Source organism: Dyella flagellata (assembly GCF_030160275.1).
In the GTDB taxonomy this organism is placed as follows: Bacteria; Pseudomonadota; Gammaproteobacteria; order Xanthomonadales; family Rhodanobacteraceae; genus Dyella_B; species Dyella_B flagellata.
Map to the genome: position 1 here is coordinate 57,672 of NZ_BSOA01000014.1, position 57,671 is coordinate 115,342.

At 59.2% G+C, this 57,671-nt stretch carries 44 protein-coding genes (1 of these 44 only partly in view); 28 read left to right on the plus strand and 16 right to left on the minus strand.

Translation table 11 applies throughout. The features are described 5' to 3' along the window. Positions 1-379, plus strand: partial view of an efflux transporter outer membrane subunit gene (locus tag QQJ96_RS08160; RefSeq protein ID WP_284331488.1) — the 3' end only. It extends 1,019 nt beyond the left edge of the window; 379 of the gene's 1,398 nt are visible here — the last part of the coding sequence; its start codon lies off the left edge, out of view; its stop codon occupies positions 377-379. Positions 380-391: 12 nt separating this feature from the next. Here QQJ96_RS08160 and QQJ96_RS08165 read toward each other — a convergent pair whose 3' ends face one another. Continuing rightward, the gene (locus QQJ96_RS08165; protein ID WP_284331489.1) at positions 392-2,566 is read right to left on the minus strand and encodes a primosomal protein N'; all 2,175 of its coding nucleotides are present in this window, start codon (positions 2,564-2,566) and stop codon (positions 392-394) included. 375 nt (positions 2,567-2,941) lie between these two features. Beyond that, positions 2,942-4,093 (minus strand): DUF3667 domain-containing protein, encoded by a 1,152-nt coding sequence (locus tag QQJ96_RS08170; RefSeq protein ID WP_284331490.1) that lies wholly within the window; start codon positions 4,091-4,093, stop codon positions 2,942-2,944. Between the two features lie 590 nt (positions 4,094-4,683). Here QQJ96_RS08170 and QQJ96_RS08175 point away from each other — a divergent pair. From QQJ96_RS08175 to QQJ96_RS08200, 6 genes are all read left to right on the plus strand, one after another. Beyond that, positions 4,684-5,148 carry a hypothetical protein gene (locus tag QQJ96_RS08175; protein ID WP_284331491.1) on the plus strand — a complete coding sequence of 155 codons (465 nt, stop codon included), beginning with the start codon at positions 4,684-4,686 and terminating at the stop codon, positions 5,146-5,148. 116 nt (positions 5,149-5,264) lie between these two features. Then, positions 5,265-6,776, plus strand: a complete 1,512-nt coding sequence (locus QQJ96_RS08180; protein ID WP_284331492.1) for an outer membrane protein transport protein — start codon at positions 5,265-5,267, stop codon at positions 6,774-6,776. Between the two features lie 106 nt (positions 6,777-6,882). Beyond that, positions 6,883-7,350 carry a DUF2147 domain-containing protein gene (locus tag QQJ96_RS08185; RefSeq protein WP_284331493.1) on the plus strand — a complete coding sequence of 156 codons (468 nt, stop codon included), beginning with the start codon at positions 6,883-6,885 and terminating at the stop codon, positions 7,348-7,350. Positions 7,351-7,509: 159 nt separating this feature from the next. Continuing rightward, positions 7,510-8,916: an MATE family efflux transporter gene (locus QQJ96_RS08190; RefSeq protein WP_284331494.1), complete on the plus strand. Its 1,407-nt coding sequence runs from the start codon at positions 7,510-7,512 to the stop codon at positions 8,914-8,916. Between the two features lie 57 nt (positions 8,917-8,973). Next, positions 8,974-10,857 (plus strand): signal peptide peptidase SppA, encoded by a 1,884-nt coding sequence (gene sppA / locus QQJ96_RS08195; RefSeq protein WP_284331495.1) that lies wholly within the window; start codon positions 8,974-8,976, stop codon positions 10,855-10,857. A 326-nt stretch (positions 10,858-11,183) separates the two neighbouring features. Beyond that, positions 11,184-12,017 (plus strand): hypothetical protein, encoded by an 834-nt coding sequence (locus QQJ96_RS08200; protein ID WP_284331496.1) that lies wholly within the window; start codon positions 11,184-11,186, stop codon positions 12,015-12,017. A gap of 244 nt (positions 12,018-12,261) precedes the next feature. On the opposite strand, the gene QQJ96_RS08205 is transcribed toward QQJ96_RS08200, so the two are convergent. From QQJ96_RS08205 to ahpC, 5 genes are all read right to left on the minus strand, one after another. Continuing rightward, positions 12,262-12,633: a VOC family protein gene (locus QQJ96_RS08205; RefSeq protein ID WP_404649427.1), complete on the minus strand. Its 372-nt coding sequence runs from the start codon at positions 12,631-12,633 to the stop codon at positions 12,262-12,264. A gap of 204 nt (positions 12,634-12,837) precedes the next feature. Then, a complete protein-coding gene (locus QQJ96_RS08210; protein WP_284331497.1) occupies positions 12,838-13,749 on the minus strand; it encodes a helix-turn-helix transcriptional regulator in 912 nt (303 codons plus the stop codon). An 81-nt stretch (positions 13,750-13,830) separates the two neighbouring features. Continuing rightward, complete coding sequence (locus QQJ96_RS08215; RefSeq protein WP_284331498.1) at positions 13,831-14,334, minus strand: gluconokinase; 504 nt, start codon at positions 14,332-14,334, stop codon at positions 13,831-13,833. A gap of 67 nt (positions 14,335-14,401) precedes the next feature. Beyond that, entirely contained in the window at positions 14,402-15,985 is a 1,584-nt protein-coding gene (gene ahpF, locus QQJ96_RS08220) for an alkyl hydroperoxide reductase subunit F (RefSeq protein WP_284331499.1), read from the minus strand. 163 nt (positions 15,986-16,148) lie between these two features. Continuing rightward, positions 16,149-16,712, minus strand: a complete 564-nt coding sequence (gene ahpC, locus QQJ96_RS08225) for an alkyl hydroperoxide reductase subunit C (RefSeq protein WP_284331500.1) — start codon at positions 16,710-16,712, stop codon at positions 16,149-16,151. 493 nt (positions 16,713-17,205) lie between these two features. On the opposite strand from ahpC, the gene QQJ96_RS08230 reads away from it, so the two are divergent. Further along, positions 17,206-19,137, plus strand: a complete 1,932-nt coding sequence (locus tag QQJ96_RS08230; protein WP_284331501.1) for a glycoside hydrolase family 15 protein — start codon at positions 17,206-17,208, stop codon at positions 19,135-19,137. A gap of 108 nt (positions 19,138-19,245) precedes the next feature. Here the strand turns inward: QQJ96_RS08230 and QQJ96_RS08235 are convergent, their stop codons facing one another. After that, entirely contained in the window at positions 19,246-19,707 is a 462-nt protein-coding gene (locus QQJ96_RS08235) for a PPC domain-containing DNA-binding protein (RefSeq protein WP_284331502.1), read from the minus strand. Positions 19,708-19,894: 187 nt separating this feature from the next. After that, positions 19,895-21,226, minus strand: coding sequence for an MFS transporter (locus tag QQJ96_RS08240; protein WP_284331503.1), 1,332 nt, complete (start codon positions 21,224-21,226; stop codon positions 19,895-19,897). Between the two features lie 349 nt (positions 21,227-21,575). Between QQJ96_RS08240 and cyoA the strand changes: the two genes are divergently transcribed. The 5 genes from cyoA to QQJ96_RS08265 all read left to right on the plus strand — a co-directional run bounded on the left by cyoA (position 21,576) and on the right by QQJ96_RS08265 (position 26,432). After that, complete coding sequence (gene cyoA, locus QQJ96_RS08245; protein WP_284331504.1) at positions 21,576-22,538, plus strand: ubiquinol oxidase subunit II; 963 nt, start codon at positions 21,576-21,578, stop codon at positions 22,536-22,538. Between the two features lie 21 nt (positions 22,539-22,559). Beyond that, positions 22,560-24,551 (plus strand): cytochrome o ubiquinol oxidase subunit I, encoded by a 1,992-nt coding sequence (gene cyoB, locus QQJ96_RS08250; protein WP_284331505.1) that lies wholly within the window; start codon positions 22,560-22,562, stop codon positions 24,549-24,551. 4 nt (positions 24,552-24,555) lie between these two features. Then, entirely contained in the window at positions 24,556-25,194 is a 639-nt protein-coding gene (cyoC, locus tag QQJ96_RS08255) for a cytochrome o ubiquinol oxidase subunit III (protein ID WP_284331506.1), read from the plus strand. After that, a complete protein-coding gene (cyoD, locus tag QQJ96_RS08260) occupies positions 25,191-25,589 on the plus strand; it encodes a cytochrome o ubiquinol oxidase subunit IV (RefSeq protein ID WP_284331507.1) in 399 nt (132 codons plus the stop codon). Before cyoC ends, cyoD begins: the two co-directional genes overlap by 4 nt. Before the next feature lie 72 nt (positions 25,590-25,661). Beyond that, positions 25,662-26,432 carry an SURF1 family protein gene (locus QQJ96_RS08265; protein ID WP_284331508.1) on the plus strand — a complete coding sequence of 257 codons (771 nt, stop codon included), beginning with the start codon at positions 25,662-25,664 and terminating at the stop codon, positions 26,430-26,432. Between the two features lie 47 nt (positions 26,433-26,479). On the opposite strand, the gene QQJ96_RS08270 is transcribed toward QQJ96_RS08265, so the two are convergent. Beyond that, positions 26,480-27,112 (minus strand): TetR/AcrR family transcriptional regulator, encoded by a 633-nt coding sequence (locus QQJ96_RS08270; protein WP_284331509.1) that lies wholly within the window; start codon positions 27,110-27,112, stop codon positions 26,480-26,482. Positions 27,113-27,291: 179 nt separating this feature from the next. Here QQJ96_RS08270 and QQJ96_RS08275 point away from each other — a divergent pair, with 179 nt between their 5' ends. The 7 genes from QQJ96_RS08275 to QQJ96_RS08305 all read left to right on the plus strand — a co-directional run bounded on the left by QQJ96_RS08275 (position 27,292) and on the right by QQJ96_RS08305 (position 38,385). Next, positions 27,292-28,368 (plus strand): efflux RND transporter periplasmic adaptor subunit, encoded by a 1,077-nt coding sequence (locus QQJ96_RS08275; protein WP_284331624.1) that lies wholly within the window; start codon positions 27,292-27,294, stop codon positions 28,366-28,368. Then, positions 28,365-31,541: an efflux RND transporter permease subunit gene (locus QQJ96_RS08280; RefSeq protein ID WP_284331510.1), complete on the plus strand. Its 3,177-nt coding sequence runs from the start codon at positions 28,365-28,367 to the stop codon at positions 31,539-31,541. The genes QQJ96_RS08275 and QQJ96_RS08280 overlap by 4 nt, the downstream gene beginning before the upstream one ends. Beyond that, positions 31,538-33,013, plus strand: coding sequence for an efflux transporter outer membrane subunit (locus QQJ96_RS08285; protein ID WP_284331511.1), 1,476 nt, complete (start codon positions 31,538-31,540; stop codon positions 33,011-33,013). Before QQJ96_RS08280 ends, QQJ96_RS08285 begins: the two co-directional genes overlap by 4 nt. Before the next feature lie 159 nt (positions 33,014-33,172). Further along, on the plus strand, positions 33,173-34,282 hold the full coding sequence (locus QQJ96_RS08290; protein WP_284331512.1) for a VirK/YbjX family protein: 1,110 nt from the start codon (positions 33,173-33,175) through the stop codon (positions 34,280-34,282). A gap of 14 nt (positions 34,283-34,296) precedes the next feature. After that, complete coding sequence (locus QQJ96_RS08295) at positions 34,297-34,821, plus strand: RNA polymerase sigma factor (protein ID WP_284331513.1); 525 nt, start codon at positions 34,297-34,299, stop codon at positions 34,819-34,821. Then, a complete protein-coding gene (locus QQJ96_RS08300) occupies positions 34,821-35,819 on the plus strand; it encodes a FecR family protein (protein WP_284331514.1) in 999 nt (332 codons plus the stop codon). The genes QQJ96_RS08295 and QQJ96_RS08300 overlap by 1 nt, the downstream gene beginning before the upstream one ends. A 136-nt stretch (positions 35,820-35,955) precedes the next feature. Next, the gene (locus QQJ96_RS08305) at positions 35,956-38,385 is read left to right on the plus strand and encodes a TonB-dependent siderophore receptor (protein ID WP_284331515.1); all 2,430 of its coding nucleotides are present in this window, start codon (positions 35,956-35,958) and stop codon (positions 38,383-38,385) included. 74 nt (positions 38,386-38,459) lie between these two features. On the opposite strand, the gene QQJ96_RS08310 is transcribed toward QQJ96_RS08305, so the two are convergent. The 6 genes from QQJ96_RS08310 to rfbB form a co-directional block, all read right to left on the minus strand. After that, positions 38,460-39,614: an alkaline phosphatase family protein gene (locus tag QQJ96_RS08310; RefSeq protein ID WP_284331516.1), complete on the minus strand. Its 1,155-nt coding sequence runs from the start codon at positions 39,612-39,614 to the stop codon at positions 38,460-38,462. A 175-nt stretch (positions 39,615-39,789) separates the two neighbouring features. After that, complete coding sequence (locus QQJ96_RS08315; RefSeq protein ID WP_284331517.1) at positions 39,790-41,202, minus strand: mannose-1-phosphate guanylyltransferase/mannose-6-phosphate isomerase; 1,413 nt, start codon at positions 41,200-41,202, stop codon at positions 39,790-39,792. Next, positions 41,203-42,141, minus strand: a complete 939-nt coding sequence (gene rfbD / locus QQJ96_RS08320; RefSeq protein ID WP_284331518.1) for a dTDP-4-dehydrorhamnose reductase — start codon at positions 42,139-42,141, stop codon at positions 41,203-41,205. It lies immediately after the preceding gene. After that, complete coding sequence (rfbC, locus tag QQJ96_RS08325; protein WP_284331519.1) at positions 42,138-42,695, minus strand: dTDP-4-dehydrorhamnose 3,5-epimerase; 558 nt, start codon at positions 42,693-42,695, stop codon at positions 42,138-42,140. Before rfbC ends, rfbD begins: the two co-directional genes overlap by 4 nt. Beyond that, positions 42,692-43,579 carry a glucose-1-phosphate thymidylyltransferase RfbA gene (rfbA, locus tag QQJ96_RS08330; protein ID WP_284331520.1) on the minus strand — a complete coding sequence of 296 codons (888 nt, stop codon included), beginning with the start codon at positions 43,577-43,579 and terminating at the stop codon, positions 42,692-42,694. The genes rfbC and rfbA overlap by 4 nt, the downstream gene beginning before the upstream one ends. After that, entirely contained in the window at positions 43,576-44,625 is a 1,050-nt protein-coding gene (rfbB, locus tag QQJ96_RS08335) for a dTDP-glucose 4,6-dehydratase (protein ID WP_284331521.1), read from the minus strand. Before rfbB ends, rfbA begins: the two co-directional genes overlap by 4 nt. 167 nt (positions 44,626-44,792) lie before the next feature. On the opposite strand from rfbB, the gene QQJ96_RS08340 reads away from it, so the two are divergent. The 8 genes from QQJ96_RS08340 (at position 44,793) to QQJ96_RS08375 (ending at position 57,515) form a co-directional block, all read left to right on the plus strand. Further along, complete coding sequence (locus tag QQJ96_RS08340; RefSeq protein WP_284331522.1) at positions 44,793-45,959, plus strand: trans-sulfuration enzyme family protein; 1,167 nt, start codon at positions 44,793-44,795, stop codon at positions 45,957-45,959. Positions 45,960-46,050: 91 nt separating this feature from the next. After that, positions 46,051-46,839, plus strand: coding sequence for an ABC transporter permease (locus tag QQJ96_RS08345; protein WP_284331523.1), 789 nt, complete (start codon positions 46,051-46,053; stop codon positions 46,837-46,839). Next, positions 46,829-48,226, plus strand: a complete 1,398-nt coding sequence (locus QQJ96_RS08350) for an ABC transporter ATP-binding protein (protein WP_284331524.1) — start codon at positions 46,829-46,831, stop codon at positions 48,224-48,226. Before QQJ96_RS08345 ends, QQJ96_RS08350 begins: the two co-directional genes overlap by 11 nt. A 125-nt stretch (positions 48,227-48,351) precedes the next feature. Continuing rightward, positions 48,352-51,408, plus strand: a complete 3,057-nt coding sequence (locus tag QQJ96_RS08355; RefSeq protein WP_284331525.1) for a glycosyltransferase family 4 protein — start codon at positions 48,352-48,354, stop codon at positions 51,406-51,408. Positions 51,409-51,562: 154 nt separating this feature from the next. Beyond that, on the plus strand, positions 51,563-53,038 hold the full coding sequence (locus QQJ96_RS08360; RefSeq protein ID WP_284331526.1) for a hypothetical protein: 1,476 nt from the start codon (positions 51,563-51,565) through the stop codon (positions 53,036-53,038). 70 nt (positions 53,039-53,108) lie between these two features. Then, a complete protein-coding gene (asnB, locus tag QQJ96_RS08365; RefSeq protein ID WP_284331527.1) occupies positions 53,109-54,992 on the plus strand; it encodes an asparagine synthase (glutamine-hydrolyzing) in 1,884 nt (627 codons plus the stop codon). Further along, positions 54,989-56,071, plus strand: coding sequence for an acyltransferase family protein (locus QQJ96_RS08370; RefSeq protein ID WP_284331528.1), 1,083 nt, complete (start codon positions 54,989-54,991; stop codon positions 56,069-56,071). The genes asnB and QQJ96_RS08370 overlap by 4 nt, the downstream gene beginning before the upstream one ends. Positions 56,072-56,171: 100 nt before the next feature. Next, complete coding sequence (locus tag QQJ96_RS08375) at positions 56,172-57,515, plus strand: UDP-glucose dehydrogenase family protein (protein WP_284331529.1); 1,344 nt, start codon at positions 56,172-56,174, stop codon at positions 57,513-57,515. Positions 57,516-57,671 lie beyond the last annotated feature (156 nt).

Genomic DNA, 57,671 nt, shown 5'->3' on the forward strand with positions numbered 1-57,671 from the left:
CATTTTCGATGCCGGCCTGCGTAGCGCGCAGTTGCGCGAGGCGCATGCGCAATTTGCGCAAGCTTCGGCCGACTATCGTCAAACCGTGCTCACCGCCTTCCGCGAAGTGGAGGACGACCTGGCGTTGCTGCAGCAACTGGGCACCGAAGCGCAGCAGGAAGATCAGGCCTTCGCCGCCGCGCAGCAGACTTTGAACATCGCCACCAACCGCTATCGCGAAGGCATCGTCAATTACCTGGATGTGGTCACGGCACAAACCGCCGCGCTGTCGGCGCAACGCAGTGCGGAGACGATTCGCACACGGCGATTGCAGGCCAGTGTGGGCCTGATTCGTGCAGTAGGAGGCGGGTGGACGCGTGATGCGGCAAGTAGCAAGTAGGCTGGGCCCGATTCAATATAAATCGATCGGATCCACATCCAGCGACCAGCGCACCTTGCGTGCGTTAGGCAACTGCGCCAACAGCATCGACCACGGCCGGGCGGCGGCATGCAGGTCACGCCTGCTGGCCGATTCGATCAACAACTGGCCGCGCTGGCGCCCCGCACGTAGCGGCATGGGTGCTGGCATGGGACCGGCGATCTGCAAACCGTCGACCACCGGCAAGGCAGCACAGGCCTCGGCAAGGAAGGCATCGACCGTCGCACGCTGATGTGCTTCGCAACGCAGCAGCAACTGGTGGCCGTAAGGCGGAAGCCCGGTTTGCCGGCGTTCGGCAAGCAGTTCTTTTGCCGCGCTGGCATAGCCCTGCGCCAGCAACGTGCGCAGCAGCGGATGATCGGGATGGTGGGTTTGCAGCAGCACGCGCCCCGGCTTGCGTGCGCGCCCCGCGCGTCCTGCCACTTGTACCACCAATTGCGCGAGGCGTTCGCCGCTACGGAAGTCGACGCTGAGCAAGCCTTCGTCCACACCGACGATCGCCACCAGGGTGAGATTGGGCAGATCGTGACCTTTGGCCAACATCTGCGTGCCAACCAGGATGGCCGGCGCGTCTTGCTGCAGATTGCCCAGCAACTGTTCGAACGCATCGCGTCGGCGAGTGGTCTCGCGATCGATGCGCAGCACCGGCACTGCCCGGAAATGCGCGGCGAGCGCTTCTTCCAGCCGCTCAGTGCCTTGGCCTTGCGGTTTCAGGTCCTGGCTGCCGCACGCCGGACAGGCAGCGGGCACGGGTGCTTGCAGATCACAGTGATGGCATACCAGCTTGCGCCACGCTGCATGTAAGGTAAGGGCGTGTTCGCAGCGCGGGCATTCGGCATGCCAGCCGCAGCCGTGGCACAGCAACACCGGCGCGTAGCCGCGGCGATTGCGAAACACCAGCACTTGTTCGCCACGCGCAATGGTTTCGTCGACCGCGTGCAGCAGCGCCGGCGACAGGCCATGCTCAAGCCGCTGCGCCCGCATATCGATGATTTGCACCCGCGGCGGTTGCGTGGCGGCGGGACGCGAGCGCAAGTGCAGTGCACGGTAACGGCCAGCTTCGACGTTTGCCAGGCTTTCCAGCGATGGCGTGGCAGAGCCCAGCAGCACCGGCACTTGCAAGGCGCGCGCGCGCACCAAGGCCAAGTCCCGCGCGTGATAGCGGAAGCCTTCCTGCTGTTTGTAGGCACCGTCGTGTTCTTCGTCGACGATGATCAACCCGGCATACGGCAGCGGCGTGAACACCGCCGAGCGCGTACCCAACACAACTTTCGCCTCGCCCGAGCGCATGCGCAGCCATGCGCGGGCGCGCTCTCCTTCGGCGAGGTTGGAATGCAGTACCTCCACTGGTACGCCGAGCCGTTCGCGCAGGCGTCGTACAGTCTGTGGCGCAAGACCGATCTCAGGTACCAGCAGCAGCGCTTGCCTGCCTGCCGCCAAGCTGCGTTCGATCAGCGATAGGTAGACCTCGGTCTTGCCGCTGCCGGTGACGCCATCGAGCAGGAATGGCTGGAATCGGCCGAACGCTTCGGTCACCTCGGCAACCGCAGCCTCTTGTTCCGCATGCATGCTGAGCTTGGGTGCGCTGGCAGAAAAGCCTGGCGCCGGCATCACCTTGCCGCGCTCGATCAGGCCGGCTTCGGCCAAGCGCCGCGCTGCGGGGCGCCAGCCGGGCAAAGCGGTATCCAGCCCGGAGGCGGACATCGGTCCGGCCAGCAGGGTTTGCAATAGCGCCTGACTACCGCCTCTGCGGCTACCTGCATCCAACGCGCTGCGGCCGGCGATAGTCAACGCCCAGATCGGTTCCTGGGTTTCCGGCAACGGCTTGTCTTCACGCAACAGCAACGGCAGGGCGTTCGCATACGCCTCGCCCGGTGCGCCGAGCCAGTAGTCGGCTGCCCAAGCCAGCGATTGCATCAGTTCGGGGTCGAGCAGGGGGGCATCATCCAGCACGCGCAACACCCGCTTCAGTTTTGCGCTGCCGACCTGGGCCGGCACATCCGCCTGCACCACCACCCCGACGGCCTTGCTGCGGCCAAACGGCACCAGTACACGACTACCCACACCCGGTTCGCCCACGGTGGGCGGGAGGTAGTCGAACAAGGTGGGAAGAGGAACCGGTAAGGCGATACGAAAAACGGATGGCATGGCTGAGTGTATCGCGCGGTAGTCGGGCTCTTTAGAGGAGGCGGTGTCAGCACTGGATGACAAGCTTGCCAGCGATTGCTGCTCTGTCATCTAGGAAAAACGGCTAAGTGGCTCATCGGCACTGGGTTTTTCCGTTATCCACAAGACCTGTGGATAAGTCTGTGGATGTGCCGTTGAGAGGGGGCTGTTTCGCGCGTCAGAGCGGCCCTTGTGACAGGCTGTTCAACTTTTGACCACCTTGAAATCTTCAACTAAATCAATGGATTGAATGGATGCTTTGGATTCATGCCGGCCAGACTCACGGACTTGACACAGAAGTATGTCAATACCTTGACGCTGTGCAAAACCGGGGTTATAGGGCTCCGAAAATGACAATCAGTGGGCCAGCCCCAGGACCACGGCGACTACCAGAAACAGCACCAGTAGCCAGAAATAGCACCATCCGACGAGCCAGTATTTCAAGGCGGTCATCACCCAGCCCTGGCGATAGACCCGCTTCTGCATGATCAGCAGGTAGGCTGGCACCCACAGAATGAGGGCGATCTGCAGCGTACCGGCCGCGTACCCCGCCCACGCAGCCAATGGCCTCAGCCAGCTGTTGAGCAGTCCGGTGATCACGATCAGTAGCAGGCTGATGAACAGGAAGGCGTGGCTGTGCAGGGAGACGATCAGGTGCTCCATGTAGAGCCGACGCTTGAAGACATAGAACAGCTTCAGCAGCAAGGCGAACACGGGTACCAGCACCAGCATGGTGCCGGGAAGCGCGCCATAGGTGCCGGTCGCGAGCCGATCCCAGGCTTCGCGGCGTTCGGCCTGGCTGCCGTGGCTGAGCGCGTTGCCGTTTTTCTTGACGTTGCGGGCGAATTCGGCAAGACGGTCGTTGACGAAGTCGGGCGCCCAGCTGAGGTGCACCGGCATCTTTGAGCTTCCGGTGTCCTCTTCGTCGGGGTGTGCAGCGCTGGCGGTCGACGCGCCAGCGGGTGCGCCCAGTTCGACCAGTCTGGCATTGGCGCGCTCACGCAGCTTCCGCTCTGCCTGATCGACCTGGGTGACGATCGCGGGATTGCCGACGGCACGCGTGGCTTCCAGCGCATCCAACTGCTTGTCCAGCTGATGCTGCACTTCCTTGGCCGTCTGTGCCTGCGAAAAATCAGCGCCCTGGTCAGCCAGCAAGGTGTTCTGGTGGCGCTGCTGGATGCGCTGGGTAAGCACGTCCGTGGCCAGGTGCAAGGTGAAGAAGGACAGCAGGCACAACACGAACATCAGCCGGAACGGCGCGATGTAGCGCACCCGCCGCCCGCTGAAATATTCCAGCGTGAGGTAACCCGGCTTGAGGAACAGCGTCGGGATCGTGTGCAGGATGCGCCCGTCGACGTGCAGGAAGGTCTCGAAGAACTCTTCCCACAGCCCATGCACCGGCCGCAGAACGCTATGCACCGACTGGCCACAATGGTGGCAATACTCGCCCTGCAGCGGCGCCTGACAGTTGGCGCAAAGCGCGCCTTCGTGGGAGGTCAGTTCCTTCATCGCTAGCGTTCCCCTTGGTGCAGCTTCGAATCTTGGCGGCTGCGGTGGAAATAGGGAATAGGGAATTTGGACTGGATGGCCTCCTGGCGCGCTTGGGGACAGCTGGCCCAGGCGTATCGCCGCCAGGCGCTGAGCCGATTCAGACGAGGCGTTCTAGAGGGCGCCGGCTAACCAGAAATTGCCGTGCATGCTGACCGCATCAATTTGGCTCGACCAGGGCAAGAGCACGGCTGTGCTTTGCTAGGTTTTCGATGAGCAAGTTAGCTCAGAGATACAGTTCGATGTCGCGTATGGCCTGCGCGCAAGCGTGCGGTAAACATTCCTGTGAAAGTTCATAGAGCATGGGATGAATACATATTTTGCAACAATTTTTATAGGAATCCCTTGACGCGAAGCTAGTATATCTAGCGTCACGCTTGCGTAATTTGCTTCGTGGCCAGTGACGCAGGCCGCCTCTTCAAGAGGCTTGGCCCCTAAGTAAAAACAGCCGTTTCTCTTAAAGAATTGCGATCTGTTAGCCAACACCGGTACCGGTTGGGGCGAGCGGTTTGCTCGGGCGCGCGTGCGCTCAACTTACAAGGAGGATCCACATGTTTGTGATCAAGACGCTGTTACAAGGTTCCGCATTGGCTGTCGGTGTAGTTTTGGCTGCGCCGGTTTTTGCAGCTCATGCCGTCCCCTTCAACACCACCTTTACCGCGACCGGTCCCACTACGATGACACAGTCCGGTCTGCATATTCCCTGCAATTCCAGTTTCGTGCTGGTCACCGATGGCAGTGGTGACGTTACGGTAACTCAAGCTACTTTCTCAGGTGGTAGTCCCATGTGTAACGTGATCACGGCATCCGGCCTGCCCTGGCCGGTATCGCTCAATTCGACTACCGCCGCGGTGATCCACAACGTCACTGTGCGAAGCCCATTGGGTACTTGTTCGGGCAACGTCGACGCAACGATCAATAACAGCAATAGCCAGATTTTCCTCGACGGTCGTTTCGGAACGTGCGCAGTGACGGGCTATCTCTCCGTCACGCCTCAGTTCAAGGTTGTGGATTAAGGCGCCATATCCGGCGACGTCGATTCAACTGAAGCAGAGTGGCGTGGTGTCCGGCCAAATCGGGCCGGCCCATGCTGCTTGTCAGCGGGCAATAGGCATACCAAAGCATGCATACTGTGAAAAATAAAGACATCTATCCGATTTTTCGTTCTCTGCAGACGATGGCATTGACGTTAGCACTATTCGTCGGCCTGGCTGCGGCGCAGCAGACACAGGCGGCGGCGTTCCAGCTGCCAGTCACCAACGCGGCCGGTTACGGCCGCGCATTCGCCGGCGGCTCGTTATGGCGGAATGATCCTTCCGCCGCCTACAACAATCCGGCCGCGATGGCCTGGTTCACCGGCCCGATAGCGCAAGGCAGCTGGATCGGCATTGATGTCCATGCGCAGTTCGACGGCATCAACACTGGCTCCGACATCGAGCCACCCGGATTACCGCCCTGCTTGGGCGCGCCTTGTCCCGCGGCCTCCAATCCGAATGCCCGCGACGGCGTCATCTCCGATGGTTCTGCCTTCTACGTGCAACCCATATCGGAGCGCTTTGCCATCGGTTTTGGCATGGAGGCGCCTTATGGCTTGAGGACCAAATACAGCGGCGACTGGGTTGGCCGTGATTTCGGCATCATGACGAGCCTGAAATCGATGGGACTCAGTTTGGCGGCCAGCTTCAAGCTCAGCGACAGCTTCGCTTTGGGCGTGGGCGTGACCGGACAACGCACACGCGCTCAGCTCAACAACGGATTGAACCTTGGTGCGACCGAAGCACTGCAGGGTGGCGCCTACAACACTCCAGGTACTATCGGGCAGATCAACGTCCGCGTACACGACTGGTCGCTAGGCTATTTTCTAGGTGGCGAGTGGAAGCCGACCGAGATCGATTTGCTGGGTATCAGCTATCACTCCCGTGTGGGCAATCAGCTTAAAGGCCGCTACGACATGTATTTTCCCAATGACGGGAAGTCCGTGACCACTTACTCCCAAGGCCCGAGTTTCCCGTCATCGACGACGATCAACGGAAAAGGCGCTGTGTTGGCCATCCCGCAGCTCAATGCGACGTTTGGGTCTGGCGGCCCGCTGCACGAATTGTTCCCGAACTACGTGAACCTGCCGCCACTCAACCCGGATGGTGGACCGGCGACGGCCTCACTGGATCTGCCGGCCTTCGTCACCATCGACTATCTGCACCAATTCAGCAAACGCTTTTCGCTGGGTACGTCGGCACAATGGACCAACTGGTCGAAATTCCGCAAGCTGACCCTGGTCTCCGATGGCATCCAGATGCTGAGCCTGCCGATGAGCTGCCGCAATGCCTGGACCTTGAGCTTGGGCGGCGATTATCGCCTCAATGAGCAATGGACCTTGCGTGGCGGCCTGGCCTGGGATCAAACGCCTACGACCACCGCTACTCGCGACCCGCGCGTGCCCGACAACAATCGGCGCATCCTGAGCATCGGCATGGGCTATCAGCCTACCGCGCGTCTGACTTTGGACGCGGCCTATTCGCATCAGTTCCTGAGCGATTCGGCGATCCACAACACGGCGCCGATCGCCTTGGGCGGCGATCGGTTAGACGGGTCGTTCGACAATAGCGGCAACGTGATAGCGTTGACGGCTACCTATGCGCTCTAAGGTGGCGGCGCGAGCACCCTGAAAAAGGGTGGGCGCCGGACTTCCCTGCGCCCCGACAGTATCGCCAATGACAATCCATCATTCGACTGATTCACGGGAGAGGATCATGAAAACACTAGTCCACAGTGCCATCGCCGCTGCTGGTCTCCTGCTGGGCGCCGGCGTCGCTTGCGCCGCCAGTGAGACCCCGGTGGGCAGCTGGAAACAGGTCGACGATGTTACCGGCATGGCCAAATCGATCATTCAGATCAGCGAGGACCATGGCGAACTGCAGGGCAAGATCGTGCAACTGATGAACCTGACGCCCGAAGAGATAGCCCAGGACGGCGCGCATCCGCTGTGCGGCAAGTGCGAGGGCGAACGCAAGGACCAGCCGATCGAAGGCATGGTGATCATGTGGGGCGTCAAGCGCGACAGCGACGTGTGGACCGGCGGCAAGATCCTCGATCCCAAGTCAGGCAGTGTCTACAAGGTCAAGCTTTCGCTTTCCGACGGCGGCCAGAAGCTCCATGTGCGCGGCTACATCGGTTTATCGCTGCTCGGTCGCAGCCAGACCTGGGTACGGCAGGAATAGCTTAGGGCATCCCTGCACGAGATCGGAATTTTGATGGCTGGTGATGGAAGGGCTTGCGCCTGTCGTTCTCTGCCAAGCCGCTTTGCATTGTTAAAGAGGGTTTCTGCTGCTCCCTCTTCGCTCCCAAGCTACAATGCCAGGCGCTGGAGAACCCCATTCATGAAAGCCATCCATCTCGACCGAGCCCGGGTCTGGCGGGAGATCGGCGCTACACTGCGCCTTGCCCTGCCGCTGATCCTCGCCCAGCTTGCCGCGGTCGGCAGCAACGTGATCGACGCGATGCTGGCCGGCCACGTGGGCGCGCACGTGTTGGGTGCGGTGGCGATTGGCACCAACATCTGGTCGCTGGCCATCGTCAGCGGCATTGGCATGATGATGTCGGTGCCGCCTTTGATCTCGCAGCTTGATGGCGCCGGGCGCAAACACGAAGCGGGCAAGGTGTTCCATCAGGCGATCTGGCTGGCGCTGGGCATGGGCGTGCTGTTGTGGTTCGCGATTCGCCATGCGGAGCCGCTGATCAAGCTGATCGGCGTTGCGCCAGGACTGTACGCGGACGTTGGGGAATTCCTGCGCGCGATCAGCTGGGGCGCGCCGGCGTTGACCTGCTATTTCGCCTTGCGCGGCCTCTCCGAAGGGCTGTCGCTGACCCGGCCTTCGATGTACTTCAGCTTCGGCGGTCTGGCGCTGCTGCTGCCGCTCGGCTACGTCTTCATGTTCGGCAAGTTGGGCCTGCCGCCGCAGGGCGCCCGTGGCTGTGGCATAGCCACCGCGACGGCGCTGTGGATCGAGATGCTGGCATTCGGTAGCTACGTGTTTTTCCACCGCAACTATCAAGGCTTAGGGGTGTTCCAGCACTTCGAATGGCCAAATTTCAAGCGCATCGGCCAGCTGCTGCACATTGGACTGCCGATGGCGATCACCCTGCTGGCTGAGGGTGGCCTGTTCGTGGCGGCGGCGCTGCTGATCGGCACCATGGGTGAGGACATGGTGGCCAGCCACCAGGTGGCCTTGAACGTGGCGGCGTTCTTCTTCATGGTGCCGCTGGGCCTGGCCATGGCGATCACCGTGCGCGTGGGCAATGCTGTGGGACGGGGCGATTCGTCTGGCATCCGCTATGCAGGGTTTTGCGGGATCGGGCTTACCCTGGTCACCCAGGCGGTTTCGGCGGGCCTGATGCTGGGCTTTCCGTACCTGATCGCCTCGCTTTACACCCATGACAAGACCGTGATCGCGCTGGCCGCACAATTGCTGTTGCTGGCAGGCCTGTTCCAGTTTTCCGACGGCATCCAGGTGGCCTCTAATGGCGCCTTGCGCGGCTTGAAGGACACGCGCGTGCCGATGGCGATCACCCTGTTTGCCTACTGGGGCGTGGGTATGCCGGTGGGCTGGTGGCTGGCGTTTCACGTGGGGCTAGGCGCGCGGGGCATCTGGATGGGGTTGATCGCCGGCCTGAGCATGGCGGCCCTGCTGCTGTTTGCACGGTTCTGGCGCAGTTCCTATCAGCAGCAAGCCGGGACGTTTGGCCCTGTCGCGCCTGCCGCCGCGGATGCGACGATCCCCTCATGACCGGCGTTGCGCAAGCGGCTACGCTGGCGCGAACCCATCAAGGACTTCAAAGCCTCTATGAGCACTCCACCGCCCCTGGGCCGCTCGCGGCAGCCGAACGGATTTCTGGCCTTCCTGCGCGTATTCGGGCGCGGCCTCAACATCCTGCGGCTGATCATCCTGAACGTGCTGTTCTTTGCGTTCCTCGGCGTGTTCGTGCTGGTGCTGCTGGCGATCGGCGCGGCCAAGCACCTCAACGACATCCAGGACAGCAGCGTGCTGTTGCTGCAGCCGGAAGGCAGGTTGGTGGAGCAATACAGCGTCAGTCCGCTGCAGCGTGTGGCGTCCAAACTTTCCGGCGATGAAGCAAAAGAAGTGCAAGTACGCGACCTGGTCGCTGCGATCGACGCGGCGGCGAAGGATGCGCGCATCACGCGCATCGTGCTCGATCCCAGCCATCTGCAGAGCAGCGGTTTCGCCGCCTTGACCGAAGTGGGCGCCGCGCTCGACCGTTTTCGCGCGGCCGGCAAGCCGGTGATCGCCTGGGGCGCGGAACTGGATCAATATCAGTACGACCTGGCGGCACACGCCGACCGCGTGCTGCTGGATCCGCAGGGAGGCCTGTTTATCACGGGCCTTTCCAATTACCGCCTGTTCTACAAGGATCTGCTCGACAAGCTTGGCGTGAACGTCTACTTGTTCCGTGTCGGTCAGTTCAAGAGTGCGGCCGAGCCATTCATCCTCAATCACGCCTCACCGGAGGCGAAGGAAGCGGACAGCTACTGGATGGGCGGCTTGTGGGACGGCTACATCAGCGACATCGCCAAACTGCGCAAGCTCGATCCTGCCACGGTGCGCTCGGACATCGACAATCTGCCCGACCGCCTTGTCGCCGCGCAGGGCGATCTGGCCAAGCTCGCCCTCGATGAACACCTGATCGACGGCCTGGCCACGCGTTCGGAGCTGCTCGACACCCTGCGTTCGCAGGGCGTGCCGGCGGGCAAGGACGGCCATGGCATCCGTAGCGTAAGCCTCGATCGCTACATCGCCGCCGTTCCCGGCCGCGACACGCTAGGAGCGGACGCGGTGACCGTAGTGGTGGCCGAAGGCGAGATCACTTCCGGCAAGCAGTCACCGGGTTCGATAGGTGGCGAGTCGACCGCCGCGCTGATTCGCAGTGCGCGTGAAAACAAGCACACCAAGGCGCTGGTGTTGCGCGTGAACTCGCCTGGCGGCGAAGTGTATGCGGCGGAAGAAATCCGTCGCGAAGTGGCATTGACGCGCAAAGCTGGCATTCCGGTGATCGTGTCGATGGGCGATGTGGCGGCCAGCGGCGGCTACTGGATCTCGATGAACGCTGATCAGATCTACGCCGAGCCCAACACCATCACCGGCTCGATCGGCATCTTCGGCATGTACTACACCGTGCCGAGCGCACTGGGCAAGCTTGGCATCAGTAGCGACGGTATCGGCACCGCGCCGCTTGCGGGTGCTTTCAATGTCACCCGTCCGCTCGATCCGAAAGTCGGCAGCGTGATCCAGTCCATCATCGACAAGGGCTATCACGACTTTGTCGGCGGGGTGGCACAAGCGCGCGGAAAGGATTACAGCGCCATCGACGCAGTGGCGCAGGGGCGCGTATGGACCGGCAGCCAGGCGCAGCAGCGTGGCCTGATCGATCAGCTTGGCGGACTCGACGCTGCGATCCAGAAAGCCGCTGACCTGGCGAAGCTGGGCAAGGATTACGCCGTGCACTATCAGGAGCAGCCGCTGGGCACGCTTGAGCGTTTTGCGCTGAGCTTCAATCAGTCGGCGATGGTCGCTGGATTGCAGGCCTACGGTGTACGCCTGCCCACTTGGTTCGCGCAATTGCCGATGCTGGCCCCGGAACTGGAAATGCTGCGCACCGCGCAGGCGGGGCGGCCGAACATTTATTCGTACTGCTTCTGCTCGCCGCATTGAATTCCCGCGTAGGCTGACCGCGCCCCGGAGTGATTTCAGGGCGCGGGCCATGGCAGGGGAGTTTCATCATGCAGGTGGACCGGCCCCACCTTCGTAGGAAGCAAATAATTGCCCATGATCGGCATGGCCTTTTACATTGGGAAGGACGCTTACATACCCGGGTCCTCTCGATGTAATCAAGGCGTGCTGTCATCTTTCCTTTGCGATCTGAAAGATCTTTCCTGCGAGAAAAGGCGGAAATATCTGCATCCATTCCCGGTGTAAAGCCAGTAACGTACCGGCGCAAGTCATGCGTATATGGCGCCGAGTCATGGATAGTCCGGGAAATGTTCAAGATCGTCAGCTCGTTGGCCGATGCCTATTCCGATATGCCTTGTGAAGACGTGCTGGGATTTAGCCGGCGCGGCGACACGCTGACGGCATGGGCGATCGACGGTGCGTCCACGCTGACCCGCGCAGCATTCACCACCTTCCACGACATGTCGGACTCTCGCTGGTTTGCGACGGAGCTTTCCGACTATCTTCAAGCGTCGACCGCAAGATTCCCGTTCGATCCCTGCAGCATGGGCGCCGCGTTGCGCGAAATCCAGGCCAAGTATCTGGGTTTGGCTCGCCGTCGACCTCAATGGAGTTTTCCGGTCGCCGCGTGCATCATTGCAGAACTAACGCCCCTGAATGGTTGGATGGAGGTCGCCATCCATTCTTATGCCGACTGCTTTGTCCTGTTCAGGCAATCAAATGTGGGGCCCGGAGCGGGTGTGCTGCACTGTGACCATAATGTGCCTCCGCTCAAGTGGAAACCTTGTTCCGGGTTCCAGGGCCAACAGTTGAAAAGACTCAGGCTGCGCCGCGTTCAGCAATGGCGCAACATTGGTACGACTGCGCTAACCATCAATCCGGAGAGTGCCGGAAATTATCGGTGCCACCACGTGCGCTTGAAGCCACCCACGCACGCCCTGATCGGTACGGATGGACTTGCCCGACTGTGGAAAGAGTACGGCATTCTCGACACCGACTCGGCCATGGATCATCTCATTGGCCGTGGCCTAGCATCGTTGATAGAGAAATTGCGCGGGTACGAATCGAGCCGTTCGAGCACCGAGAGCGGCCGAAAAGTTCGTGATGATGCGGCCGGCCTACATATCTACTGCGGCCTCTAGGTTAGGCATCCCCGACGCGAGGCAAACCGTATGGCACCCGAATCCGAAAGCCAGCGGCGATACTCGCCGCCAGGGGGCCTTGATCTGTGCTACTTACCCGTCACCGCACTATATGCACGCCTCGCAGCGTGTAGGCTGGGATGATAATCCCAGCATCGGGATGCCGTGTGGAATGCTGAGATTATCATCCCAGCCTACACGAACCGAGGCTTAAGCTCGTATGCCTGGTCGAAGGAAGTATTAGTCAGTTGAACGCCATGCACACGGCTTCAATATTGTTTCCATCCGGATCCGTCAAAAAGGCTGCGTAATAATTGGATGCATAGTCCTTGCGCACACCCGGCTGGCCCAGATCCTGACCGCCAGCCTTCAAGCCCGCCGCATGGAATTCATCCACATGGCCGCGCTGGTTCGCGCGAAATGCCACGTGCATGCCGACTGGCGGATTTGCGCTTTGGTCGTGATAAAGCCACAGTGCGGGCGCATCTTTCGGTCCGAATCCGGCGCTGCTCGCATCGCGCGTGCATAGCACATGCCCTAGCGGGGCCAGAATGGCTTGATAGAAACGCACGCTCGCGTCGATGTCCTGCACGTGCAGGCCAACATGGTCATACATAGGGATGTTCCTAAGTTGCGGTTGGGAAAAATGCTTGCATCCGCCAACGGCTGTGCTTAACGGCAAGCTTGCCAATCCAGCGAAAGCTGTCTGCGGTGATGTTGAAAAACCGCCGGTGCATGGGCGTGTCGTTCGTAGTTCGGTTTTTCTGCAAGATGCCGCATTGAGGATCAGGTGACCCGTACGGCCGCTTCGTCGAATAAGTTATCGCGCGCTGCTTGGATCGGCTGTCAAAATCTTGCGCAATTGACTCACTTGCGAAGGACGTGCCTGTTTGCGCAGTGCGGAAGGCGTGATGCCATAAGCACGCCCGAACGCCGCCGAGAAATGGCTGGGTGTGGCGAAGCCCAGTTCCATCGCGACGGTAGTGAGCGGCGCCGATGCACCAAGTACCTGCTCCAGCGCGAGCGCCAAGCGAACACGCAATTGGTAGCGGTGTATGGGTTCGCCCAGCACGGCCCGGAAGCTGCGCGCGAGGTGGAAAGGCGATGCGTGCACGCGTGACGCGAGTTCGTCCAGGCTCCAGTCACGCGCGGCTTGGTCAGCGAGAAGCACGGCCACAGCATGCGATTGCTCGCGGCGGCGTGCCTTGCCGGACGTCGTCCTAGCGGCGTTGCGCGATGGTTGGGAAGATGCCTGGGCAAGCACCATGTTGAGCAATGCCAATCCGCGTGTCTCCACCTCCACAATGGAGGCCTCGTTGCGGCGCAATCCATGCCAAAGCAGGCTGCGCTGCAATTCGACCGCAGCCGGCAAAGGTGTATGAGTGGCGCGGAACGGGTTGGCTTCGCACTCCGCGCGGCGTGCATCGTGTTCCATCAGCATCTCGCGCAACACCGCACCATTGGCGCGCAGCACCAGGCAGTCGTCACCTCCTGTTGTCGGATGGCTTACGCGGTACGCTTCACCGGCATTGAAGAACAGTGCTTGCCCCATATGCGCCACGACCTCTTCACCATGGTCGTGGTGTTTGACGAAGACGCCGCGCAGCGGGAACGCCACTGTGTTCGACCAGACGTGCTCCAGCTCGCCACAGGCGGCGCTTTCAGGCCGACAGCAAACACAGCTGACCTGCAGCAGCCGGCTTTCGTGCAAGGCTTGGTGGCTTAAGCTCATGCGAACACCATAATCCTGGGTGTGCTTGGCGTCGACTGCCGGTGGCCCTCCTTCCGACCCTGGCGCGGATCGGGTCGCGCGTTATTCCAGCTCGCGCCACCAGGCAACGATTTCTTCTGCAATGGCGTCCACCGGCGCGGTGGACGCCACGGCAAGCACCAACGGCTCCCCATAAGGAGGCTCCAGATCGCGAAACTGGCTGTCTACTAGCGTAGCGGGCATGAAATGGCCGGCCCTATGGGACACGCGCTCCCGCGCTTGTTCGGGGGTCAAGGCCAGAAAGGCAAAGCCCAGATCGGGCACGGCCTGGCGCAGCGTCTCGCGATAACGGCGCTTGAGCGCGGAACAAGTAAGTACCACACTTTCCGATCTGGCCAGTCGATCGATGACCTCTTGCCCCAGTCGCTCCAGCCAGCCTTGCCGGTCTTCGTCTGTCAGTGGCGTGCCGGCGCTCATCTTGCGGACGTTTGCCGGCGGATGGAATGCATCGCCTTCGATCAGATACGCATCGGTGCGCTGGCAGAGCGCCGCGGCAATGGTCGATTTGCCGCAACCGGTGACGCCCATGATGACAACGGCACGCATGGTTTCCTAAAAGCGCGTAGGCTGGGATGACCATCCCAGCCTACCGTATGGCCAGCCAGTCTGCCGCTCAGGCCACTGCTTCTTCGACTTCCGCTACCGGCAGACGAATCAGGTAGTCGAACGCGCTCAGCCCGGCCTTTGCCCCTTCGCCCATCGCAATCACGATCTGCTTGTACGGTGTCGTGGTCGCATCGCCCGCTGCGAACACGCCGGGTACGGAAGTCTCACCACGCGCATCGATTTCGATCTCGCCGCGCGCTGACAGCTTCAGCGTCCCCTTCAGCCAGTCTGTGTTGGGCAGCAGGCCGATCTGCACGAACACGCCCTCCAATGCCACGCGCTCGCTCTGGCCATTGCTGCGGTCCGTATAGGCGAGGCCGGTCACCTTGTTGCCGTCGCCCAGCACCTCGGCGGTCTGCGCGCTAACGATCACCTTCACATTCGGCAGGCTGCGCAGCTTGCGCTGCAGCACCTCGTCGGCGCGCAGCTTGCTGTCGAATTCCAGCAAGGTGACATGCTCGACGATACCGGCCAGATCGATCGCCGCTTCCACGCCGGAGTTGCCGCCGCCGATCACCGCCACGCGCTTGCCCTTGAACAGCGGGCCGTCGCAGTGCGGGCAGTAGGTCACTCCCTTGTTGCGATACTCCTGCTCGCCCGGCACGTTCATATTGCGCCAACGCGCGCCGGTGGAAAGGATCACCGTCTTGGCCTTCAGCGAGGCGCCGCTGGCCAGGCGCACTTCGATCAGCCCGCCTTCTTCCTGTGCCGGAATCAGCTGCTCGGCACGCTGCAGGTTCATCACATCCACATCGTATTCGCGCACATGCTGTTCCAGCGATGCGGCTAGCTTCGGTCCTTCCGTATACGAGACCGAAATGAAGTTCTCGATCGCCATCGTATCCAGCACCTGGCCGCCGAAACGCTCGGCTGCCACACCGGTGCGGATACCCTTGCGTGCCGAATAAATGGCTGCTGCCGCGCCGGCCGGGCCGCCGCCGACCACCAGCACTTCGAACGGTGCCTTGGCATTGAGCTTCTCGGCATCGCGCTGCGTGGCATTGCTGTCCAGGCGCGCGGCGATCTGCTCGATCGTCATGCGGCCCTGGTCAAACGGCTGGCCATTGAGGAACACGGTGGGTACGGCCATCACCTGGCGCTCGTTCACTTCGTCCTGGAACAGCGCACCGTCAATGGCGATGTGCTTGATGTTCGGGTTGAGCACGCTCATCAGGTTCAGCGCCTGCACTGTATCCGGGCAGCTGTGACAGCTGAGCGACATGAAGGTCTCGAATACGTATTCGCCTTCCAGGCCGCGCACTTGCTCGATGACTTCCGGCGCTGTTTTCGACGGATGACCGCCCACTTGCAGCAGCGCGAGCACCAGCGACGTGAACTCGTGACCCAGCGGAATACCCGCGAAGCGCACGCCTACGTCCGTGCCGATCCGGTTGATGGCGAACGAAGGCTTGCGCGCATCGCCGCCGTTAGTGCGCAGCGACACCTGCGGCGAAAGCGCTTCGATGTCACGCAGCAGCGCAAGCAGATCTTGCGAGGCGGAGCTGTCATCGAGGGAGGCCACCAGCTCGATCGGATGGGTCACCCTTTCGAGATAGGCCCGTAGTTGTTCTTTCAGATCGTGGTCCAGCATGGTGCGTCTCCATCAAGCGCCTGATGTTGGAGCAGACGCCGCCGGCATCCGGTGCAACGTGGATGGGCGGCGTCTGCTGGAGGGTATAAGGTGCGGGCCCGATGGGAGGGGAGGGTCGGGCCCGCGGCGATGTCCCTTTGCGGGAATCGCCAAAACTTGCAACTTAGATCTTGCCGACCAGGTCCAGCGACGGCTTCAGCGTGGCGGCGCCTTCCTGCCACTTGGCCGGGCACACTTCACCCGGATGCGAAGCCACGTACTGTGCCGCTTTGACCTTGCGCAGCAACTCGGACGCGTCGCGGCCGATGCCGTTGTCGTGGATTTCGCACACCTTGATCATACCTTCCGGATTGATCACGAAGCTGCCGCGCAGCGCCAGGCCTTCTTCTTCGATCATCACTTCGAAGTTGCGGGTCAGCGTACCGGTCGGGTCACCCACCAGCGGGTACTTCACCTTCTTGATCGCGTCGGAGGTGTCGTGCCATGCCTTGTGCGCGAAATGCGTGTCGGTGGATACGCCGTAGACCTCAACGCCCAGCTTCTGGAACTCGGCGTAATGGTTGGCCAGATCCTCCAACTCGGTCGGGCACACGAAGGTGAAGTCGGCGGGGTAGAACACAACCACGGACCACTTGCCTTTCAGCGTAGCCTCGGTCACATCGATGAACTTGCCATCCTTGTATGCGGTGGCCTTGAACGGTTTGATTTCGGTGTTGATCAGCGACATCTGCTCTATTCCGTTGAGTGGTTGGTAAGGGGATTGGTTTACAAGCTTAAGAGGCGCCTATCGAAAGAGCCAATTGATTGTTGGGATCAGAATCATTCATGGCGTCTATCATTCCCTGATCATCCATCCTCTACGGGGCCCCACGGGTCGGGCGGTCCGCTCCATGCGAGGAAAACCGTGTCCTGGCCCGGCTTTGCTCCAGGAAAAGCTTCGCGACCAGGGAATAACGCCAATGCAATGCACCATAGCATGGCGCCTATCCATGGCTTATCAAAGGGGTCGTTTGCATCGAAGCGGCTTGGTGCGGTGCTTGCCTACGTACCATCACGCCGGAGGCTGAAAAGTGCCGGCCTTGTTGGCGGTTGGAGCCGGGCCAGCTGACGTTGCCTGCATCCCATGATGACGCGACTTGCACGACCCGGATTGCCTAATGGGGCGAGCTCGTCAATGGGGCTGGCACCGATCCATGCGGGCATCGAGCACGCGATGTGAAATGCAAAGGCCCAGTACGGCCAACCGGGCTGGTCTCGGTATCCGCGACTACGCGGCCATCGGCAATTGCCACGGTGTGGCGCTGATAGGCTGCGATGGGCGCGTTGACTGGTGCGCGTTGCAAGCCTTCGATGCCGATCCGGTCTGCTTTCGTCTGCTTGACGAACGCGTTGGCGGCTATCTGGACATACGGCCGATGGCGCCTTTCCAGGTTACGCGCCGATATGTGCCGCACACCAATGTGCTCGAAACCACGTTTACCAGCTCCTCAGGCGTGGCGACGCTTACCGATTTCATGCCCCTGGGTCGCGATCCCGCTGCGGCAGCGGACGATTTCATTCGCGTGCAGGCACTGCCGTGGCTGGTGCGCATGATTCATGTCACGCGCGGCGAGATGAGTTTCAAGATAGGCATGTTGCCGGGCGTAGCATGGGGCGAACGGGAGCCGCGCGTGCGGGGCATCGAACAAGGCATGGCCTGGGACGGCGGCACGCTGCTTTGCGATGTGCCGATCGAGGTGCACGAGCTGCGTGGTAGCTGTGCCGTGACGTTACGCGAGGGCGAACGCCTCAGGCTGGTACTCATGGCCGGCTCAGGCCCTGCGCCCGCCGTAGTACTGACGCAACTGGACCGGTTGCTGGCCATTACCGTGGCGTATTGGAAAGCGTGGAGCGGACGATCCGGCTACCAGGGCTTTTATACGCAAGCGGTTGAGCGCAGCGCGCTGGCGTTGAAATTGCTGACCTACGCGCCCACGGGGGCCATCATCGCCGCGGGCACGACTTCGCTGCCGGAAACACTCGGCGGTGGGCGCAACTGGGATTACCGGTTGAGCTGGGTGCGAGACTCCACTCTGACGCTATTTGCGCTTTCCGCGCTCGGTTATCACGAAGAACCCGAGGAGTTTCGGCAGTTTCTGTTCGACCGTGGTGCGGGTGATATCTTTCCCACCCAGATCGTGTACGGCATCAACGGCGAGACTGACCTCACTGAGCGAGAGTTGCCGCACCTTGGGGGCTATGGCGGCAGCCGTCCAGTGCGTATCGGCAATGCTGCGCATCGCCAGCGCCAGCTCGATGTTTATGGCGATGTTATGGATTGGCTGATGCTGCGCCAGGAATTGGGCGGCTCTCTGGACCCGTCCGAGCTGGCGCTATTGCGTCGCACTGCCGATTACGTCGCCGAACATTGGTGTGAACGCGGGCAAGGCTTCTGGGAAGAGCGCGGTGAGCCCGAACATTTCGTGTACGGCAAGATGATGTGCTGGGTAGCGTTGGATCGCGCGCAGGTGCTGCTGGAGTGTCGGGATTACGAAGATGCGATGCGTGCCATTGTGGAAGATGTGCACCAGCGGGGCATCTCGCCACGCGGCTGGTTGCGCAAGTACTACGATCATGACCAGATCGATGCAGTAGCGTTGCGAGCGCCGATCATCGATTTTCCGCTGCCGCCAGATTGCTTGCAGGCGACCATCGACGAGGTGATGACGCAGCTGGCGACCCCGCGTGGCATCTATCGCTACAACGGCGGCGACGGCCTTGATGGCAAGGAGGGAAGCTTCGTCGCTTGTGGTTTCTGGCTGGTGGATGCCTTGCTTTTTGCGGGTAAGACGCAACAGGCGCGGGAGTGGTTCGAGACCCTACTACGCCAGGCGAACGACGTAGGCTTGTATGCGGAAGAAATCGATACGGAAAGCGGCAGCTTCCTCGGCAATTTTCCGCAGGCGCTTTCACACCTGGCATTGATTCACGCAGCGGTGTTGCTCGACTTCGTCGAACACAGCGGAGGGGATGCCTTGCAGGGTACGCATGCCGATCGCGTGCAGCACGCGGAACGGATGATGGAGGAAGCAAGCAAGGCCCGGCAGGCGCTGCGTCCGGGGATCGACGCAAAAACCTGGGTGCTGGATCTTGCGGAGCTAGGGCTGGCTTGATGCGGCTGGCTTGATGCCGATTTTTGGCAATCCCAGCTCAGCAATGTTCCTGCCGTGCGGTGACGGGTACGTGGAATAGATCAGGACATTCCTAGTGGAATGAAGTCCTCACCATTGAGTATCTTGGGTATCCGCAGTTTGCTTGTGCAAGGCGAGGCCGGCATCTGCGTCGTAGCCCTTGTGCAACTGCACCGGTGCTTCGGTCATGATCACTTCCAAGGTTTGACGCACATGACCCTCCAGCAAATAGCCGTCGAACAAGGCATATTCGTCGTCACCAAGCACTGCGCGCATGCGGATCCGCTGCTTGCCGTGGTGCCAGGCGATGTCTCCCGCCAGCGACACCACCTGGGTCGGGTGATCGAGCGCGTTGCGCCGGTAATATCGCTTGTTACTCTCCAGAAAACCCAGGACGGCATCCTGGAGCGCACCGGTAGCGGTGAAGCGGGTGGTGCCGAGCACCTCGCGGCGGGCGAATTCCTGCAGGCAGGTGGTCACCTCTTCGCCTCGGTCGAGCACGATGGACCAGGTGCGCGAGCCGTGACCATGACGGATGAGTTGATGACGCATGGTGACCTCCTCCGGCGATTTCGGTGTGCCAGGACACGCATGCCCGGAATCGAAGCGAACGCGGCCTGGCGCACTGATTTCATCCTGCGCCGAGCGGGGTCATGTATGGGTGAATGATGTGAATGGGTTATGTGGATGCCGTGCGGCGGATGCCTGGCCTGTCACCGACAAGCTTGGAAGGAAGGGCCTACTCGCGTTCGGCCAGCCTTCGGTTCACGCGCAGCGCAATCAACGTGCACGCCACGCCTGAGAGCAAGTACAAGCTCACCGCCACCAGTCCGAAACGCGCCGACAATCCCAATGCCACCAGCGGCGCAAACGCCGCGCCGATCAGCCACGCGAAATCCGAGGTCAATGCCGCACCTGTATAGCGAAGGCGGATTTCGAAATTCGAGGTGACGCTGCCGGCCGCCTGTCCGTACGACAGACCGAGCAGGGCGAATCCGACGATGATGAAGGCATCTTGCGCCACCTGTCCGCCACCCAGTAGCCAGGGCGCGAACAAGGCGAAGATGCCGATCAGCACGGCGGCGGTACCCAGCATGGTGCGGCGTCCGATACGGTCGGCGATGATGCCGGAGGCGATGGTGCCGATGATGCCGACCAGCGCGCCAATCACCTCGATCGTCAGCACATTGCTTACCGATTGCGTGGTGCCCAACACGATCCATGAGAGCGGAAAGATCGATACCAGGTGAAACAGGGCATAGCTGGCCAACGCAGCGAAGGCGCCGATGAAGATGTTGTAGCCCTGGCGATGCAGCATGTCGATGATGCCGATGGGCTCCAGTTCGCGCTCTTCCATGGCGCGGGTATATTCCTCGGTTACCACCAGGCGCAGGCGTGCAAACAGCGCCACTACGTTGATGGTGAACGCGACGTAGAAGGGATAGCGCCAGCCCCATTCGATGAAATCGTCGGTGACAAGCTCCGTATGCAGGAACAGGAACAGGCTGCCGGCGATCAGGAAGCCGATCGGTGCGCTCAGCTGTCCCAGCATGGCGTACCAGCCGCGTCGTTCCGGCGGCGTGTTGAGCGCGAGCAAAGAGGGCAAGCCATCCCACGAGCCGCCCATGGCGATGCCTTGCAGAAAGCGGAAGAAGGTCAACAGGCCGATCGCCCACCCGCCAATGGTGTTGTAACTGGGCAAAAACGCCATTCCCGCTGTAGCGCTGCCGAGCAGGAACATCGCCATGGTGAGCTTGGTGCCGCGACTCCAGCGTCGCTGGAACGCCATGAACAACGTGGTGCCGAGTGGGCGGACAAGGAAGGCCAGCGAAAATATCGCGAATGACAGCAGCATGCCGTCCAGCCGGGTTTCGAACGGGAAGAACACCGCGGGAAACACCAGCACGCAGGCAATGCCGAACACGAAGAAATCGAAATATTCCGCCGTTCGCCCGACGATGACACCGACGGCGATTTCGCCGGGAGCCAGGCGCGCGTGGGCGTGTATGCGCCCGAGGTCTTCCGGGGTCAAGCCGGCTGGTTCGCGCTCATCCTCAAACGTACTGGACATCGTCGTTACTCGGATTAGGGAGGTGCGGCGGACACAGCATGGCACCGTTGTGGCGTCAAGGCTAGGGAGGGGAGGGTGTATTTCGCGTTTGGCCAGATCCATGGCGAGTTGTGCAAAGCAGCGGTCGTTCCCCAGGGTTGCGTTCGTCGGCCGGGGTATTGCCGTAAGCTCAAGTAGCCCCGGAGCAAACATCTCCTGAGACATTTCGCACACGAAGCATTCATGGCAGCCTGGCCAAATGTCGCGGCGCGTTCCTGCTGCGGCGGAACCATTTGCGTGCGACCTATCGATCGGCGTACCTTGTGGACCCAGCAGTACCCCTTCTCATTCGGTTGCGTCGGTCATGTCCATGAAGACTCTCCGCGGACTGCTACTGCTGGCCCTCACCGTGGCGCTTACGGGCTGCCATACGGTGCTGATGTCGCCATCCGGCGACGTCGCGCGCCAGCAGCGCGATCTGATCATCACCTCGTTCGTGCTTATGCTGCTGATCGTGGTGCCGGTGATTGTTGCCACGCTGGTGTTCGCCTGGCGCTACCGGGAGTCCAATCACAAGGCGCACTACGACCCGAACTGGGATCACTCCACCATTGTCGAGCTGATGATCTGGTCGGCGCCGCTGCTGATCATCATTGCGCTGGGCGCGATCACCTGGGTAAGCACGCACAAGCTCGACCCGTACCGTCCGCTCGACCGCATCGCCCCCGGCCGGGTGATGCCGGTGGATGCCAAGCCGCTGGAAGTGGACGTGGTGGCGCTCGACTGGAAGTGGCTGTTCATCTATCCCGAGCAGAACCTGGCGGTGGTCAACGAGATGGCGGCACCGGTGGACCGACCGGTCCGCTTCAAGCTGACCGCCTCCACCGTGATGAATTCGTTCTTCATTCCCGCCCTGGCCGGCCAGATCTACGCCATGCCCGGCATGCAAACCACGCTGCAAGCGGTCATCAACCGTCCCGGCGATTATTGGGGCATGTCGGCCAACTACAGCGGCGCCGGTTTCTCGTACATGAACTTCACTTTCCACGGCATGAGCGAGGATGACTTCGCCAAGTGGGTGGCGCAAGCGAAAAGCCACGGTGACACTTTGGATCAAGCCAGCTATGCCACGCTGGAAGCACCCAGCCAACGCAACCCGGTGCGCTACTACGGCAGCGTAGCGCCGGGGCTTTACCAGTCCATCCTCAATCGTTGCGTTCAGCCCGGCCCTTCCTGCATGAACATGCTCCGCGTACCGGAGCCCAGCGGGGGCGGTGAAGCGTCCGCTTCATCCGACAGCCATGCGGCCATGCCGATGGCTCATCCACAATGATCTTAAAGCCCGGGTGCCGCGATGACTGAGCATTCTCCCGACCTCGCCAAGCTGATTTTCGGACGCCTCAGCCTGGATGACATCCCTTACCACGAGCCGATCCTGATCTTTACCTTCATCGGCGTGGCGATAGGCGCCATCGTGGTATTGGGGGCGATCACCTATTACCGCAAATGGGGCTATCTGTGGAGCGAGTGGTTCACCAGTGTGGACCACAAGAAGATCGGCATCATGTACATCGTGCTGGCGTTGATCATGCTGCTGCGCGGTTTCGCCGACGCGCTGATGATGCGTGGCCAGCAAGCCGTCGCGTTCGGGGCGCATGAAGGCTATCTGCCGGCCTCGCACTACGACCAGATCTTCACCGCGCACGGCACGATCATGATCTTCTTCGTCGCCATGCCGTTCATCACCGGCTTGATCAATTTCGTCATGCCATTGCAGATCGGTTCACGCGACGTAGCTTTTCCCTTCCTCAATAATTTCAGCTTCTGGATGACCGTGTCCGGCGCCCTGCTGGTCATGGCGTCCTTGTTCATCGGCGTTTTTGCGCGCACCGGCTGGCTGGCATATCCGCCGCTGTCGGAACTGCCGGCCAGCCCGGATAGCGGCGTCGACTACTGGATATGGGGCTTACAGATAGCGGGTGTGGGCACCACGCTATCGGGTATCAACATGATCGCGACCATCGTGAAGATGCGTGCGCCCGGCATGACCATGATGAAGATGCCGATCTTCACCTGGACGGCGCTGCTGGCTAACGTGCTGATCGTGGCTGCGTTCCCCGTGCTGACCGCCACCCTGGCCTTGCTGGCGCTGGATCGCTATGCCGGGACCCATTTCTTCACCAACGATCTGGGCGGCAACTACATGATGTACATCAACCTGATCTGGGTGTGGGGGCACCCGGAGGTGTACATCCTGGTGCTGCCGGCGTTCGGCGTGTACTCCGAGGTCACCTCCACCTTCTCGCGCAAACGCCTATTCGGCTATGCGTCGATGGTGTACGCCACCGTGGTGATCGCGGTGCTGTCCTACCTGGTGTGGCTGCACCATTTCTTCACCATGGGATCGGGCGCGAGCGTCAACTCGTTCTTCGGCATCACCACCATGATCATCTCGATCCCGACCGGGGCGAAGATCTTCAACTGGATGTTCACCATGTATCGCGGCCGTATCGTGTACGACGTCGCGATGCTGTGGGTGGTGGCCTTTATCGTGACCTTCGTCATCGGCGGCATGACCGGCGTATTGCTGGCGGTGCCGCCGGCGGATTTCGAGCTGCACAACAGCCTGTTCCTGATCGCGCACTTCCACAACGTGATCATCGGTGGCGTGTTGTTCGGCATGTTCGCCGGCGTCAACTACTGGTTCCCCAAGGCGTTCGGCTTCCGCCTCGACCCGTTCTGGGGCAAGGTCTCGTTCTGGTTCTGGGTGGTCGGCTTCTATTTCGCCTTCATGCCGTTGTACTTGCTTGGGCTGATGGGCGTGACGCGCCGCCTGCGTCATTTCGACGACGCATCCTTGCAGATCTGGTTCCAGCTGGCGGCCTTCGGCGCCATCCTTATCTTGCTGGGCATCGCCGCGATGATCGTGCAATTCGCGGTGAGCATTCTCCATCGCGAAAAGTTGCGCGACAGCACCGGCGACCCTTGGCATGGACGGACGCTGGAATGGTCCACCTCCTCGCCGCCGCCACCCTACAACTTCGCCTTCACGCCGCAGGTGCACGACATCGATGCGTGGTGGCAGATGAAACAGCACAACTGGCGCCGGCCGGTGCAAGGCTTCCTGCCCATCCATATGCCGAAGAACACGGGCACCGGCGTATATCTGGCCGTGCTGAGCTTCATCTTCGGCTTCGCCATGGTCTGGTACATGTGGCTGATCGCCGCGATATCGTTCGTGGCGCTGCTGGCGGTTGCCATCCACCACACCTTCAACTACGACCGCGATTACTACATCCCTGCCGATGAAGTGGGGCGTGTGGAAGCCGTGCGCGCCGGAGCCTGATGCCATGTCCGACATGACCATGACCGTAGGCGGTGGCAGTGGCGCGCAAGAGGCGCTGAACTTCCATGTCGCCGAGGACCATCATCCGGAAAACGCCACGCTGTTGGGTTTCTGGCTGTACCTGATGAGCGATTGCCTGATCTTCGCTTGCCTGTTCGCCACCTACGGCGTGCTCGGCCGCGAATATGCCGGTGGACCATCCGCGCAGCAGGTGCTGGAATTGCCGATCGTGGCGGTGAACACCACGTTGCTGCTGCTTTCCTCGATCACTTATGGCTTTGCGGTGCTGGAGATGCAGCATAATCGCCGCGGGCCGATGATGGCTTGGCTGATCGTCACGTGGCTGCTGGGCGCAGGCTTTATCACGCTGGAATTGACCGAATTCACGCATCTAGTGTCGATCGGCGCCGGGCCGGGGCGCAGTGCTTTCCTTTCCTCGTTCTTCACCCTGGTCGGCACGCACGGCTTGCATGTGACCAGTGGCTTGATCTGGATGATCGTGCTGCTGGTGCAGGTAGGGAAGAAAGGCCTGATTCCCGCCAACAAGCGCCGGCTGATGTGCCTGTCGATGTTCTGGCACTTCCTCGACGTGGTGTGGGTGGGCGTCTTCAGCTTCGTTTACCTGATGGGAGTGCTGGCATGAGCGACCACGACCAGCATGCGCATGACGGTGGCCATGATGAGCACGCCCATGATGGCGTGGACCAAATCCACGTCAGCCTCAAGGGCTACCTCACCGGGTTCGCGGCCGCGGCTTTCCTCACCATTCTTCCGTTCTGGCTGGTGATGTCCGGCGCGTTCTCCAAGACCGGCCCGGCCGATGCCTTCATCCTGCTGCTGGCCGCGGTGCAGATCGTGGTGCACATGGTGTACTTCCTGCATTTGAACGCGAAATCCGAGGGCGGCTGGAACATGCTGGCGCTGGTGTTCACCATCGTGCTGGTGGTGATTACGCTGAGCGGCTCGATCTGGATCATGTACCACCTCAACGAGAACATGATGCCGGCGATGATGAAGGACGTGCGGAACTTGCCGTGACACGGGGGTTGGGACGACCATCCCGCGTGGATTTTTCGGCCTGGAGCGGAGACTCATGCGATCATTACCCGCATGGCTCCTCTAGAAACGTCTTCCTATGACACCCCGCGCGCTCCGCGCGGCCCAGTCGCGTTAACCGTGCTCGGCGTGCTGGCCCTGACCCTGTTCATCGGCTTCATCTTGCTGGGCAACTGGCAAGTCCAGCGCCTCGCCTGGAAGCGTGCGCTGATCGCCCGCGTCGACTCTCGCGTGCACGCTCCGCCGGTCGCACCGCCCACGCGCAGCCAGTGGCCCGCTGTAACTGCCGAGAAGGACGAATACCTGCACGTCGCTCTCAGCGGCAGCTTCCTGCATGATCGGCAAACGCTGATCTGGACCGCTACCGACGAAGGCAGTGGCTACTGGGTGATGACACCGCTACGCCTGGCCGACGGCTCTATCGTGCTGGTCAACCGCGGCTTCGCCCCTGCGGACTGGTGTGGTCGTGACGGTCATTGCGCGCCAGGAACTACCGGCGAAGTCACAGTGACCGGCTTGTTGCGCGTATCCGAACCATCGGGTCTGCTGCGTCACAATGATCCGGCGCACAACACCTGGTACACGCGAGACGTTGTTGGCATAGCTGCCGCGCGCGGCTTGCATGACGTGGCGCCTTATTTCGTGGATGCTGATGTGTCGCCAGCGGGTGGCGGCCGCTGGCCTGAAGGCGGCAAGACGGTGATCAGCTTCCCCAACAATCACTTGAGCTATCTGATCACCTGGTACCTGCTGGCGTTGATGGTGTTGGGCGCAAGCCTTTATGTGGGCTACGACGAATACCGCCTGCGCCGAAATCGAATCTGAGGGTGTCGCCGTCGTTCCGGCGTAGGGTAAGTACGAGGCCTGACAACTTACGCGGGCGGACCCGCTTGCGGGCCGAAAAACGTGGCGGCGAAGATCGTACTCAGCACGGATCCCGTTGCCGCATCGGACATTTCGCCGGGCATGCTCATGTTGAAGTAGAGCATGCCGTCGATCAGGGCCATCATGGCCAGCGCCAGATCGGGAGCCGGAGCGGGCAGGGGCGGCTGCGCCATGCGCTGGTTGAACTGGGTAATGAAGCTGGCAATCATGTCGCGTTTTTCCAGGCACAGCGTATTCATGCGCTGGCGGAACCTGGCATCGCGTACCGCGTGCAGCCGCGCCTCGGCCCATAGTACGTAGCTATTGTGGTCGCGGTAGCACTGGCCATAAAACTGGGCCAGCTGTTTTTGCAGATCCTCGTTGGAAAGATCCGCTTCCAGCAACTGCTGCAAATCCTGTTGGATTTGGGCGTGATCGCTCTTGAGCAGCTCGATGAACAGATCGGTCTTGCTCTTGAAGTTCGAATAGAACGCTCCGCGCGTGTAGCCGGCATGCCCGGCGATGTCCTCCACGCTGGTGCCGGCGAGACCTTTTTTCACGATCACCGCGGCGGCTGCGTCCAATAGACGCAGGCGGGTCTGTTCGCGGCTTTCTTCCCGGGTAAGGCGTTTGCGTGGCATGTCGCATCGTACCACGACGAATGGCATGTGTATTCAAATACGTAGTTGTATTTAAATTCTTACATGGATTAGAGTTCATAATCGTATCGTCAAGCCCTCCACTCCCCAGGAGCTTTTCCATGGATCACCCACCCTTGCCCACACAGCCCAGGCTGGCGCGGTACGCCTGGTTGCCGTATGTGATAGCTATCTCTTTGATTTCATTGGCCGGATGTGACCGAAAGGCACCCGGGGCTGATGCCGCCATACCGGTCATTGCCCTACCGGTGCAAGCGTCCGATGGCGCCATGGCCGGCCGTTTCCCGGGTGACGTGCATGCGCGCTACGAAATGCCGTTGTCGTTCCGAGTGGGCGGGCAGTTGCTCGAACGCTATGTCGATCCGGGCGCGCGGGTGAAGCAGGGCCAGGCCTTGGCGCAACTGGACCCTGCCGATGCCAACAGGCAACTGGCCAACGCCAAGGCCGCGTTGGCGGCCGCGGAGCATCGACTCGTCTTCGCCAGCCAGCAGCACGACCGCGACGAACAGCAGTTCAAGCAGAACCTGATCAGCCAGTTGCAGTGGCAGCAGACGCAGGACAACTATGCCTCCGCGCTGGCCGGCCGCGATCAGGCGAAACAGCAATACGAACTGGCGCAGAACCAGTCGCGCTATACCACGCTCGTGGCCGATCACAATGGCGTCATCACCAGCCGGCAGGCCGAAGTGGGGCAGGTGCTGGCCGCCGGACAGCAGGTGTTCGGCTTTGCCTGGACGGGCGAGCGCGAGATCTATGTCGACGTGCCGGAGAGCCGCGTTGGAGGCATCGCTACTGGGCAGGCCGCGACGGTAACCCTACCCGCACTGCCAAGCCATGCCTACGCGGCCCATGTGCGCGAAATAGCGCCCGCAGCGGACGCCCAGTCGCACACGTATCTGGTCAAGCTCTCGGTCGATCACCCCGACGCGTCGCTGCAGCTTGGCATGACGGCAGACGTCTCCCTGCAAGCCGGCAACTCGGCCGTTGCAGTGGTGAGGATTCCTGCCACGGCCTTGTTTCACCAGGGCGAGCATCCAGCCGTCTGGTTGGTCAATCCCGGCGACTCCAAGCTGGAGCTGCGGCCGGTCACGGTATCCCGCTACGGCGAGCGCGACGTGCTGCTTGCCGCTGGCCTGAAGCCCGGCGACCGGATCGTGATGCAGGGCGTGCACACCGTTTCCGTGGGTGAAAAGGTGACCGCGGTCGCGCCGCCGCATGCCGAGGATGCGCCGCAATGAGTCACGAGGAGCGCTTCAATCTTTCCGCGTGGACCTTGCGCCATCAGTCGCTGGTGTTCTTCCTGATGGGCTTGATCGCGCTGTTCGGCCTGCTTTCGTACAAGAACCTGTCGCAGTCGGAAGATCCGCCGTTCACCTTCAAAGTGATGGTGATCCAGACCTTCTGGCCCGGCGCCACTGCCCAGCAGGTGCAGGAAGAAGTGACCGATCGCATCGCGCGCAAGCTGCAGGAAACGGCGGACACCGACTTCCTGCGCAGCTATTCGCGGCCCGGCGAATCGCTGATCTTCTTCAACATCAAGGATTCGGCGCCCGCAAGCGAAGTGCCGGAAACCTGGTACCAGGTGCGCAAGAAGGTCGGCGACATCGCCGCCCAACTGCCGCAAGGCGTGCAGGGACCGTTCTTCAACGATGAGTTCGGCGATGTCTACACCAATATCTACGCGCTGGAAGGTGACGGCTATACGCCGGCGCAATTGCACGATTATGCCGACCAGTTGCGCGTGGAATTGCTGCGCGTACCCGGCGTGGGCAAGGTCGATTACTTCGGCGACCAGAACCAGCACATCTACATCGACGTGGCAAACGCGAAACTGGCCAAGCTCGGCATCAGTCCGCTTCAGATCGGGCAGGCGATCAACGAACAAAATGCGGTCGCGTCGACCGGCGTACTGACCACGGCGGACGATCGCGTATTCGTGCGGCCCAGCGGCCAGCTCGAAGACGTCGACGCGCTGGCCAATACGCTGCTGCATATCAACGGCAAAAGCTTCCGCCTGGGCGACGTCGCCAGCATCCGGCGCGGCTACGACGATCCGCCCAGTCAGACCATGCGCTTCATGGGCCAGCAGGTACTGGGCATTGGCGTGACCATGCAGCCTGGCGGCGACGTGGTCCATCTGGGCAAGGCGCTGGACGAAAAGATCGGTGGCTTGCAAAAGCGCCTGCCGGCTGGCCTGAAGCTCTCGGAGGTTACCAGCATGCCGCACGCGGTGTCGCACTCGGTGGACGACTTCCTGGAATCGGTGGCCGAAGCGGTTGCCATCGTGCTGCTGGTAAGCCTGCTGAGCCTGGGTTTTCGCACCGGTATGGTGGTGGTGATCTCCATTCCGTTCGTGCTGGCCGCCACTGCGCTGTGCATGGACCTGTTCGGCATCGGCTTGCACAAGGTGTCGCTGGGTACGCTGGTGTTGGCGCTTGGCTTGCTGGTGGACGACGCGATCATCGCGGTGGAGATGATGTCGGTGAAGCTGGAGCAGGGCTGGGGCCGCGTGCGCGCGGCTGCGTTCGCCTACACCAGCACAGCGTTTCCCATGCTTACCGGCACGCTGGTGACGGTATCGGGCTTCCTGCCGATCGCCCTGGCCAAGTCGAGTACCGGCGAATACACGCGCTCGATCTTCGAGGTTTCGGCGATCGCCTTGCTGGTGTCCTGGTTTGCCGCCGTGATCGTGATCCCGTTACTCGGCTACCACATGTTGCCGGAGCATCACGAGCGCGCCAAACCCGGCCAGGAGTGGTGGGCGCGTTTCCTGCCCAGTCGCTGGAACGAGGCGCGTGCGGCGAGAGCGGTGCAGCCCATGCACGATGGCGAAGAGATCGAGATCTACGACACCGCGTTCTATCGTCGCTTGCGTGGTTGGCTGGACCAGTGCCTACGCCACCGCTGGCTGGTGCTTATTTCCACCGTGGCGCTGTTCGTGGTCGCGTTGGCCGGCTTCGCCTTGGTGCCCAAGCAGTTTTTCCCCAGCTCCGATCGTCCGGAATTGCTGGTGGATCTGCGCTTGCCGGAAGGCGCCTCGTACGCGGCGACCTTGCGTGAAACCCGGCGCTTCGAAGCGGTCTTGAAGGATCGCAAGGAAATTGCGAATTACGTCAGCTTCGTCGGCAGCGGTGCACCGCGCTTCTATCTGCCGCTGGACCAGCAATTGGCTCAGCCCAATTTCGCGCAGTTCGTGATCACCGCGAAGGACGTCAGCCAGCGCGAGCGATTGGCGAGTTTCCTGGATGGCGAGTTGAAGCGTGAGTTCAGCGCCGTGCGCACCCGCGTAAGCCGGCTGGAAAACGGCCCGCCAGTGGGCTTCCCTGTGCAATTTCGCGTGGAAGGCGATGACATCGCTATCGTGCGCGGCATTGCCGACCAGGTGGCTGGGGTGATGCGCGCCAACCCCGATACCAGCAACGTGCAGTTCGACTGGGACGAGCCGGCGGAACGATCCGTGCGTTTTGAGGTGGACCAGTTCAAGGCGCGGCAACTGGGACTTACCTCCAAGGACATTGCCGACTTCCTCGCCATGAACTTGTCGGGCACCACGGTCACGCAATTGCGTGAGCGCGACAAGCTGATCGCGGTGGATCTGCGCAGCGAACAGGGTGATCGTATCCATCCCGACCAAATCGAGCGCCTGGCGATACCGACAGCCAGTGGCACGGCGATACCGCTCGCGCAACTGGGTCACGTGAGCTACGGCCTTGAGTATGGCGTGATCTGGGAGCGCGATCGCCAGCCTTCGATCACCGTGCAGGCCGACACCCGCAATGGCGCACAGGGATTGGACGTCACCAACGCGGTCGACAAAAAATTGGCCGGCATCCGCGCCCATTTGCCGGTGGGCTATCGCGTCGAAGTGGGCGGTTCGGTGGAGCAGAACGAAAAAGCGCAGACCTCGGTCAATGTGCAGATGCCGGTATTGCTGGTCGCCGTGCTGGTACTGTTGATGATTCAGCTGCAAAGCATCGGCCGCACCTTCATGGTGGTGCTCACCGCGCCGCTGGGCTTGATTGGTGTGGTACTTGCGCTGTTGCTGTTGCATCAGCCATACGGCTTCGTGGCGATGCTTGGGACGATTGCCATGTTCGGCATCATCATGCGCAACTCGGTGATCCTGGTCGACCAGATCGAACAGGACATCCGTGCCGGGCATGCGCGCTGGGAGGCGATCGTCGGTGCCACGGTGCGGCGTTTCCGTCCGATTACGTTGACGGCGGCGGCGGCGGTGCTGGCGCTGATTCCGCTTCTGCGCAGCAACTTTTTCGGGCCGATGGCCACGGCCCTGATGGGCGGCATCACCGTTGCAACTGTACTTACGTTGTTCTATTTGCCCGCGCTGTATGCAGCCTGGTTTCGCGTACACGCCGATGAACCCGCAAGCGAGCCGGAGGTTGCCGCATGAAATCCGCACACAGCCTCGTTCCCGTAGTGCGCACGACCACTCTGGCGGCCACCCTGTTGTTGGCGGGATGCGCCTTCGCCCCGCCCGCCAAGCCACCAGCCTCACCCTCGCCGGAGCACTACACCGCCGAGCCATTGCCTGCGAACTCCGTGAAGGTGGACGGCGTGTCGCAGCACTACGGTCTGGGCGAACGCGCCGTACCAGAGTGGTGGCGCGAATACGGCAACGCCACGCTCAACGCTTGGGTGGAGGAGGGCTTGCGCAACAATCCTTCCCTCGTCGCGACGAAGCACACATTGGAATCGGCGCATCAGTTGCTGCGTGCACAGGTTGGCGCGGCCATGCTGCCGTCGCTGGATGCACAAGCACAAAGCAGTCGGCAGCGTGCGCTGGGCTTTCCGTCTTTTGGGCCGCCGACCAATCTGTACGACGTCTACGCGGGGCAATTGGCACTCAGCTACAACTTCGATGTGTTTGGCGCGCGGCGGCATGGTATCGAGCAGACCGCCGCGCAGGTGGATCAGCAGTCCTACGAGTTCGATGCGGCCAAGCGCACGTTGGCGGCCAACATCGTGATCGCGGCGATCAACGCCGCCTCGTTGGAGGAACAGGTTCGCACCACCGAGCGACTTTCCAAGCTGGCTCACAACCAGGCCGGTCTGACCGAACGTCAGTATCGTCTCGGCGGGGCGTCGCAAGACGATGCGCTGAGTCTTCAGCAGCAAGCCGCGAGCATCGACGCTTCGCTGCCGCCGCTACGCGCCCAGGCTGAAAGGGCGCGGCACGCATTGGCAGTACTGCTGGGGCGCACTCCCGATCGGGCACCGGCGAATCTCATGCTGGCGGATCTGCATCTGCCAGCAAGCGTGCCAGTGAGCGTGCCTTCGGATCTGCTGCGGCAACGGCCGGACGTGCTGGCTGCGGAGGCGTCGGTGCATGCGGCTTCCGCACAGGTAGGGGTGGCCACCGCGAACCTGTTTCCGCAAATTTCGCTGTCCGCGGCGATCGGCACCGAGGCGTTCAAGCCGTCGAACCTGTTCACCAGCGCGGGGTCGGTATGGAGTGCGGGGCTTTCGCTTACCCAGCCGATTTTCCACGGCGGCGAGCTGATCGCCAAACGCAAGGCAGCCATTGCCAGCTACAACGCGGCGATCGCCGACTATCAACAGACGGTACTGAATGCCTTTCAGAACGTGGCCGATACTTTGACCGCCTTGGATCAGGATGCTTCGACCCTTGAGGCGGCGCAAGCGGCGGCCAATGCCGCGGAGCAATCGTTTGCCAACGCCGATGCGCGTTATCGCCTGGGTGCGATTTCCTACCCGTCGATGGTGCTCACCGAGCAGCACTGGCAGAACGCAAGGCTAACGGAAATACAGGCCAGGGCGGCGCGGCTGGCCGATACGGCGGCGCTGTTCCAGGCGATGGGAACGCCTCAGCCGGAGACGCTCGCGGAGAATTTGCGGCACTGAGGCCTGCCTGCCCGCTAACGCCAGGCCCCTGTCCCCGGCTTGATCCGAGGCGGGGGATGGCGCCTCGACCTGGCCCGGGTCAGGTAGCCCATTTCAAAATGCCGGGGCTGAAACGTCTATCTGGAAAACCGCCCATGTTTTCCGATGGAACGAACCTCCTTGAACAAGCCAAATCACCCCCCTGCAGGCGTCCTGGGCATCGGTCTCGAAGCCTTCCTGCCCCCTGGCGCCTATGCGCCCGAGCCGCGCCGAGCCCGAATCTCATTGCCCGTCGACAGGTCCCGTGTCGCCGTCAACGATGCAGCGCAAGCGGGCGCGTTGGCAAACATGTTCGATTCGCTACGTCATCGCCAGGACTGGACCGGGCCTTGGTACAAGCGCGGCATCACGGCGTTGAAGTACGTCGCGCGCAGCCTGTGTTTGGCGGCGCAGCACGAACGCTTTCTGGCGCTGATAGCCGCCGATCCGGTCATGCGCGCCTACCGGCGGCGTGATCCCCGTCTGCTGGAGCGGCACATGCACCGTTACGTCAATGCGCATTGGCATCGTCGCGACCGTCTGACCTACCTGCAGCAGCATTACCGGTTTGCGAAGGCGCACTTGCCAGCTGGTTTATATGAACTGGTCTATGCCACGGGCCATGCAAGTCTAGGAAGCGTTACGGCCAAGGACGGCTCGCTGCTTACGCTCTGCCTGCGGCCTCCGATCTACAAGGGCTGCGAAGGCGAGCTTTGCCTGCAACTGTGCGACGCGAACGAAGAGCCGCTGTACAGCATCGTCTTCACGGTCGCGGACGAGCAGCCTGCGCTGATGATCGGTTGCCTGCAAGGACCGAGTGGCGAAAATGCCAGGGACGTGGTTCGCGAGCTCACCCGCAACCTGCATGGCATGCGGCCCAAGCAATTGATGCTGTCGCTGGTCTACACCTTTGCGCAGCAATACGGCATCCAGCGTCTGGTAGCGATCAGCAACGATGCCCATCCGCTGCGCCGCAGTGGCCGCCCGCTGTTTTCCGATTACGACGCGTTCTGGGAAGAGCAACGCGGTGAGCGCATCGGTGGCGGGTGGTATGCGTTGCCCGGCTCGCTTACGCACAAGTCGGAGGCGGAAGTGCCCAGCAACCATCGCGCCGCGTTCCGTCGCCGCGAGGCCTTGCGGCGGGAGGCTGAGGGACTGCTGGCGGACGCCCTGGCGCAGCCCTTACCTGCGTTCAGGAAGACAGACCAAGAAGCATCACGCATAGCGTTCCCGGTTTATGGCAGGCTTTAACGGTCCATAAGGGTATGAGCGCCGTGACGCTATCCGTGCACGTGGCCGATATCGAAAAGCTATTTCGCGAGCACAACCGCGCGCTGATCGCCTTTCTGCAGTGTCGCCTCAATTCGTTTTCGGATGCGCAGGAAGTCGCGCAGGAAGCGTATTTGCGCATGCTGACCATGGACAACCGCGAGGAAGTCGATTCGCTGCGCGGCTATTTGTTCAAGGTGGCAGGCAATCTCGCCATCGATCGCCTGCGCAAGCGCAAGGTGCGCAGCGATTTCGCGGTGGTGCAGTCGCAGGACGAGCCGGTAGATGAACACAGGCCGGATCATCACGCCATGGCGGTGGAACAGGTGGCGGGCGTTCGTCAGGCCTTGAGAGAGTTGCCGGCCAAAACTAGCCAGGCGTTTGTGATGCATGTAATCGAGGGGCGCGATTTCAGCCATGTCGCGCAAACCATGAAACTAAGCGAGCGCATGGTGCGCTACCACGTTGCCAACGCGCTGGCTCACTGCCGCGCGTATGTCGACGAGAAGGAGGGGGCGTGATGACCTACAAACAACAAGACCCCGTCGTGCAGGCAGCTGCCGATTGGTGGGTGCGTTTGCGCGAGGCCGACGCAGGCGGAGAAGTGATCGAGCAATGGCTGGAGTGGGCGGGTCAAGATGAACGGCACTTGGAAACGTTCGAGCGTCTGAACGAGCTGGCCGAACGCCTGGGCGGGCTTGATCAGGTATCGCGCCAAGGGCTGATCCGCGCCTTTGCGCGTCCTGCACCGCCGCAGCGGCGCTGGTTTCCGCTGGCAGCGGCGGCATCGATCGCAGCAGTCATGCTGTCCGGGGCGCTCTATGTCGGTTGGACGCACTTCGCCGTGGTTGTGACTCCCCAGGTGGTGTACCAAAGCGGAGTGGGGCAGAATCGCGAATTCAGCCTGCCGGATGGCACGAAGGTGGCGCTGGGTGCGGCCTCCAGGCTGAGCGTGAAATACAGCAACGATCAGCGCAGCGTCGAGATCACTGACGGCGAGGCCTACTTCAACGTGGTGCATGATGATCGCCGTCCGTTCGTGGTGACCATCGGCAATATGACAGTGCGCGATATCGGCACCGCGTTCGACGTCCGTCGCACAGGCGAGCGGGTAACGGTCGCAGTGACGCAGGGGCGGGTGGCGATCAGCAGTCGGCGCCTGCAAGTCAGGCCGCACAGTACGTTGGAGGCCACTGCGGGCCAGCGGGTAACCTACGATTCGGACAAATCGAATTTCGTCGTCGATATCGTGACCCCGGCGCAGGCCACAGCATGGCGCCAGAATCGTCTGGAATTCATCGATGAACCGTTGAGTGTGGTAGTCGCCAATCTGGACCGCTACGCCAGCAAGCCCGTGCATGTCGCCGACGCGGACCTGAATGCGTTGAGTTACACCGGTACCATTCGTACGGATGCCATCGACAGCTGGGTAGATGCCTTGCCCGAGGTATTCCCATTGCGCGTGAGCAAGCAGGCTAATGGGATCGTGTTGTCCGATGCGAGGCATGCCACCCGTTAAGCAACAGTGCGTCGGCAACAAGCTTCGGGTTCGCCGGTATTTCCTTGAGCCCTTATGGATGACGTATGACATGTAGGTGATGCCAGCTGGCAGCCTGCGTGTACACTCATGATTTCACGTGGAGTCGACGTAAATCATGAGGCGGATTGCCTGGTTGCCGGCTTGCGGCAGCCTGACGATGGGAATGGCTGTTGGGATGGCAGGTCTGGCGCCCGCATATGCGGCGGAGCAGCCGGCTGGCGTGCGTTTTGATATACCTGCGCAATCATTGGCTACCGCCCTGATCGAGTTCGACAAGCAGGCTAATGTGCAGGTGCTTACCGCCGGACAGACGGTGGAGGCCTTGCGTTCGCATGCGGTGAGCGGCACGTTGACCCCTGCGGCGGCGTTGACGCGCTTACTGGAAGGCACGAACTTGAACTTTGAGTTTCGTGACGCACGCACGGTGGTAGTGAAGCCGCGTGCAGTGGCCCCTATTCAGTCGTCCAAACGCTCATTGGTTGCTGAGACGGCGACCACCTTGCTGCCGCCGATCCAGGCCATCGGGCTGGTGGGGAAGGATGCGGGCTTCATGGCGGACGTCAACGGCGGGCCCGGGCGCATGGTATCCGATCCTCTGGATGTTCCCCAATCCGTGGGTGTCGTTACCCAAAGCCTGCTGCAATCGGAACAGGTACAGACCATCGCCGATGCAATCCGCAACGTGGCTGGTGCGCAGTCTGTGGGTGGTACGAGCGGGTTGCCGGCCTTCGACGTGCGTGGATTCATCGCCGGTAACGGCATGACGGACGGCATGCCCAACCACGTTTCGGGTGTGGGGGATTACCCACCGATGGTTGCGGTGGAACGTGTCGAGGTGCTGAAGGGGCCGCAGGCCATACTTGGCGATACCTCGGCCGACAATAATTTTGGCGGCCTGATCGATATCGTACTGAAAAAGCCGCAGAGCGATCCGATCCATAGACTCACGGTTTCGGTCGGGGAGCACGGTGAAAAGCAGCTTGGTGTGGATCTGGCTGGCCCGTTGAATGATGCCAAGTCGCTGAGTTATCGCCTGGTTGTGAATGGCGACGTGGCCGACCGCACAGCGCAAGGCATGCGCGGGCAACGTAATCGTTATGTCGCGCCATCGATTGGCTGGTCCACGCCGAACACAACGTTCATCGCCGGGCTGTCCTGGATGATGAACCGGATGCCGATTCCCGATCATACGGTGCTGCTCGGCTCAAGCATGGGCACGGCCTCGCCGCCGGGTTTGCTGATGGACAACCCGAACGATCACACTTCGGTTGAAACACGACGAGCGTTCTACATGTTCGAGCACCGCTTCAACGATGCATGGACATTCCGCAGTCGTGCGCAATACGTGCGCGAGTCGATCGATCTGCAGCGCTGGGTGATGGAAGGCATCCAGCCATCCGGCGACGCCACTGCGCTAGCTCAACAGATTCGGTCGTCAGACACGTACTACACAGTGCAAAACGACCTGGTGGCTGAATTCGGGCATGGCTGGATGCAGCACACGGTGATGGTGGGTTTCGATTATTCGCGCATACAGAGCGGCAACAGCGTCAATGCGTTCAGCAATTTTGGCATCGGGACGCCGTATAACATCTTCACAGGCGGGGCGTTGCCAACGCCAACTTCGCAATTGTCGCCGGACGATTACGCCAACGGTTATTCCTCGGGCAATCCGTGGGCGACGGAAACCGGGTTGTTCTTTCAGGACCAGGTCCATCTCGGCGATCGCCTGCAAGCCCTGCTGGCATGGCGTCGCGCCACCTATCGACTGAATACCACTTATCCCGACGGTACGCCTTGGTATCCCTATCGCGTACGCTGGGTGCCCAACTTCGGCCTGCTCTACAAGCTGACGCCCGATATCTCGCTATATGCCAATACATCGAACGGCTTCCAGCCGTATACGGACCTCGGCAACAACGGGCGCCCACTGCCACCGTCGCTGTCACGGCAAATCGAAGCCGGTACGAAGTTCGATCTGTTCCAGCACCGTGCACGCCTGACAGTGGCTGCTTATCGCATCATGCTCGACCACAGCTACGATCAGTTCTCGTCGAAGCCGCCGTATCCCATCGTCCCCGGACCGGGGCAGTCGAACCAGGGCTTCGAGATCGAGTACAACGGACGGGTAGCGCCGGGCTTGGATATAAGCAGCGCCTACACACGCGCATCAGTGCACAACAACGACGGCACTCCTGCTACGGGACAGCCGCAGCAGCTGTTCAATCTATGGGCAAGTTACAGCTTTCAGGGCAGCTTGTTACGCGGATTTGGCGTGGCGGGCGGTGTGGCGGCGCGCAGCCGCAGCCTGGGAGAGCTATCCAGCGGGGATGACATCGACATCCCTGGGCAGGCGAGGGTGGATATGAACGTGTTCTACCGGGCGCCGCGCTGGAGTGTCACGTTGGGTGTGAAGAACCTGCTGGACAGGAATTTATACAGCCCTTATAGCCCGACGTTGGATGGAACCTTTTTGCCCTTGGACAGCTTTGTGCCGCTGGACAACCATCGGACCTACTTGTTGAGCGGAACCGTCGATTTTTAGTTCGCATTCAAGCTTTTCTTCTCGCGCGCAATAAAGGGCGCCACCCGTACTTCAGGGGGCGCCTCGGGCAGGGATTACGGGGATGCGGGATGCGCAGTGAACACATCACGGCCGAACGTATTGAGCTTGTTGTCCTGCGCATAGCCCAGGTGCGACAAGCCAAAGATGTTTTCCAGGCTGCGCAGCAAGCCATAGTGGTTGTATTCCACGTTGGACTGTGTGCCGGGCGCGATATACGGCGACAGCAGCACGGCACCGATCTGGCCGCCGCCGGGACCGATCTTGCCGCCGGGCTGCGGGCCGCCCGGCAATGGCTTTTCGTTGCAGCAGGCTTTGCCGTCGTTGCCCTCATCGAAGGTGATGATCAGCAAGCCATCCTGCTTGAAAGCAGGCGAATCAACGATGCGCGGCACCCAGGTGCGCAGGAAGGCGTCGGCGGAAATCAAGCCACCAGGCTCGCCGCTCTTGCAGGGGGCGTCGTGGCCGTCATGGCAGAGGTTGGGCGTGACGTAGACGAAGTTCGGCGTGCTGTCGAGCTTGGCGAGATCGGCGATGAGATGATCGAGGTTCACCACGCGGCTGCCGCAGTAATTCTTGTCGTCGATGATCCTGTGGAAGTAGACGAACGGATCATGCTTGGCGGCATATTGGTCCTGCGGCGTGGCGTGTTCGGTGATGTCGGGAGTGCCGACTACCGGGTGCGCACAGGTGGATGATTCGCGTACGGGATCCTTGCCCATGTCCTCCATGTACGCCTTCCAGGTGTAGCCTGCATCGGTGAGCTGATTGGCGAGGGTGTTCACGCGCTTGGGATAGATGCAACCGGTGCCTGGCAATTGTCCGTTTGCATCGAGCCTCTTGGCCGTGGGCATGAATTCGCTGAAGGTGGGGCAGTCCGCTTGCGTGGCCGGATTGGGCGCCTGCCCGCTGATCATGGCGATGTAGTTGTCCAGGCTGTAGTGGCCAATGCCGTAGTAGTTGGGCAGCAGCGCACCTTGCTTGGGCAGCTCGCGGGCGAGATACGGAGCAATCGATTGCGGGCCGAAGGTGACCGGGTAGGATTCATTCTCCAGCATGATGATGAAGACGTGCCGGATCGGTGGCGGCGCCGATGATGTGGCAGCCAGGCAGGTGACCGAGGTGCTCAGCGCCATCAGCCATGCAGCGAAGAAAAGACAGCGGCGCGTCAGCCTGTGATGCAGGGAGAAAGAGGGCGGGAGATAAGGCATCCGGGGGTCCTTGGGGCTGGCGCTTTGGGTGGGGTGCAATGCCTATTGCAGCCGCCTTGGGCGTAGGGATCAAGTCGGGCGAAAGTCATAGCGCCCCGTCAGCGCATGCTTACGTTTTCGAGCCGCCATGGCCGCTTCATCCCTTGCGCAAGCAGGGGATGAAGCGGAGGCTCGATCAGGCGCGCCCGTACACGTCGTCGAAGCGCACGATATCGTCCTCGCCCAGGTAGCTGCCGGACTGCACTTCGATCAACTCCAACGGGACTTTGCCGGGGTTGCGCAGGCGGTGCACGCTGCCGAGGGGAATGTAGGTGCTTTGGTTTTCCGCCAGCAGGAACACCTTTTCGTCGCAGGTGACCTCAGCCGTGCCGGAAACCACGATCCAGTGCTCCGCGCGATGATGATGCTTTTGCAGGCTTAGACTGGCACCCGGCTTCACCACGATGCGCTTGACCTGGAAGCGTCCGCCCGCTTCCAGCGAGTCGTAACTGCCCCAAGGACGATGTACCACGCGGTGGAAGGAATGTTCGGTACGGCCAGAGGCCTTGAGCTGGTCGACCACCTTCTTGACGTCCTGCGCAGCATGGCGGTGCGCGACCAAGGTGGCGTCCGGCGTGCTCACCACGATCAGGTCTTCTACGCCCACCGTGGCAATCATGTGGCGGTCATGCGAACGCAGCAGTGAATTGCGCGTGTTGACCGTAAGCGTGTCGCCCTCGCGCTGATTGCCGTGCTCGTCATGCTGGCCCGATAGCCACAGTGCCGACCATGATCCGATGTCGCTCCAGGCGCAGCTCACCGGAACCACCGCGGCGCGAGAGGTCTTTTCCATCACCGCGTAGTCGATGGAGTTGTCCGGAACCTTGGCAAAGGCTTCGGCATCCACGCGCACGAAATCCAGATCGCTGTGCCCGGTGGCGTACGCCTGGCGTACCGCTTCGAGCATTTCTGCAGCATGCTGGCCCAGCTCCTCCAGGTAGCGAGCCGCCTTGAACAGGAACATGCCCGAGTTCCAGTCGTAACCGCCGTCCTTGAGGTAGCTTTCGGCGGTGACCAGATCCGGCTTCTCCACGAATCGCTCCACCCGGAACGCGTTGCCGCCGATCGACTCCGCGCGGCGAATGTAGCCAAAGCCGGTTTCCGGGCGGTCCGGGCGGACCCCGAAGGTCACCAGCCAGCCGTCACGGGCGGCGGGCAGGGCTTGTTGTACTGCGGCAACAAAGTTTTCCGTATCGCCGATTAGGTGATCGGCGGGAAGGACCAGCAGAATCGCCTGCGGATCGTGCTCTACCGCCTTCAGGGCGCCCAGGGCGATGGCCGGAGCGGTATTGCGCGCTACCGGTTCCAGCAGGATAGTGGCGCCTTGTACGCCCGCTTCCAGCAACTGATCGGCGGCAAGAAAGCGATGGTCCTCGCTGGCGACGACGATAGGAGCGGCAACTTCCGGCAGCTTTTGCGTCCGTGCAACCGTTTGTTGGAAAAGGGTTCCCTCGCCGCTGAGCGACAGGAATTGCTTGGGCAGGTTCCGGCGCGAGACTGGCCACAGGCGCGTACCGCTACCGCCACTGAGGATCAAGGGGATCAGCATTTAACGAGCCTGCTTCGCGAGGGTGTCCAGAACATGGTTCAGGCCTTGCTGCCAATCGGCCAAAGCATAGCCGAAGTGCTGCTCGAAGCCTTGGTTGTCCAGCACTGACCAGGCGGGACGCTGGGCTGGGGTGGGGTAGTCGGCCGTGCTGATCGGCAAAACCTTCGGCTTGCGCGGGATCAGCCCGTGGGTGTGGGCTTTTTCCAAGATTGCCTCGGCGAAGCCGTGCCAGCTGGTATGACCGCTGGCGACCAGGTGGTGGACTCCCTGCAGTCTTACCCGCTCTTCGGGGGCGGCCACTTGCCATGCCGTCAAAGCGGCAAGCGTGGCGCGGACGATGATATCCGTGCTGGTGGGAGCGCCGTGTTGATCTGCGACCACACGCAGCTCATCGCGCTCGGCCCCCAGTCGCAGCATGGTACGCAGGAAGTTGTGGCCATGCGGTGCGTAAACCCAGGCGGTGCGGAACAGCAGATAGGAGGCTCCGCTGGCTTGCAGTGCCTGCTCGCCGGCGAGTTTGCTTCGTCCGTACGCACCTAGCGGCGCAGTCGTTGCATCGACCGCGTAGGGCGCCGTGGCACGCCCATCGAACACATAGTCGGTTGAGTAGTGCACGATCAGTGCTTGATGCGCTGCAGCCCAGCGCGCAATGACGCCAACCGCTTCGCCGTTTACCGTCGTGGCCAGCGGCTCTTCCTGCTCGGCGCGATCCACTGCGGTATAGGCTGCGGTGTTGATGATGACGCTGGGACGTAGCTTGTCCAATACCGCATGCAGCGTGGCCGGCGTTGAGAGATCGGCTATTTCGGCCGCCCCCCCATCGAAGCGTGTACCGTCCCGGCTGGCTGCGAAAACGCTGCCCAGCGTGGACAGTTCGCCATGTTCGATAAAACTACGGCCAAGCTGGCCATTGGCACCAAGCAACAGGATATTGTTCATTCGGCGAATAGGGGCAGTCTTTCTGCATGGACATCGGTCAGCAAGGGCGCCTTCAGATCTTTATCGGAAAGCTGTGGTGCGCTGATCGGCCAATCTATGCCAATCGCCGCATCGTTCCAGCGAACGCCCGCATCGGCTTTCGCGTCGTATAGCGCCGTGCACTGATAGGAAAACGTGGCGTGATCGGACACCACGCAGAAGCCGTGCGCAAAGCCTTCCGGAATCCAGAAATGCCGATGGTTGTCGGCGCTAAGCATCACGCCGGCCCATTGGCCGAAAGTGGGCGAGCCGCGCCGAATATCCACGGCCACATCGTAGACCTCGCCCTCCAGCACGCTGACCAGCTTGCCCTGTGGATTGGGCCATTGGTAATGCAGGCCGCGCAGCACGCCCTTGCTTGAGCGCGAGACATTGCTCTGTACGAAGGTGGAAGTGATGCCGGCGGCGTGATATTTGGCCTGGTTGTAGCTTTCGTAGAAGAAGCCGCGTGCGTCGCCAAAAACCTGGGGTTCGATGACGACGGCGCCCGGCAAGGCGGTCTGGATGACCTTCATTTGACGAGACCCTGTTCAACAAGATGGACGAGATATTGACCGTAGCCGGTCTTCAGCAGCGGAGCTGCGAGGCGTTTGACCTGCTCGGCATCGATCCAGCCATTGTTATAGGCCACCTCTTCGGGGCAGCACACCTTCAGTCCCTGGCGGTTCTCGATGGTTTCGATGTAGTTGCCGGCTTCCATCAGGGATTCGTGGGTGCCGGTGTCCAGCCAGGCGTAGCCGCGGCCAAGCTGTTCCAGATGCAACGAATTGTCCTCCAGATAGCGGCGATTGAGATCGGTGATTTCCAGCTCTCCACGCGGTGAAGGCTTGAGTTCCGCTGCGTAATGGCAGGCGCGGGCGTCGTAGAAGTAGAGGCCGGTCACGGCGTAATTCGACTTGGGTTTAGCGGGTTTTTCCTCCAGGCCGATCACACGGCCATCGGTGCCAAATTCCGCCACGCCATAGCGCTCAGGATCTCTCACGAAATAGCCAAATACTGTGGCTCCATCTTGGCGAGCATCTGCGCGCTTGAGGCGTTCCGTCAGCCCTACCCCATAGAAGATGTTGTCGCCCAGCACTAGGCAACTTGGGTTGTTGCCAATGAAGTCTTTGCCGATTAGGAAGGCCTGGGCAAGGCCCTCCGGCGAGGGCTGCACGGCATAGCGGATATCGATACCCCACTGCGAGCCATCCCCAAGCAGGCGCTGAAACAAGCTTTGCTCATGGGGGGTATTGATCACCAGTATCTCGCGAATTCCAGCCAGCATCAGGGTAGCCAACGGGTAGAAGATCATCGGCTTGTCGTAGACCGGCAAAAGCTGCTTGCTGACTGCCTGGGTGATCGGGTAGAGGCGCGTGCCGGAGCCGCCGGCCAGGATGATGCCCTTGCGCGTGCTCATACTCCCAGGCGCTCCATCCGATAGCTGCCGTCGAGTACGCGCTGCACCCACGGTTGGTTGGTGAGGTACCAGTCAACGGTGGCCTCGATGCCGCTTTCAAAGCTGTGCGACGGCTGCCAGCCCAGTTCGCGTTGCAGTTTGCTTGAGTCGATGGCATAACGCCGATCGTGTCCCGGGCGGTCCTTTACGTAGGTAATCAGCGACGCGCGCGCGCGGCCATCAGCGAGCGGACTCTTGGCATCGAGCAGGGTGCAGATCGTGTTCACTACAGCGATGTTCGTGCGTTCAGCGTTGCCACCCACGTTGTAGGTCTCGCCTACGCGGCCATCGTTCAGCACTCGGCGGATAGCGCTGCAGTGATCGCCCACGAACAGCCAGTCGCGGATGTTCAGGCCGTCGCCGTAGACCGGCAGCGGTTCCCCGGCCATGGCCTTCTGTATCACGAGGGGGATTAGCTTTTCCGGAAACTGGAACGGTCCGTAGTTGTTGGAGCAATTGGTCGTAAGGGTTGGGAGACCGTAAGTATGATGAAAGGCACGTACCAAGTGATCGGAGGCGGCTTTAGATGCGGAATAAGGTGAATTTGGTGCGTATGGGGTGCTTTCGGTGAACTTGCCTGTTTCCCCGAGAGAGCCGTACACCTCGTCGGTGGACACGTGCAGGAACCGGAAGGATTCCTTGCGCGAACCTTCCAGGGACCTCCAGTAATCTCTTGCGGCTTCAAGCAGGCCCAGCGTACCCACCACATTGGTATGAACGAAAGCAGCAGGACCTTCAATCGAGCGGTCAACGTGAGATTCTGCGGCAAAATTCACAATGGCATCAGCGCGATGCTTCTGCAGTAGATCGGCTACCATTTGGCGATCGCCGATATCGCCGTGCACGAAAATATGGTTGTCGCTGCCGTCCAATGATTCCAGCGTATCGAGATTTCCTGCGTATGTGAGCTTATCCAGGTTCACTACGCGTAGGCCATCCGCTACCGCCTGGAGTGCAAAATTGGCTCCGATAAACCCGGCTCCGCCGGTCACGAGCAGTGTTTTCATGTGTGACTCCGAATGGGGGCTCTATTTTGTCATAGGGCGACAAGCAGCGATCAGACTACACGAGGTGCCCGAATGGAACCGGGAGTCGCCTTTGGCCCGTGAAGGTTCAGCGCAAAACGGGTAATATATCTGGTTTGCCGATCACTTGACTCGGGGCTACAGCAAGCATGAAATCAACCAGCAAGCGTCACCCGCACGGCTTAGGTACACGCGCTATTCACGCCGGTCAGCACCCTGATTCCAGCACGGGCGCCATCATGACGCCCATCTATGCGACATCCACATACGTGCAGCAGAGTCCCGGGAAGCACAAGGGTTATGAATACTCGCGCACACAAAATCCTACTCGCATGGCGTATGAACGCTGCGTGGCAGAGCTGGAGGGTGGGGTAGCAGGCTTCGCATTTGGCTCGGGGTTGGCAGCTGCGGCCACCGTGCTCGATCTGTTGGATTCTGGCAGCCATGTCATCGCTATGGATGATTTGTACGGCGGCAGCTATCGCCTATTTGAGCGGGTTCGGCGTCGATCTGCAGGGCTGGACTTTAGTTTCATCGACCTTAACGACGGCGATGCCCTGAAGGCCGCGCTCAAGCCGAGCACGCGAATGATCTGGGCTGAGACTCCTACCAATCCCATGCTGAAGCTGGTGGACTTGGCCAAGTTGGCCAAGTTTGCTAAAAAGCATGGGTTAATCCTGGTGGTGGATAACACGTTCTGCTCGCCGATCCTGCAGCGCCCGCTGGAGCATGGTGCGGATTTGGTCGTCCATTCGGCCACCAAGTACCTGAATGGGCACTCCGATATGGTCGGCGGCATCGCTGTGGCTGGTAGCGCGGAGCTTGCTGAACGGATGGCGTTCCTGCAGAACTCGGTGGGCGCCATTGCAGGACCTTTTGATTCCTTCCTGGCGATGCGGGGGCTGAAAACCTTGCATCTCAGGATGAAGGCCCATTGCAATGGGGCGTTGGAGTTGGCGCGTTGGCTTGAACAGCATCCCGCCGTTAAGCAAGTTATCTATCCTGGCTTGAAAAGTCACCCGCAACACCGTTTGGCGGCCCGACAGATGGATGGCTTCGGTGGAATAATTTCAATTGAGCTTGCGGGTGGTGGAAAGGGCGCGCACAAAATGCTTAAGCGCTGCGAATTGTTTGCGCTCGCAGAATCCCTCGGCGGTGTGGAGAGCCTGATCGAGCAACCGTCCACGATGACCCATGCCTCCATACCGGTTTCGCGCCGCCGTATGCTAGGCATTACGGACGGTCTAATCAGGCTGTCAGTGGGATTGGAAGATATCGTTGACCTCAAAAGCGAATTAGAGCATTCGTTAGCCTAGATTCGTGCGGCATCCTCGACGGGTGTCTAGCTGGTAGCGTGCCTGAACTAATCCGAATATGGGAATATCGATGTTAGTAAAATGGAGTCAGATGATCTCTGCGCTTACGAGCCAAAGATCACTCACCATAGAACTTTCCAAGCGAGATGTTCTGGGTCGTTACCGAGGGGCGACCTTCGGCCTGCTTTGGTCGCTGATTAGCCCATTTCTGACTCTCTCCATTTACACGTTTGCGTTTGGAAGCATTCTCAAAAGTCGTTGGCCGCAGACATCTAATGGCGCGGCTAGCTTTGCGATGATCCTTTTCGTCGGATTGATCGTGCATGGCTTTTTCGCGGAATGTTTAAGCCGATCTGCTACGTTGATTACCGATAACGTAAATTTTGTAAAGCGCGTTATCTTTCCGCTTGAGATATTGCCATGGTCAATGGTGGCGGGAGCAATCTTTCATACCTTGATGAATATCATAGTGTTCACCGTGCTGCATTATTTCCTTGACGGGCATGTGTCCGGCTTGGTTTTGCTTTTTCCAGTGGTTATGGTGCCGCTGATATTGCTGGCGATTGGTATTGGCTGGATATTTGCGGCCCTGGGCGTTTATTTTCGCGATATTTCGCAAGTTACGGGAGTTATCTCCACCGCCATGTTCTTCCTGTCATCGGCAATGGTGCCGGTGTCGGCGTTGCCCGCGGCTTATCAACCAATCTTTAGGCTTAACCCGATCACCTTTATTATCGATCAAGCCCGCCAAGTTGCCCTTTGGGGGAATTTCCCGGATTGGTTGGGATTGTTCGAGTACACGCTTGTTTCCTTCATGATAATGATGCTTGGCTTCGGGATGTTCCAAGTTGCAAGGAGAGGTTTTGCCGATGTCCTCTAATAGTGATGAACTGATCATCTCTTTGGATGATGTCAGTAAAATGTTTCCAATCTACAAAAGCCCTCATCATCGGCTATTGCAGATGTTTTCCCCTCCCAGAGATAAGGCGAGGTGGTACAAGCAATTCTGGGCGCTTCGGAATATTTCGATTGATATTCCAAGGGGCGAGACAATTGGCATAGTCGGGCGAAACGGTTCCGGCAAGTCAACTCTGTTGCAAGTTATTTGCGGAATTCTCTCGCCAACCGGAGGGAAAGTAACTGTAAAAGGCCGTATCGCCGCTCTGCTTGAGCTCGGAGCAGGATTCAATCCAGAATTTACCGGTCGAGAAAATGTCTTCTTGAATGGAACGGTATTGGGGTTGAGTCGGGAAGAGATAGAGGCGCGGTTTGATGAGATCGCTGCTTTTGCCGACATCGGTGAATACATAGATCAACCCGTAAAAAGCTATTCAAGTGGTATGTATGTACGTCTAGCTTTTGCAGTGGCAATCCATGTAACGCCGGAGATCCTGATCGTTGACGAAGCCTTGTCCGTTGGAGACGAGGCGTTCCAGAGAAAATGTTTTGCTCGCATTAACGCGCTTCGTGATTCGGGAGTTACAGTGCTCTTTGTATCGCATTCCGCGGGCATCGTAACTGAACTTTGCAATCGCGCGCTATTGCTAGACCGTGGTGAAATTATCGCGCTGGGTTCGCCACGCGAGGTTGTCGCGAAATATCATAAGCTGCTTTTTGCTCCGCAGGAAAAAGTTGCGGAGATAAGGGGGGCTCTGCGCAGGGAAACCCAAGAAGGCATAGCTTTAAGCGATGACTTCCTCGGCGAATCGCTGAGCGCACCCGAATCGCCTGGAAGTTTCGTTCAGGAGGAGGACAGTGGCGCCTCATATCTGGATGAGCACATGTTGCCTGTGAGCACGGTGCATTACGTCAATTTGGGGGCGAATATCATTGATCCTCATCTTGAAACACTATCAGGTCGAAGAGTCAATGTGGTCACAGCGGAACATGACTACATCTATACCTATGACGTGCATTTTTCGGAAAGTGCCGTCGGCGTGCGCTTCGGATTAATGGTCAAGACGGTCAGTGGGTTTGAAATAGGCGGAGGCGCTAGTGCTCTGCAACAGGATGCAATTGCTGTGATAGATCGTGGCACTCGGATCAAGGCCAGCTTTCGATTCACCTGCCGTCTCGCGGCCGGGGCATATTTTTTAAATGCGGGAGTGGTTGGCCTCGTTGGAGAGGGGGAGACCTTTTTGTGTAGGCAGGTTGACGCCATGATGTTCAGGGTTATGCCAGATCCCAATCGGCTTGCCACAGGATTGGTGAATTTAGGTATTGATCCGAAAATCGAGTTTCTTTCGATGCGTGAAGTCGAAAACTAAAAAGGCGAATGAGCAAGACGATGTAAAGAACTGTCTAGGGCTGCCGGATCATGGGTAATAAAAGCGTAATTGTCGGATGGACGGGACGCCTTTCTGTCGAGAGGTTTTGTGAGGTAGCCGGCCTCATGAACGATGGTCTTGAGATTGTTTCGCGAATTCCGCTTCAGGAAAAAAATGCCAGCGTTCTTGTTGCTGGTCGCACTCGCGACATCATTACATTATTGATGCACCGACTATGGCACTACGGCGACGCGTACATCGACTGGGCGTCTGAGGCGGGAGCTCGGAGAAATCTTGCCTGCTTCTTGATTGCCTTCCTGCTTACTAGCGGGAAAGTGAGAATTGTTGAGAATGGTAATGTAATAAAGCCAGGGGAGGTTTTGATGCGCTTCATGCATCGCTTGCTAAGTAAATATGCCGTAATCTGTGCGGCTGCTGGTATAGGTTCACATCTCGTCGGCGCGCTAATGCGGATAAAAAAGCTTTTAGTAGCTTTTTTCTGGCCGCTACTTCTACTTTGCCTTATCGCCTTCGGGGGCCGACGGGCGATAGCAAGGAGAATGGCCGAGCTTTCCGTGCGTTACAGTCGCGTTGATAATTGGCTGAATCATGCGGGCCCAAGGCGAAAGCCGACTTTGCTTGCGGCCATTTATGCAGTGCTATTCGCGTTATGCTTGCCTCCCACATACGCGGTTTTATTGTTTAGTCGAACAATGCGCCGCATGTTCCGGGCTTCCGATCCCCGGTCCACAATACTTTTCGTGTCTCATGAGTGTCGTTTAAATGGCGCTCCCCAAAGCTTGCTGACGCTGCTAACCGGGCTTGATCGAAAGGAATTTCGCCCTTTGCTGTTGGTGCCCGGAGAAGGGCAGCTAGCTGACGCGGCGAGAGCGATAGGAGTCGATGTTTATACAGCTCCTTTGTCTCAAGTACTTATGCAGCGTCCAGACCGGTTTGCGCTATATCGGCATTTCGTGCGCCTGCTGGTTTCCATCGGCCCGATCATGAGCCTGATCGTGCGCGAGCGGGTGTCGCGAGTTCACATCAACGTTGCAGTTACGCCAGATGCGGCCCTGGCTGGCAGGTTGATGATGATTCCGGTGATTTGGCATTTCAGGGAAACCATAGGGCGGAGCCGTTGGAACCGATTTCAAGTTCGCATGCTAAAGCGCTTCTCCAGCGTGGTTATCTGCAACTCTGAATTCACGCGCGGCCGAATCGCGGAGTTGGGCTGCCCTTATACTCATTCAATTACCCTTCACAACTGTATTGATGACAAATTTCGGAATTGGGGAAATTTCAGAGCCCAGACGCGCAAGGAACTGAAGATACCTGAGGACGCATTGCTGATTGGCTGTGTTGGTCAAATCACTGCGGACAAAGGACAGGATATCTTTGTGCGAAGCGCGGCAATGGTTGCCAAGAGCCATCCCAATATGTATTTCGCAATCGTTGGGACGCTGGAGAATAAGGCGTACGTAACGGAATTGCGGCGCATTGCTGCTGAGAACGGTATCGAGGACCGAGTGCTGTTTTTGGGATTCCGCACGGACATTGGCCGTATAATGTCGGCCCTCGATGTTCACGTGACTCCCTCCAGATGGGACGAACCTTTCGGTCGCGTCGCATTGGAGTCCATGGCGCTTGGCGCTGTCTCTATCGTTTCAGATAGAGGTGGGTTGCCAGAAATAGTCGAAAATGACGAATCAGGGATGGTGTTTGCCACGGAGGATGTGGAGGGACTTGCCCGGATATTGCGCGAACTGGCCAATAATCGGGAAAAGCGCAACCACCTAAGTTCTAAGGGTGTGGCGCGGGCTAAGGCGAGCTTTTCCAATTTGCGGCATGTTGACGATTTCCAGCATATCGTGCGTTATCCCGTACATCCTGGAAAAGGAATGTCGCGGGTTCATCTGGTTTGGCGAAGACTAGCCGCAGTTTTACCGCACCGTCTGCGCGCCAATGCGTGGTGTGTGCCGGCATACGCACTACTGGCACTAATCGTCTCGGTTGTATGGACAATCTCGATCGGCCTCTTTCTCGCTAGCCTCCCCTTCGCGATCGTCGTGGGTGCGCTCGCAAGGAAGCGGCGTTGGTCGGGGGATATTGCTGTTTTAGCGTATCAAGCAAAGCGCAATGCATCCACGCGATTCAGGGTGACGCGGCTCTTCGAGCGCATGCACGGTCGTGGAATCAAATCAAAAATATTTTACCCTTCTAATGATTGGTTGGGTGATTTGTTTTATGCATCACTGTTTTATGGTGAGCATCCGTATTTAAAGGATTTGTACTACTACGCCGTCATATTTCCAGTCAGATTGTACGGCATCATTTGTTGCCTGTTTTATCGCGCCGTCTTGATCCAATACGAACTTTTCTACGAAGGTCCGATGTTGCTTGAGCGACTGGTGCTTTGGTTGCACCCGTGTGTCTATTATGATTATGACGACTCCCTTTTTGCTTTTCCAAGATACGCGAAGGAATTGCCAAAAATCCTCCCTCGTTTTTGCCGCGTCGTAGTTGGCAATGACTACATTGCTGAGTACACGAGGAAGTTTAATGCCAATATCACTCTGATTCCCACATGCCCCGATCAGATTGAAAAGAGAAATGCTGCTTCGACAAAAAAGAGGCTTGTAATAGGCTGGGTGGGTAATCCTGCCAACTTAGGCTACTTGCGCACGTTAAAAAGGCCGATTGAGCGTCTAAGCGAGCGTCATGATATCGAGCTATTGGTCATATCTGCAGGGCCATATCAGCTTCAGTGGTTCGACTTGGAGGGTCTACCTATTCGTCGACGTCAATGGGCAATGCATAGGGAGCTTGAAGACTTGCAGGAGATGGATATTGGCGTAATGCCCGTGGACGAAGACGAAGTTGGCTGGGGCAAATGTGGCTTTAAGGCGCTGCAATACATGGCGGTGGGAGTTCCTACGATTGCCTCTCCAGTTGGTGTAAATGCGGCGATCGTCAAACACGGAGAATGCGGCTTTCTCGCCAGCAATGAACGCGAATGGGAACAATACCTGGAGGAGCTTGTAGTCAATGCAAACTTGCGGTCCAATTTTGGAGAGGCTGGCCGGCGGAAGGTGGCTCAGTCATTCGATCAGGACGCCCAGGTAAGTTGCTGGATCGCATTAATCCGTGGGCTCCCGTTAGGAGATGGTTCATATTATGAGTAGCGCAAGGCGCTTGATAGTAGTCGTAGGTATGCATCGCTCGGGAACGAGCGCAATTACTCGAGGCTTAAAGGCGCTAGGAGTCGATCTGGGTGAGTCCCTGTTGCAGCCCGGCCTGTCTGAGAATCCTCTCGGTTTTTGGGAGGATAGCGACGTCGTGGCATTGAATCAGGAGTTGATGGAGACGCTGGGTTGCGACTGGAATAGCGTGGCGCGTATTGATGAGCGGTCCATCTCCTCAGTGGAGTTGGCGCGGTTCGAAGATCGTGCTGTTAACCTGCTTCAAGATAAGTTTAAGACTCGTACCGTGTGGGCATTTAAAGATCCACGCACGGCTCGCTTGCTCTGGTTTTGGAAGCGGGTAATTGAGCGGGCTGAGATTCTGGATGTCAGCTATGTCCTATGCCTGAGGAATCCGTTGGCAGTCAGTGAATCGCTTCATGTCAGGAACGGCATAGACCGAGCAGTTTCCATTCTCCTTTGGGCTATCTATACCGTTGAGGCACTTCAGCAAATACAGGCAAGTTCCACCGTACTGGTCGACTACGACCAGTTGATAGAAGACGGGCGGGAAGTACTGCGGCAGGTCGCTCAAAAACTTCGTCTTGAACTGTCCGGTGAAATTGAAGAGTCGTATTTTACTGAATTTCTTACCAGCGACTTGCGTCACAGCAGGTTTCGACTCGAAGAGCTCCGTAGTAGCGGCTTGGCGGACCCGGCAATTGTGCGGCTATACGAGCAGCTTTTGAAGGCCACTGGGTCGGATGTGAAGCTCGACGGTGGCGAACTTGTTGGCGCGATGGAAAGCGCTGCGGGATGGCTGCAAGAAGTTGCTGCGATACGTTCAGCTATTGATCGAGTGAATGTTGCGGGAAGAGATCAGCGACTCTCAACCAGCGCACAGGCAGAGTTCGAGCGGACCGAAATGTTCAGGCTTGAATGCGACCGGCTTAGAGAGAGGAACGGGCTGTTGGAGGGGCGCCAACACGAAACGGAAAATATCCGCGCACAGGTTGAAATGTTCAGGCTCGAATGCGACCGGCTTAGAGAGAGGAACGGCTTGTTGGAGGGGCGCCAACATGAAATGGAAGACTTCCGCGCGGAGGTCGAAAAGTTGCAGCTTGAATGCGACGGACTCAGAAGCAGGAATGATCTGCTGGAAGGTCATTTGGACGAGATGGAAAGGGTGAGATCCCAAGCTGAGATATTCAGGCTTGAATGTGACAGGCTCAGAGAGCGAAACGGAGAACTGGATGGCCGCCTAGGCGAGATGGAGAATTTTCGCTCACACGCCGAGACGTCCGGACTCGAGCGCGACAAACTTAGATCCAGGAATAACGAACTGGAAGCACGTTTGGCGGAAGAGCGGTCCAATTTACGGAGCTGCCAAAGTCGAATGATGGTTCTCAACGCAGCAATAGAGCGAGAGAGAGATCGTAATCTTCGTTTGCAATCTCGAAATTCGGCGCTTCAGACCAGAGTGGTGGGGCTTAGGGCTGAGCGCCAATGGATAGCTGCCAACGGCGAAACGATTCTGGAAGAATTGGCCCAAATTCGCGAAGAATTAACCCTGCTGGATGGTAGGCGTATTGCGTTGGCCCTAAAAAGGCCCTGGTGGAAGATGTTTCGTTAGGTTCACGTGCATCGCACGGAAATAGAAATTATTCGCGCCATAGGCGCTACTGCATTAAGGAATATTCGTTGTGTGCGGAATTACTGGCTTCATCAGTTTTGACGAGCGTGCTTTAGGGCAGAAGTTTCTCGATGATGCTGCTCAAGTGATATTTCATCGTGGGCCAGACGAAGGCGGCAGCGCGATAGTTGCGGACGGCAAAGTCGGGTTGGCTATGCGCCGACTAAGCATTGTCGACCTGGCGGGCGGCCACCAGCCCATGAATTGCGCCAATGGCGACGTCACCATCGTGTTTAACGGGGAAATTTATAACTATCCCGAATTGAAGGCTAAGTATCTCCCCGACGAGGAAATGAGCACTCGGAGCGATACCGAGGTGTTGCTAAAGCTCTATGAGCGTATGGGAACCGCATGCTTTTCCCTTCTCCGCGGCATGTTTGGGGTTGCCATATGGGATGCGAGAGTAGGGAAGCTCATTCTTGCGAGGGATGTTTTCGGGAAAAAGCCGCTTTACTATTTCAAGAACGACAAGGTTTTGGTATTTGGTTCGGAGATCAAGAGTGTTCTACAGGACGACGGTGTTCCACGGAAGCTCTCGCAGCAAGGCTTTGATAACTTTTTGACCTGGTTGGCGGTGCCCGATCCCGAAACAATGTTTGAGGGGATAAGAAAGTTGCCGGCGGCCCATGTGATGGAAGTGGAACTAGATGGAACCAACCGCATCTCCAGGTATTGGGATCTAAGATTCCCTGGAGTTCCAGAGATCGCAAACGCTAGCGACGCTGCGGATTTGATGCTGTCGCGATTAAGTGAGTCGATTTCGCTGAGATTGCGTGCCGATGTGCCTGTCGGAGTATTGCTTTCCGGGGGGGTCGATAGTTCCGCCATTGTAGCTTTGGCATCCCGCCAGGTTTCTCATCATCTGCGGACGTACTCGATAGGCTTCTCCGAAGAGGGCTTCAACGAATTTCAGTATTCAGACGCAGTTGCCAAGCGTTATGGCACCGATCACACGAAGATCATAATGCCGCCTGAGCTTTACTGGGATACATTGCAGACGGTTATATGGCATCTAGATGAGCCTGTTTGCGATACGGCAACCGTCCCTCTTTTTTATTTGTGCCGGGAAGCCCGCAAATCGGTGAAAGTTCTGCTTTCCGGTGAGGGAAGCGACGAAATGCTCGGAGGGTATACGTCGCGCTACAAGGAGGGCGTCGAGGTCATCCGCCGGGGGCGCGCAGCGGAATATCTCCCAGGGAAAATCCGGAGCTACCTGTGGAATAAAGCTGGTGGCGGCGTGTGGCCGAAGAGTAGGAAAGAGTTGTGGAATCTGACTCAGCCTGGTGAACTTAGGTTTTTGAATGATCAAATTTATGGTTACTATGAGGGCCTGAGGGAAGACCTTTATAGTGGTGGGCCGATGGAGGGCTTCCATCCCGACAGGCTTGAGCTAGCCTCGCGCGTAGTTCGCCCATCGGCCACGCCTCTTCAGCGCTTGCTGTATACAGACTGCAATGTAAATCTACCGGCTTATCTTCTGATGAAGGCAGATAAGATGAGTATGGCTGCCTCCATCGAATTGCGCTGCCCATTCCTGGACAGGGAGTTTGCGGATTTTTGCGCGGGTTTGCCGGACGAGCTGAAGCTTGATCAACAAGTGGGAGGAAAGGCCATCCTCAAAAAGGCGCTTGAACCCTTGCTGCCCCACGACGTGCTCTATCGTCCGAAGATGGGATTTCCCGTGCCTATTGGAGCTTGGCTGAAGGGAGGTCTGAAAGAGCAGGCATACGAGACACTCTTCAACTCCAATAGTCGTATTTCCCAATTTCTTAACATAGGCCACGTGCGTAGCATGTGGGATCATCACCAGCGTGGCACACTCGTGTTTGGTACCCAGTTGTGGCAATTGGTACTGGTCGAATTGTGGATGACAAGATTTGGAGTCACAGTATGAATACGCCCAAGCTGTCAGAAGTAGCAGTTGGGCGCGAAAACAATCTAAATATGATTAGGTTGTTAGCCGCGTCGCTGGTACTTTATTCGCATTCATTTCCGCTTGCGGGTCATCCTGCAGGCGGGGTGGGGAGTGGGGAGGCGATTGGAGTGCTGCTTGGTACTCAAAGCGGTGGTTCCATTGCAGTAGATGCCTTTTTTCTGATCAGCGGCTTTCTTGTAACCGGGAGCCTGCTGAAACGCAAAGATCTTTTATTTTACTTTCGTTCGCGAGCGCTGAGACTATTCCCGGCGCTTTTTGCATCGCTGGTATTGACCGTTTTCGTGCTTGGACCATGCGTCACATCCTTGCCCACGGCCGAATACTTTGCCAACAGTCAAACCTATCACTTTTTCTTTCACAATCTGACACTTTGGCGAGCGGATTACCTGTTGCCCGGTGTCTTCCAGGACCAACCGAATACTTCCCCCAATGGCTCGCTTTGGACCTTGCCGATGGAGGGACGCATGTACCTGATGATAGCGACCATATGGGTGTTGCGCGGATTCAAGACACAGTGGCTCTTCAACTTGGTAGCAATATCAGGGGTGATCTTCAGTATTAGCTGGCCGCAGCTTAATCCGTTTGTGTTGGAACAGCAGCAGTGCGCCGTGGTGGCGAGCTTTTTCCTGATTGGAATGCTGGCCTATGTCAACAGGGAGTTCATCCCGGTACGAGGTGACATTGCTGCGTTCCTGTTCATGTTGTCAGCTGTGGTGCATGGTCAGCCGAGTTTTGACGTGGTTTTTGGCATCGCGCTTGCCTACGGTGTGCTCTGGCTGGGATTCATACCAAAAATCGGCTTTTTCAACAGAATTGGTGACTATTCATATGGGATATATGTATACGCTTTTCCAATTCAGCAACTCTATGTGCATCTTTTCAAAGACGTGGGCCCGTTGAAGCTATTTGTCTTCTCCATGCCAACGACGCTGCTGCTGGCAGTGGCATCCTGGCACTATTTGGAGAAGCCTGCTTTGAATCTGAAGGGGCGCCGAACGGATCGGCTGGCGAGAAGATCACTTGAGTCCGTGAGTTGAGATTCTGGCGCCCCCGCATCGTTTCGGGAAGTATTCCCTATGCATAATCTACAGTTGCTTTCACGGGAAGCGAAACAGTTAGACACTACGGAGTAATGTTTTGAAGATAACCATATTCGGAACCGGTTACGTTGGCCTTGTTACCGGCGCGTGTCTTGCAGAAATGGGAAATCATGTCTTATGCGTGGACATTGACGCCGAAAAAGTTGCCCGTCTTAAAAAGGGGGACGTGCCTATTTACGAGCCGGGGCTTAGTCCGATAGTAACCAAGAATTTTGCCGCGGCTCAGTTGGACTTTACTACCGACCCGGTCGCCGCCATTTTGCATGGAGAGTTGATCTTCATAGCCGTCGGTACCCCGCCGGGCGAGGATGGGAGTGCCGACCTTAGTTACGTCCTGGAGGTGGCGGGTACGATCGGACGCCACCTGGGCGATTATGCGGTGGTGGTGAACAAATCGACGGTTCCGGTGGGAACGGCAGGCCTCGTCCGCGCAAAGATAAAGGAGCAGCTGGATCTTAGGGGCGTTGAGATCGCGTTTGATGTTGCTTCGAATCCTGAGTTCCTTAAGGAAGGCAACGCAATTGAGGACTGCATGCGCCCCGATCGCATCGTTGTCGGCAGCTCGAGTTCGCGTGCTATCGAGATTTTGCGCAAGCTTTATGCTCCTTTTAACCGAAATCACGAACGTTTGGTTGTGATGGACGAATGCTCCGCCGAGTTGACTAAATATGCGGCCAACGCAATGCTGGCGACAAAAATAAGCTTCATGAATGAGATCGCCAATATTGCAGAAAAGGTCGGTGCGGATGTTGAACTGGTCCGTCAGGGCATCGGTTCGGATCCCCGCATCGGTTTCCAATTCATCTATCCTGGCGCGGGATATGGTGGATCATGTTTTCCCAAAGATGTAAAGGCGCTAGGGCGGCTTGCCAAGTCGAAGGGATACAATGCTCGCTTGCTCTCCTCTGTTGAGGAGGTAAATGAGGATCAGAAGCGAAAGCTGTTCTCATATATAGAGAAACATTTTTCAGGTGATCTGAACGGAAAAACTATCGCTGTCTGGGGATTGGCCTTTAAGCCTGATACGGATGACATGAGAGAAGCATCCAGTCGCTCGCTAATTGATAGCCTTATTGCGGCTGGGGCCAAGGTGCGCGCGTTCGATCCTGAAGCGATCCCTGAAGCAAAGAGGATTTACAGGGGCTCCTCCGAGCAACTCCATTTTGCCGATAATGCGTATGAGGCCTTACAGAATGCCGACGCTTTGGCGATCGTTACGGAATGGAAGATTTTCCGTAGTCCAAACTTCAAGCAGCTGGCTGATCTTTTAAAGCATCGGGTGGTGTTTGATGGCCGGAATATATACGACCCCAAGGAGGTCGAGGCAGCAGGAATTGCGTATTTTGGAGTCGGCCGCGGCAGAAGCCTGGACGGCAACTGAGTCACTCGCGGCCGCAGAGTTCCGGACATTTCACTCAAGGGCGCCGGTGATGTAATGCTGCACACCGGCAGCTCCTCGTTGGTCATGACCTCGGTCTCACAATGTACGCATGCACATGGGTATGAGGTCCCAGTCGGATTCGTGTTTCAATCCCTC

Coding starts and splice junctions, on each gene's coding strand:
- QQJ96_RS08165 (WP_284331489.1), bottom strand. CDS start 2,566: ATGCCATCCGTTTTTCGTATCGCCTTACCGGTTCCTCTTCCCACCTTG.
- QQJ96_RS08170 (WP_284331490.1), bottom strand. CDS start 4,093: ATGAAGGAACTGACCTCCCACGAAGGCGCGCTTTGCGCCAACTGTCAG.
- QQJ96_RS08175 (WP_284331491.1), top strand. CDS start 4,684: ATGTTTGTGATCAAGACGCTGTTACAAGGTTCCGCATTGGCTGTCGGT.
- QQJ96_RS08185 (WP_284331493.1), top strand. CDS start 6,883: ATGAAAACACTAGTCCACAGTGCCATCGCCGCTGCTGGTCTCCTGCTG.
- QQJ96_RS08190 (WP_284331494.1), top strand. CDS start 7,510: ATGAAAGCCATCCATCTCGACCGAGCCCGGGTCTGGCGGGAGATCGGC.
- sppA (WP_284331495.1), top strand. CDS start 8,974: ATGAGCACTCCACCGCCCCTGGGCCGCTCGCGGCAGCCGAACGGATTT.
- QQJ96_RS08200 (WP_284331496.1), top strand. CDS start 11,184: ATGTTCAAGATCGTCAGCTCGTTGGCCGATGCCTATTCCGATATGCCT.
- QQJ96_RS08205 (WP_404649427.1), bottom strand. CDS start 12,633: ATGTATGACCATGTTGGCCTGCACGTGCAGGACATCGACGCGAGCGTG.
- QQJ96_RS08210 (WP_284331497.1), bottom strand. CDS start 13,749: ATGAGCTTAAGCCACCAAGCCTTGCACGAAAGCCGGCTGCTGCAGGTC.
- QQJ96_RS08215 (WP_284331498.1), bottom strand. CDS start 14,334: ATGCGTGCCGTTGTCATCATGGGCGTCACCGGTTGCGGCAAATCGACC.
- ahpF (WP_284331499.1), bottom strand. CDS start 15,985: ATGCTGGACCACGATCTGAAAGAACAACTACGGGCCTATCTCGAAAGG.
- ahpC (WP_284331500.1), bottom strand. CDS start 16,712: ATGTCGCTGATCAACACCGAAATCAAACCGTTCAAGGCCACCGCATAC.
- QQJ96_RS08230 (WP_284331501.1), top strand. CDS start 17,206: ATGCAAAGGCCCAGTACGGCCAACCGGGCTGGTCTCGGTATCCGCGAC.
- QQJ96_RS08235 (WP_284331502.1), bottom strand. CDS start 19,707: ATGCGTCATCAACTCATCCGTCATGGTCACGGCTCGCGCACCTGGTCC.
- QQJ96_RS08240 (WP_284331503.1), bottom strand. CDS start 21,226: ATGTCCAGTACGTTTGAGGATGAGCGCGAACCAGCCGGCTTGACCCCG.
- cyoA (WP_284331504.1), top strand. CDS start 21,576: ATGAAGACTCTCCGCGGACTGCTACTGCTGGCCCTCACCGTGGCGCTT.
- cyoB (WP_284331505.1), top strand. CDS start 22,560: ATGACTGAGCATTCTCCCGACCTCGCCAAGCTGATTTTCGGACGCCTC.
- cyoC (WP_284331506.1), top strand. CDS start 24,556: ATGTCCGACATGACCATGACCGTAGGCGGTGGCAGTGGCGCGCAAGAG.
- cyoD (WP_284331507.1), top strand. CDS start 25,191: ATGAGCGACCACGACCAGCATGCGCATGACGGTGGCCATGATGAGCAC.
- QQJ96_RS08265 (WP_284331508.1), top strand. CDS start 25,662: ATGGCTCCTCTAGAAACGTCTTCCTATGACACCCCGCGCGCTCCGCGC.
- QQJ96_RS08270 (WP_284331509.1), bottom strand. CDS start 27,112: ATGCCACGCAAACGCCTTACCCGGGAAGAAAGCCGCGAACAGACCCGC.
- QQJ96_RS08280 (WP_284331510.1), top strand. CDS start 28,365: ATGAGTCACGAGGAGCGCTTCAATCTTTCCGCGTGGACCTTGCGCCAT.
- QQJ96_RS08285 (WP_284331511.1), top strand. CDS start 31,538: ATGAAATCCGCACACAGCCTCGTTCCCGTAGTGCGCACGACCACTCTG.
- QQJ96_RS08295 (WP_284331513.1), top strand. CDS start 34,297: ATGAGCGCCGTGACGCTATCCGTGCACGTGGCCGATATCGAAAAGCTA.
- QQJ96_RS08300 (WP_284331514.1), top strand. CDS start 34,821: ATGACCTACAAACAACAAGACCCCGTCGTGCAGGCAGCTGCCGATTGG.
- QQJ96_RS08305 (WP_284331515.1), top strand. CDS start 35,956: ATGAGGCGGATTGCCTGGTTGCCGGCTTGCGGCAGCCTGACGATGGGA.
- QQJ96_RS08310 (WP_284331516.1), bottom strand. CDS start 39,614: ATGCCTTATCTCCCGCCCTCTTTCTCCCTGCATCACAGGCTGACGCGC.
- QQJ96_RS08315 (WP_284331517.1), bottom strand. CDS start 41,202: ATGCTGATCCCCTTGATCCTCAGTGGCGGTAGCGGTACGCGCCTGTGG.
- rfbD (WP_284331518.1), bottom strand. CDS start 42,141: ATGAACAATATCCTGTTGCTTGGTGCCAATGGCCAGCTTGGCCGTAGT.
- rfbC (WP_284331519.1), bottom strand. CDS start 42,695: ATGAAGGTCATCCAGACCGCCTTGCCGGGCGCCGTCGTCATCGAACCC.
- rfbA (WP_284331520.1), bottom strand. CDS start 43,579: ATGAGCACGCGCAAGGGCATCATCCTGGCCGGCGGCTCCGGCACGCGC.
- rfbB (WP_284331521.1), bottom strand. CDS start 44,625: ATGAAAACACTGCTCGTGACCGGCGGAGCCGGGTTTATCGGAGCCAAT.
- QQJ96_RS08340 (WP_284331522.1), top strand. CDS start 44,793: ATGAAATCAACCAGCAAGCGTCACCCGCACGGCTTAGGTACACGCGCT.
- QQJ96_RS08345 (WP_284331523.1), top strand. CDS start 46,051: ATGATCTCTGCGCTTACGAGCCAAAGATCACTCACCATAGAACTTTCC.
- QQJ96_RS08350 (WP_284331524.1), top strand. CDS start 46,829: ATGTCCTCTAATAGTGATGAACTGATCATCTCTTTGGATGATGTCAGT.
- QQJ96_RS08355 (WP_284331525.1), top strand. CDS start 48,352: ATGAACGATGGTCTTGAGATTGTTTCGCGAATTCCGCTTCAGGAAAAA.
- QQJ96_RS08370 (WP_284331528.1), top strand. CDS start 54,989: ATGAATACGCCCAAGCTGTCAGAAGTAGCAGTTGGGCGCGAAAACAAT.